Here is a 57087-nt window from a genome sequence, read left to right on the forward strand (position 1 = left end):
CCGCGTACGTCGACTCCGTGCGCGCCCAGACCGGCTCCGCGCAGGTCGACATCGTCGCGCACAGCCAGGGCAGCCTGCCCACCCGCTGGTACGTGAAGTTCGGCGGCGGCACCAACGTGGTGCGGCACTGGGTGTCCCTCGGCGGGCCCAACCACGGGACGAACCTGGCCTGGGCCTGTGCGATCTGGGACCAGGGCTGCCGGGACATGACTCCGAACTCGTACGTGGAGAGCCATCTTGCGAGCGGCAGCGAGACCCCCGGCCCGACGAAGTACGCCACGTTCTGGTCGGACTGCGACGAGTTCATCCTGCCCAACAGCAGTGTCCCGCTGTCCGGCGCGGTCAACACCGACGCCGGCTGCCTCGCCCACAACGATCTCCTGACCGACGCGCCCACCGCTCAGGGAGTACTCAACTTCCTGAAGCGGTAGGCCGGTTGGACGCGGCGTCAGATCAGGTGCTTGGACTTGAGGTAGTTCTTCGCCACGTCCTCGGGCAGCCGGCGCCAGCTGTCGACCTGTTCGTTGAGGGAGGCGAGGTCGGCCGTGGTGAGCACCGTGTTGAGCCGGCCGAGCGCTCCCGTCACGCCCGCGCTGCCGGCCCGTGAGCGGTTGACCACCGGCACGATGTAGTCCGCGTTCTGGAGGTGCTTGTCGTCGGCGAGCAGCACCAGGCCGAACTGTCCGAGCGTGGCGTCCGTCGTGGTGGTCAGGACCATCTGGTCCTGACCGCTCTGGACGGCCTGCTTCGCCGGGGTGGTGCCGACGCCCTTGGGGTCGACGGCCGTCACATCGATCCCGTACACCCTTTTCAACCCCGGTTCGCAATAAGGGCGTTGAACGCATTCGTCGCCCGCCGCGAGCCGGACCGGAAGCCTGGCCGCACCCAGGTCGCTCAGCGTCTTCAGCCGGTGTTCGCGCGCGTAGGACTCGGCGACGGCGAACGCGTTCTGGTCCACCGCCCTGCCCGGGTCCAGGACGGTCAGACCGCGCGGGGTGGCCAGGGCGCGCAGGGCCGTCATCGTGCGGTTCAGGTCGGGCGAGCCGACGGGCTTGGCGTCGGCGCCGTGCGCCTTGGCGTTGAGCCAGTCCGCGAAGGTGGCCGCGTACTCCGCCACGACGTCGATCTGGCCGCTCTCCAGGGCGGGTTCGTAGATCTCCCGGTTGGTGACCGAGAGGATCTTCGTGTGGTAGCCGGCCCTGTCGAGCAGCTGCGCGTACATCTGGGCGAGCAGGTCGCTCTCGGTGAATCCGGCGGAGCCGATCGTCAGGTGCTTGTTGTCGCCGGGCGGCGCGGTGACCGCGCCCTGCTTCTCCAGGCTCGGCCCGGTGGTGCAGGCGGTGAGCACCGTCAGCGCGAGGGCGGCGAGCAGCAGGCGCGGCCTCATCCGAAACCGCCCTTCGCCCACTGCGGCGCGAAGCGCTGGACCAGTTCGAAGACGCCTTCCACGACGAGCGCGAAGGCCGCCACCAGGACGGCCCCGGCGACGACTTGGGGCGTCGAGGCGAGGTTGAACCCGGCGGTGATGATCCGGCCGAGCCCGCCGCCGCCCGCCAGGGCCGCGAGCGTGGCGGTCGCGACCAGCTGGACGGCGGCGATGCGCACCCCGGTGAGGATCAGCGGCAGGGCGAGCGGGAGCTCGACGCGGAACAGGAGCTGGCGCCCGGTCATGCCCATGCCCCGGGCCGCGCGCACCACGTCCCGGTCTACCTCGCGCATGCCGACATAGGCGTTGGTCAGCAGCGGGGGCACGGCGAAGAGGATCAGCGCGATGATGGTCGGCCACTCGCCGTACTTGCCGATCGGGGTCAGCAGGAGCAGGACGAGGACGGCGAAGGTGGGCACCGCGCGGCCGACGTTGGAGATGTTGACGGCGAGGGTGCCGCCCTTGCCGAGGTGGCCGAGGACGAGTGCGACGGGCAATGCGATGAGGCAGCTCAGCAAGAGGCACAGGGCGGTGAGCCACAGGTGCTGGCCGAGCCGGTTCCAGATCCCGTTCTCGCCCGACCAGTGGGCCGCCGAGGTGAGCCACGACCAGGTGTCGGAGAGCGTGTTCATGAGGCCACCGCCCGCGTCCAGGGGGTCAGCAGGCGCTGGATGCCGAGCAGCAGCAGGTCCGCGGCGACGGCGATCACCACGCACAGTACGGAGGCGGTGAGCACCTGGGCCTTGAAGTAGGTGTTCATCCCGGCGTAGATCAGATTGCCGAGTCCGCCGTACCCGACGATCGCGCCGACCGTCACCAGGGAGACCGCGGAGACCGTGGCGATCCGCAGACCGGCCATGGCGGCCGGGACCGCGAGGGGGAGTTCGACCGCCAGGAGCAGACGCACCGGCCCGTACCCCATGCCGCGGGCAGCCTGCCGGGTGTCCTCCGGTACGGCCCGCAGCCCGGCCAGGATGTTCCGCACGAGCAGGGTCAGCGAGTACAGGACAAGACCGGCGATGACGATCGACGCGGAGAGCCCGTACACCGGCAGGAGCAGCGAGAACATGGCGAGCGAGGGAATCGTGTAGAGGATCGTCGTGACGCCGAGCACCGGAGCCGCCGCCCAGCGCCAGCGGCGGGCGGCGACGGCCAGCGGTACGGCGATGACCAGTCCGATCGCCACGGAGACCGCGGTGAGCTGGAGGTGCTGGACGACCGCGTCCCACAGGATCTGGCTACGGCTCGACAGATAGGCGCCGCAGATCCACTCATTGCGCGCGAGGCAGTCGTCGGGGGGCGCGGTCACCCGTTCATTGGAGCCCGCCGCCCCGCCCGGCCGCGCGTCCTGGTGGGCTGTTCGGGGGCAGACGTTGGGACAGCGGGGCGTCAAGGGGGCCCGGCAACGTCGGACGGCCGCCCCTGTGTCCCGGGCCGGCGGGCCCGGTACACCTGGGGGCGGCCCGGACCCGCGCGTCTCACAGCCCGGCGTCGCAGCAGCCGTCGCGGCGCAGCAGCCGGCCCACCTCCAGCCAGTCCTCGGACCTCGCCGCGGGGTGGCGCTCGTGCGGCTGGAACGCGGACACCAGGTCGGCGGTCCGGTACGGGACACCGCCCCTGAGCACGCCCGTGGTGCGCACCAGGGAGTCGAAGTCATGGAACGGGTCGCCGTCGACCAGGGTGAGGTCGGCGAGCTTGCCGTGCTCGACCGTGCCGAGTTCCTTGTCGAGCCCGAAGAGCCGGGCGGGGTGGACGGTCGCGGTGCGGAGCGTCGCGGCCGGTGAGAGGCCGCCGAGGTGCAGGGCGCGCAGTCCCAGATGGAGCGAGAGTCCGACGGGCACGAGCGGCTGGTCCGTGCCGAGGGCGAGCAGGCCGCCGCCGTCGATCACGCGGCGGTACACATCGGTCTCCGTGCGCAGCGTGGCGAGCTGGGCCGCCGTGGGCGCCGTGCCCGCCGACTGCCGTACGGCCGCCGAGTCCCACGGTGGCATCACGGTGGTGACCCGGGGGTCGTCGGCGAGGGCCGGGTCCGCGCCCAGCAGCGGCGCCGAGGTGAACGGCGTCACGATGAGCGCGAAGTTGATGCCGTGCGCCGTGTAGATCTCGATGACGTCCTCGTAGGCGTGCCCGGTCGCGGAGGTCGCGTGGCCGAACTCGGCACGCTGGGTTGCCAGCAGATGGGTCGTCAGGTCCTGTCCGACCTGGACGCCCGGTGAGAGCAAGTGGCTGCCCGAGCGCACGCCGAGCCGTTCGTGGGCGAACCGTGCGGCCTCTGTCATCAGCCAACTGGGCGCCCGCACATAGGTTTTGACGAAGTCCCAGTCGAGGGCGGCACCGCGTTCGAGGGAACGCTTGAGGCCTGCCTCGGTGCGGTGGGCGCGGCCCATGCTGTAGGCGACGCGGGCGCCGTCGAGCAGTTCGCCGGTGGTGAGCAGCCGCGGCCCGGCCAACTGGCCGGTGGCCACGGCCTCGCGGATGCGGGCCTGTTCGTAGGCGAAGCCGCCGAGCGACACGGCGGTGGTGATGCCGTAGGTGAGCTGGCCGACCGTCTGACGGCCGCCGTAGGTGCTCTGCCACGGGTGGGTGTGGGTGTCCCAGAGCCCGGGCAGCACGGTCTGTCCGGAGGCGTCGACAACCCTCTGCGCCCCGCGCCTGCGGTGGGGTTCGACGGCGGCGATACGGCCCGCGCGCACCACGATGTCGACGTCCTCGCGCACCGATTCGCCCGTGCCGTCCCAGAGCCGGCCGGCGTGCACCACCGTGTCGGCGGGCGCCGGCCGGCGCTGGTCGAGCGGTACGCGCACGGTCCGCGCGCCGCCGCCGTCGACGCCGATGAGCCGCAGCCGCGCGCCGGAGAGGTAGAGCAGCGTCCTGGAGTCGCCGGACCAGGACGGGTGGTCGGCCGGCTCGGTGGTGAGGGTGCGCGGCGCGCCCTGAGGGGTGCCGTCGGGTGCGACGGGCAGGACACACAGCGCGGATTCGACGACGACCGCCATCCAGCGCCCGTCGGGCGACCACACGGGGCCGGAGTCGTAGCGGTCGGCAATGGAGACGTGCGGGGCCACGGCGTGCAGACGGTCGGCGCCGGTGGTGGTGTCGACGACCCGGATGACGTTGTAGCCCTCGCGGAACCGCAGGTTGAGCCGGTTGCGGTCGCACAGGGCGAGATGGCGGCCGTCGGGTGACCAGCTGGGCCGTCCCGGCAGCCCGCCGGCGCCGAGCGCCGACACCAGGACGCGGTCGGTACCGCTCGCGAGGTCCCGCACGACGAGCCGCCCCGACATGTCGATCGAGGCGAGCCGCCTGCCGTCGGGCGAGAGCGCCGGATGCACCCGGCCGCCGGTCGCGAGCGCGCTCTCTGTGCCGTCGGCGAGATTGCGGCGGTAGATGCCGAACAGACCGTCCCGGTCGTCGGCGTACAGGAGCGAGCGCCCGTCGCGCGCCCAGACCGGCCCGAGCAGATAGCGCGTGGCCGACGACTGGCGCAGCCGCTCGGGCGGCCTGGATCCCGAAGTGTCCGCGATCCAGAGCGAGTTGAGGGCGGCGAAGGCGATCTTCCGGCCGTCGGGCGACAGCGCGGGCAGATGGATGCCGCGCACCGGACGGACCCGCTCCTCGCCGAGGTCGTACGCCTTGACCTGATAGCGCGGCCGGTCGACGGGGAGCGCTCCCTCGAACGGGATCCGCTCGGGCTCGGCCGGCTCGTCCGGGCGCACCAGGGTGAACGTGCCGTCCACGGTGAGCAGCAGCGCGCCGTCATGCGTCCAGCGCGGGGGCATCGGCGCGATGTCCCCGGCGACGGGGACGGGTTTGCCGTCGACGACCAGGGCACATGAGGCGTTGGGCGCGGGGGTGGTGCGCAGGTAGGCGAGGCGGTGGCCGTCGGGTGCCAGGGCCGGTGTCATGACCTGGGCGTTCTCGGTCTCGGTGTGCTCGATCGTGACCGCGCCCGTGCCCTGGGCGGGGACGGCGGCGACGGTCCTGGCGTCCACGCCGAGCCCGAACGGCGTGGTGACGGCCTTGGCCCGGACGAACAGGATCCGCTTGCCGTCGGGTGACCAGGTCGGGTCGAAGTCCTCGAACGGGCCGTCCTGGAGCGGGCCGTCCTGGCCGGAAAGCCCGGTGAGACGGGTCAACCGGCCGGTGGGCAGGTCGAGTACGTGGATGCGGTAGGGGCTGCCGGCCACCGGGTCGCCGCCGCGCTCGGAGGAGAAGGCGATGCGCGTGCCGTCGGGCGACCAGGCGGGGCCGCGGTCGTCCCACGGGCCTTCGGTGCGTCGGCGCAGCTCGGATCCGTCGGGCCGCATGGTCCAGATGTGGTAGCCGCCGCCCTGGTACGCGCTGAACGCGATGAGCTCCCCGTCGGGGGCGTGCACGGGCCGGGTGGGTTCGAGCCCGGCCGGGGTGAGCGGCTCGGCCTTGCCGCCGGCGCGGGGCAGGGACCACAGGACGTCCTGGATCTCGGCGATCAGGTGGTCCCCCGCGGGTGAGAGGCTCGCGGCTCCGTTGGTGGCGGCCGTGAAGGACAGGGAGAGCCCGGTGCGCGGCGCGGCCAGGGCCGGGGCGGGCACGACGCCGACGGCGGTGACGGCCCCGGCGACGCCCGCGGCGGCGAGGAGTTGGCGGCGGGAGAGGGAGAGGGGAGTGGGGGTGTGGTCACGGTCCATGACAGAGCACGCTGGCGCACCGCGCGGCGCAGGGGCAACACCGCCATTCCCGCCAAACGGGTACGCCCGTCGCCAACCTCCCTGTGGGTCAGTCCTCTTGGGCAGACGCTCCTACGTGGCGGACGGGTCGGTCCTCCCCCGCCGCTCGACGCACCCGCCGAGCGGGGGGAGGTGGCTGCGCTCGGCGGCGCGGCCCTTACTGGGGCTTGAAGGAGCGGATCTGGTAACTGCCCTGGAGGTTGCCGCCCTTGCCGGACTCGGTGGATCCGACGCGTGCGTTGTAGTTGGTCTGGGTGTAGTACTGCACGCGGTGCCCGGTCTTGTTCCACACCGACAGGACCTTCTTGCCCTGCTGGATGAAGGAACAGTTGTCCGCGGTGTTGGCCAGCTTGGACTGCGACCACTGGCAGCGGGTTCCCGAGCCGTTCCAGCCGCTGTAGATGCAGAAGTATCCGGACGTGCAGTTGTAGGCCGCCGCGCGGGCGGGTGCCGCGGGGGCCGCGGTCGCGGTCGGGACGACGCCCAGGGCGGCGACCACGGCTACGGAGGCGACGGCGAACGAGTGGATACGACGCATGGGAAGAACACCTCTTTCTCGTCGGCGGTCCCCCGGTCCGGGCCTCGCGGGCCGGCCGCGGAGGATCGCGTGGGCGCGGGAAGGCCGGGACGAACGGCCCGCCGATGCGGCCGCCGATGGGCCCGCCCCGCGAAAACACCGCCCAGTATTTCGTCGCGCCCGGGCCGCCAGCAGGGCATTTCACGCCGTCCGGGCCGGTGCGGGGGCAGACGGGCGCGCACTCCGGTGGTGCGCCGGTGCCCACTCCGCTCGCCCCGCGACCGTTCGTTGGGGCGGACGGGTGATATCCGGTGCCGTGCACGGCGGGGCGCGTGCGCGGCGCCTCGCGGACATGAAAGGGAGTCCCCCAGAGATCCAATTTGTATGACAATCATTCGAGCCAGAGGAACGCATATGCCTGCCCCAGCTCTTCACGCCCTGACCGCCGTGCCCGCGCTCCGCAGTCCGCGCACGCGCGTCGCCGCCCTCGCGGCGCTCACCGCCGCGGGAACCATCCTGTCGGGCGCGCCCACGGCCTTCGCCGCCCCCGGCGACAACGGCGACGTCAAGATCCACGCGATGGGTACGCAGTTCACGGACCAGCGCAACGAGCCCAAGGTCTGCGGCTTCTACCTGGACGCCTTCAACTTCGACACCGTCCAGAGCGTCACGTATCAGATCAGCACCCAGCCCGCCAGAGCGGGCGGCGCCTCGCTGTCCGGCACCCTCCAACTCGCCACCGGCACCGGCCACTCCGCGCCCCTGACGCTGCCCGACGGGCAGTACAAGCTCGTCTGGAACATCGTCGGCGGCAAGGGCGCGGGCAAGCAGAAGGTCTTCGACGTCGCGTGCAAGACGGCCGCCGGCAGCCGCGTGGCACCGCACGGCGGCGTGCCCGCGGGCGGCGGCGGTCTCGCCGAGACCGCCGGTGTCCCGCAGGCCGGTGCGGTGGCCGGCGTGGGGCTCGTCTCGGTCGCCGGGGTGCTCTACATCCGCCGCCTGCGCCGCCGCCCCGATGGCGCAGCGTAGCGGCGCCCCCCTCACCCGGCGCCGGACGCGCGCCTACCGCCTGACGCGGACGGCCGCGCTGACGCTGTCCCTGGTGGTGGGCGGCGTCTGGTGGGCGCAGGACGACGAGGGCACGGTGCCGGCGGCGGCCGGGCCCCACGACGGCGGGGTTGCGGTGGCGTCCGCCGGCGACAGCCGGGGACCGGCCGCCACACGTTCGCCGGCGCCGGCCGCGCTGCCGCCGTCCCCCGCGGTGTCGCTGACGGTTCCGCACCTCGGCATCGAGGCCCCGGTCGTCCCCCTGGGCCTGGACGCCGAGCGCCGCCTCACCACCCCGCCCGTGGACGACGCCAAGGTCGTGGGCTGGTACCAAGGCGGCCCGTCCCCGGGCGAATCGGGGACGGCCGTCGCCGTCGGGCACCGCGACACCAGGACCGGGCCCGCCGTCTTCGCCGCGCTGCGGACGCTGCGCCCCGGCCGCACGATCGAGGCGCGCCGCGCGGACGGCAGGATCGCCGTGTACACGGTGGACAAGGTCACGACGTACGAGAAGGCGCACTTCCCCGACCAGGAGGTCTACGGATCGACGGGCCGGCCGGAGCTGCGCGTGATCACCTGCGGTGGCCGGTTCAGCACGCAGACGGGGTACGAGAGCAACCTCGTCGTCTTCGCCCATCTCACCCAGGTCCGCGCCTTCCCGAACCACCCGGCCCGTCGGGGCGGCCGGGCCTAGGGCCTGTCCGGCGGGCCTTGTGCGGGACGCGTGGCCCCCAGCGGGACACCAGTAGCGGGACGGCCGAAGTGCCGCATCTTTTCCGGCCACGGCTCTAGGAACCTCAGGTCCGTCTCGCTACCCTCCGCGCATGATTTCCACGGTTGTCTGGGGCACCGGCAATGTCGGGCGTGCGGCGATACGCGCCGTCGAGGCCCATCCCGCGCTGGAACTCTCGGCGGTACTCGTCCACGACCCCGCCAAGGTGGGCCGCGACGCCGCTCAACTCGCAGGTATGGACGGCAGGTCGGGGATCGCCGCGACCGACGACATCGCGGCCGTCCTCGCCTCGGGGCCCCGCGCGGTGGTGTACGCCGCCTCCGGCGACATCCGGCCCGACGAGGCCCTCGCCGACGTCACTCGCGCGATCCGGGCCGGGGCCGTGGTCGTCACCCCCGCCCTGTATCCGCTGTACGACCACCGCAGCGCGCCGCCCGAGTTCCGGGACCCGGTGCTCGCCGCGGTCGCCGCGGGCGGCGGATCGCTGTTCGTCTCGGGCGTGGACCCGGGCTGGGGCAACGACGTCCTGCCCCTGCTGATCAGCGGCCTCGGCTCTACGGTGGACGCGATCCGCTGCCAGGAGGTCTTCGACTACTCCACCTACGACCAGGAGGAGTCGGTCCGCCACCTGATCGGCATGGGACATCCGATGGACTACGCGCCCCTGATGCTCGCACCGTCCATTCCGACCATGGTGTGGGGTGGCCAACTCCGGCTCATGGCAAGGGCATTGGGCGTCGAGCTCGACGACATCCGGGAGACCCTGGAGCGCCGCGCGCTGGACGCCACCGTCGACACCCGCACGATGGGCACCTTCGAGGCGGGCACGCAGGGTGCCGTCCGGTTCGAGGTGCAGGGCATCGTCGAGGGCGAACCACGCATCGTCATCGAGCACATCACCCGCATCCACCCCTCCTGCGCCCCGGACTGGCCGGCGCCGCCCGACGGCGGCGACGGGGCGCACCGCGTCGTGATCGAGGGGCGCCCGCGCATCGAGGTCACCGTCGAGGCGACCGACGAGGGCGAGAACCGCTCGGCGGGCGGCAACGCCACCGCGATGGGCCGTCTGGTGAACGCCATCGACTGGCTGGCCGAGGCGGAGCCCGGGCTCTACGACGCGCTCGACGTCCCACTGCGCCCGGCAGTCGGCAGGCTCGGAAGGAAGCAACGATGATGAGGATCGACATCCCCGAGGGCCAGGAGCCCATCGGGTACGTGTGGGGCGACATGGTCCCCGGCATCGGCATGGCCGCCGCGAACTTCTCCCTGTCCGTGTACGCCCACACCACCCTGGGGCTGCGGGAGTTCGAGGCGGCCCGGCTGCGCATCGCACAGATCAACGGCTGCCAGTTCTGCCTGGACTGGCGCACCGACCGGGACGGCGAGAAGGTCGAGGAGGGCTTCGCCGAGGCGGTCTCCGAGTGGCGCACCACCGACGCCTTCGACGACCGCACCCGGCTCGCCGCCGAGTACGCCGAGCGGTACGCGGTGGACCACCATGGGCTCGACGACGAGTTCTGGGCGCGGATGACCGCGCACTACAGCCAGGTGGAGATCGTGGAGCTGAGCATGAGTCTCGGCTCGTGGCTGGCGTTCGGCCGGCTCAACCACGTGCTCGGCCTCGACTCCGTGTGCGTCCTTCCGACGCACTGAAACGGGGCCGCCCGCTGTCCCGGGCGGCCCCGCGTTCTGCCGTCACCTGAGGTCGACGGCGATGATCTTCTCGATGTTCCGTTCGGCGAGCGCCGTGATGGTGACGAACGGATTCACGCTGGTGTTGCCGGGGATGAGCGAGCCGTCGATCACGTACAGGCCCGGATACCCTTGCAGCCGCCCGTAGTTGTCGGTGGCCTTGTTCAGGACCGCGCCGCCCAGCGGGTGGTAGGTGAGGGTGTCGTTCCAGATCTTGTAGACGCCGAACAGGTCGGTGCGGTAGATGGTCCCCTCGGTGGCGTTGATCTTGTCGAAGATCGTCTTCGCCATGTCGATGGACGCCTGCTTCCAGGCGGTCTGCCAGTCCAGGTCGACCCGGCCGGCCGTGGGGTTCCAGGAGAACGTGCCGCGGTTGGGGTTCTTGGTGATCGACAGGTAGAACGAGGCGTACGTCTCGATGCCGGTGGGCAGCGGTGCCACCTCGGCGAACGCGCCTCCCGCGTTCCAGTTGTCGATGCCGCCGCACGGGATGGACGCCTGGACCTTGCCGGTGGGGTCCCACATGTAGTTGGCCCGGCCGCACATCACATTGCCGTTGTCGCCCCAGCCGCGGCCGATCTCGCCGTTCAGGTTGGGCAGGGCGCCGGTGGCCTTCAGCTTGACGAGGAGTTTGCTGGTGCCGACGCTGCCCGCCGCGAAGAACACCTTGTCCGCCGTGACGGTCTTGGTGGCGGTGACATCGCCGTTGGTGTTGAGCTGCTCGATGACGACGGTGTAGCCGCCGCCGGAGCCCGGCGAGACCGAAGTCACCCGGTGCAGCGGGGAGATGGTGACGCGGCCGGTCGACCTGGCCTGGGCCAGATAGGTCTTCTGGAGGGACTTCTTGCCGTAGTTGTTGCCGTACAGGATCTCGCCCGCCACGGCCGACTTGGGAACCGTCCCGGCGGACTCCTGCTTCATGTAGTCCCAGTCGTACACGTCCGGCACGAACACGAAGGGGAAGCCGGAGCGCTGGGCCTGCTTGCGGCCGACGCGGGCGAACTGGTAGCAGTCCACCGTGTCGAACCAGGCGGGGTCGATGAGCCCCGAGCCGAGCCCGGCGTTGGCGCGCGGATAGTAGGTGTTGTACATCTCGTCGGGGTTGACCGACGGGAGGATGGCGCCGAAGTTCTCGCGCTTGGGTGTGACCGCCATACCGCCGTTGACCAGTGAGCCGCCGCCGACGCCCCGGCCCTGGTAGACGGTGATGCCGCTGAAGTCCTCGGCGTCCAGGATCCCGGTGTAGCGGGGGATGTCCCGGTCGATCGGGATGCCGAAGAAGTTGCTCAGCGGCTGCTTGGTCTTGGTGCGCAGCCAGTACGAGCGGTAGTCCGGCGAGGTCGTGTTGCAGAAGATCTTGCCGTCCGATCCGGGCGTGTCCCAGGCCATGCCCATCTCGACCATCTGCACGTCGACGCCGGCCTGGGCGAGGCGCAGCGCCGCGACCGAACCGCCGTACCCGGTGCCGATCACGAGGGCCGGGACATGTGCGCCGTCGCCGATGGCGGCCGCCCGGGCGCTGGTTCCGGCGAAGGCCGAGGAGCCGTGGCCCACCAGCGCCGCCGCGCCGAGGATAGAACCTGTTCCAGCGATGAATCTCCGCCGCGAAACACCCTGGGAACCCGAATGTTGCATGGTAGTGTCACTCATGTGACATTCCTCACTCTCGATGGAGTGAGAACAGGTTCTACTGGCGCTGGCGTGATAAGTCACTAGATACCTGGAGGTAACTTCTGGCTCGTTACGCGCTCTTGAACGGGGGCGGAGCGGGCCTGCGGTCGACCGGCGTCACCGGCGTACGGATGGCGACCGGGGTGCGGCGCGGCCCGGACCACGGGGCCGGTACGGCATCGATGTCCCGCGCCAGGCGCTGGGCAAGCGCCTCGTAGTTGACCCGCCAGCCCCGGAAGTGCGGCCACGCCTCCTCGGGGCTCCGCTCGGTGGGATAGCCCTGCTCCCGCATCCGGGCCACCCCCGCCAGGAAGTCCTCGTAGGTCAGATCGAGGGGGCCGTCGGGGTGCGGATCGGGGTCGAAGGCGATGCCCTGCGTGTCGGCGATGTCGCGCAGGCAGACGAAGCCCGCGCGCAGCGCCATGCGCACCTCGGACTGGGGGTGGGAGGGATTGAAGGCGAGACGCAGGGCGGCCGCGTCCATCACCGCAAGGAGGGCGATCAGCCAGTTGCGGGTGGCCTTCGGGGAGCGGAAGTGGATGAGTACGGGATAGGTGGTGTGGCTCTCGCCCACCTCGGCGCTCCACCGCTCCCAGTTGCGAAACAGTTCCCCGACGCTGCTGACGACGTCGATCTGGGCGTACCGGGCGAGGATCTCCGGCCCCCAGGGCGGGCTGCCCGCACGGGCCTGGAGCAGGGTCACCTCGGTTTCGCGGCGCTGGTAGGCCGCGTACAGGGTGGGCAGATAGCCGATCTGGAGGCCGATCACGATGGGCCCGGTGGCCGCAGCGCAGAAGTCGATCGCGTTCAGGGAGGCCCGGTTGCCGGCGGCGAAGCCGAGGGTGAACAGCGAGGAGCCGGACTCGGTGAGCGACTCGCGCAGGCCGAGCCCGCTGACCGCCGCCTCCAGCAGCCCGTAGCCGATCATGAAGCAGAACAGCCAGCCCATCAGGGTGATCACGATGGACAGCGGCGCGACGGGCGCGAGCACCCGGTCCTTGGTCTCGGCCCCGCGCGCCAGGTCCGCCACCCGCTGGAAGGGCCACCGCACCCCCTGCTGCACGATCCGGGTGAAGCTGGACCGGGTCGGCCGCGGAATCACCAGGGTGCGCAGCACCGAGGAGAAGATCCCGAGCACGAGGACGGCGCCGAGCACGCCGAACACTGCTCTCACCTGGACTTGTTCCTTTCCCGTACGCCGGACGGACGTTGCCCCCGTCCGGCCACAGGAAGGTTACGACGCGCCGCAGCCGGCGGGCCGCAGGCCTCGTCTCACAGGCCGTGCCGCCGGTGGCCGAGGACCACCTCGGCCACCGCGCGCTCCGACTCGGCGGAGAAGGGCGCTCCGGCGAGCGTCGCCCGACGGGCCTCGACGGCCGCGCGAGTCTCCTCCGCGATCAGGTCGGCGTTGATCGCGGCCCCGGCCCGCACTCCGGCGGCCGCGGCCGCGACGACCTGGTCGGTCGGGCTCGCCACGTTCCCGGCCACCCACACTCCGGGCACCGCGGTGGCACCGGTCGGGTCGGCGGCGATGTGGGCGCCGATGACGGTGCCGCCCATCTCCAGATCGGTGGGCTCGATCCCGAGCGAGGAGAGCACGCCCACCCTGGGCGTCAACTGACCTGCCACCACCAGCACCTGACGGCCAATCAGCGTTCCGTCGACAAGTCGCACGCCCGTCAGACGTCGGTCGCGCGCCGCCAGGCCGACGACCTCCCCGGCGACGACGCGCACGCCCCGGGCAGCCAGCTCCTCATGGCTCCGCTCGTCCAACTCGTCCAGAGTGTGCCGGAAGAGCGTGACGTCGTCGCTCCACTGCCGCCACAGCAGGGCCTGGTGCACGGCGAGCGGGCCGGTGCCGAGCACGCCGATGGCCCGGTCCCGCACCTCCCAGCCGTGGCAGTAGGGACAGTGCAGTACGTCGGTGCCCCACAGCTCCGCGAGCCCCGGGAGATCGGGGAGTTCATCGACGAGGCCGGTGGTGACCAGGAGCCTGCGGGCCCGTACTTCGGTGGCGTCGGCGAGGGTGACGCGGAAGGCCTCGCCCTCGCGCTGGGCGGCGACGGCAGTGCCGGCCCTCAACTCGACGCCGTAGCCGAGCACTTCGGCCCTGCCCGCGGCAAGGAGCTCGCCGGGCGGGGTGCCCTCGTGGCCCAGGTATGCGTGGACCGCGGCGGCCGGGGCGTTGCGCGGCTCCCCCGCGTCGATCACCAGGACCGAACGCCGGGCCCGGCCCAGGGTGAGCGCGCCGCTCAGCCCCGCGGCACCGCCGCCGATCACCACGGCGTCGTGGATCCCCGGCAGGTCGCCTTCGGGAGTGCTGTTCATGGTGTGTTCCGTTCGCTCGCTCATGTGCGACACCTCCAATGCCGCGATGCTGCGCCCGGTGCTGCCCGATTGACAAAACTTCTTGCTGTTATGGCAAATAGGAGCAGGGCTCAGGACCCCGCACGGCTTAGCCGACGCGAGCGAGCGGCCGGTGGAGTCCCTCTCCCGGTACGGGGCGCAGGGCGAGCGCATACATGACATGTGCGGGCGCAGCCCGGCGAAGGCTGAGCGGGGCGGGGCCGCGAGCACGCCACGCGCGGGTCAGGGGCGGCGGCGGGGCTTGCCGCGCTTGGCGGCGTTCTTCGGGGCGCCGGAGCCACCGCGCGCGTTCTTGCCCTGGGCCTTGGCGGGCTTGCCACCCGTCTTGCCACCCGTCCTGCCCGCGGCGGGCTTGCGCGGGGTGCCGCCCTTGTCGGCGCGCTTCTGCTTCGGCTGGGGCGGGGTGGGCGTGCGGCCGCGGGTGCTGTTCACGGTGCGGCCGCGGACGATCCCGATGAACTCCTCCACCAGGTCCGGAGTGACCTCCGCCTCCGGCCACGACAGGGCGACGCGCGACTCGGGCACGCCCGTGATCGTCCGGTAGGTGAGGTCCTTGCGGTGGTAGAGGCGAGCCAGCGACTGCGGCACGACGAGCAGGCCCACCCCGGCGGCGACCAGCTCGACGGCGTCCTCGGTGGTGGCGGGACGCTCGAAGGCGGGCAGGCCCGGGGGGCGTTCCCAGTCCAGGGTGTCGTCGAGGGGGTGCAGCACGATCTCGTCGGCCAGCTCGTCCGCGGACACCTCCTCGACGGCGGCGACGAGGTGGTCCTTGGGGACCACGACGACCGACGTCTCGGTGTAGAGGGGGATCGCGCTGAGATCCGTGCGGTCGATCGGCAGCCGTACGAATCCGGCGTCCGCTCCCCGGCCGCGCAGTACGTCGGGTGCCTCGGCGGCGGAGACCGTGCTGAGGGTCAGGGGGACGTCCGGCAGCCGCTCGTTCCAGATCCGCACCCACTTGCTCGGCGTCACACCAGGAACATAGGCGAGCCGGAACGATGGGGGTTCTTCGGAGCCTGTCACTCCGCCAGGTTACCGGTCGTGGTCAGCGCTATCGCACACGCTCGCTACTCTTGGGACCATGACGTCGCACCAGACCACCCAGACGATGAAGCCCGCGACCGCGGCGAAGAAGCTGGGTGTGTACCTAGAGGCCACCCCCGCAGAGTTCCAGGAGGGTGTCGTCTCGCGCAGTGAGCTGAACGCCCTCCAGGCCGACCCGCCCCAGTGGCTCCAGGACCTGCGACGCACCGGTCCGCACCCCCGGCCGGTGGTCGCGGCGAAGCTCGGCGTCTCCATCGCGGGCCTCGCCCGTGGCGGAGTCACCGAGGCCCTCACCACGGAGCAGATCGACGCCCTGAAGCAGGACAACCCCGAGTGGCTGCAGAAGGAGCGCGCCACCCAGGCCGAGGTCCGCAAGGAGTCGGTCCGCATCAAGGAGAAGAACAAGGAGAAGGAAGCGCGGCAGGCCGAGGGCCCCCGCTCCTGAACCACCCGGCGTCCGCGACGCCGCCAGTTCGTCCACAGTGCCGCCGACCGGAAGCCAGGCTTCCGGTCGGCGGCACTGTGCTTAGCGGCCCGTGAAAGGCCCGGCACACGTGCGCCGCCCGTCACCACCGACCCGCCTCAACCGAGTTTCCTCAGTTGAAACTGGACAGTCTGGACTGAAGAACTTACGGTGGCGGAATGGAAGACACCACCGACGGCATCTCCGCGTCCGCCGTCCGTGCGGCGCGTGACCTGCGGGTGGCGTTCAGCCGGCTGCGGCGACGGCTGCGGGAGGTCGCGGACACGACGGACCTCACGCCCTCGCAGGTGTCCGCGCTGGCGCTCATCGAGAAGGGCGGGGCCGCGTCCGCCAGCGCGCTCGCGGCCACCGAGGGCGTACGCCCCCAGTCGATGGCCGCCACCCTCGCCGCACTCGACCAGCAGGGCCTCATCCAGCGCAGTCAGGATCCGCGGGACGGCCGCCGCCAGCTGGTCACCCTCACCGAGGCGGGCCGCGAGCGTGCCGAGGGCAACCGGCAGGCCCGCGCCGAATGGCTCACCCAGGCCTTCCAGGACCGCTACACCGAGGAGGAGCGCACCACCATCGCCGAGGCGATGGCCCTCCTCGCCCGGCTGGGCGAGCCGTGAGTGCGGACGCCGGCGGACCGCCGGTCCCCGGTGTTTTCCACGATCAGCCACGTCACGTCAACGTGCCCTGAATAAACGGCAGTTGAGCGATGCACGTGCGCGCTCAGAGTTTTAGAGTTCACGAAAGGCACCACCATGGCTCTCACCACGCTCGACCAGAACACGGCGCTCGTCGTCATCGACCTTCAGCGGGGCATCGTGGCCGCGCCCACCGAGCCGCACTCCTCCGCCGATGTCGTGGCCCGCTCGGCCGAACTGGCCGACGCCTTCCGCTCGCACGGGCTCCCCGTCGTCCTGGTCCGCGTCTCGTTCGCGCCGGACGGAGCGGACGCCCCCCAGGGTCGTACGGAGGCCGCCGGACGCGGCGCGCAGCAGCCGCCGCAGGGCTGGGACGTCATCGTCGACGAGTTGGCCGGGCACCCCGAGGACATCACTGTCACCAAGCGCAACTGGGGCGCGTTCCACGGCACCGATCTGGACCTTCAGCTGCGCCGGCGGGGCGTCACCCAGATCGTGCTGACCGGCGTGGCCACCAGCATCGGCGTCGAGTCGACCGCCCGTGCCGCGTACGAGCACGGCTACCACGTCACCCTGGCCACCGACGCCATGACGGACCTGAACGCGGAGGCGCACCGCAACAGCATCGAGCGGATCTTCCCGCGCCTCGGTGAATCCGGCACGACCGCGGAGATCGGCGAGCTCCTGGCCAAGACCCGCACCGCCTGAGGTCCGCAGTGCGGGGAGGGGCGCCCGCGAGCGCCTGCCTCCTCGGACGGCGAGGAATTCGGCGGACGGCGAGGAATTCGGCCGAACCAGCCACGCGGTACGTCCTGTTGGCGGTGGACAACCACACCATGGAGCGCACTGGTTCGATCGAGCACTGCGAGGCGACCCCCACGCGGCACCCGGCGCGCTCCTCGCCGGCCACCGCGGTCACTGCGCACATCGGATGGGCGAGGCGATCGAGGAACCCCATCCCTGCCGGTCACAGCGCCCAACTCCGCACCTCGTCGCCCACGGGCCGCGAACAGCCGGCCACACGAGCACCCCGCGGTGGGCCCCGAGTCGGCCGATCGGCCGAAAAGAGCGACTCCGCCGGACACGCGGTGTGTAGCGCCGGGAGCCAGGGGCACCCGGGCGTTGCGTGGACGCGACGCCGTGCGCCAAGGGCGGCCGCAGTCCGCATCCGCACCCATCGTCCATACGAAGGGACCGCTCCACCATGGCCAACATCTGGGCCTACCCCGAGGCAGCCGCGTACCAGCCGGGCACCGACCTCACCGGCTACAAGGTCGAAGCGACCGACGGAAGCATCGGCAAGGTCGACAAGTACTCGGAGGAGGTCAGCTCCTCGTACATCGTCGTCGACACCGGCCCGTGGATCTTCGGCAAGTCCGTCCTGCTGCCGGCCGGAGTCCTCACGCGCATCGACCCGGCCGAGAAGAAGATCTACGTCGCGTGCGCCAAGGAACAGATCAAGAACTCCCCCGAGTTCGACAAGGAGAAGCACCTCGGGGACCCGACCTATCACGAGCAGGTCGGCGGCTACTACGGACGCCCGCACAGCTGACGCTCCCCCGTTCCCACGATGCCCGGCCGCCAACCGCGCCCGGGCATCGGCGCGTTGGCGCGTTGAGCCGCGCGGCGGCACAGGGGTCAGGGCTCGGCGAGCCACTCTTCGAGTACGGCCTCCCGCTCGCGTGAGCGCAGCAGGGCGGTCTCGCTCCGGACCTCCCACCACCGGCTCAGCGCCGCGGGCGAGGAGGCGCCGGCGACGAAGCGGCTGAGCAGCTCGTGCGAGAGGTCGACCTCCCGTCGGGTGTACGCGCTCGCCGCGCCGGACTGCACGACCACCTCGACATCGGCACCGCCCCGGGTCCCGATCAGCACCGTCATCTCCTCGGGGCTTGCGGGCACCCACAGATCGAGCGCCGCCGCGGCCACGGTCGCCGCGCGGCCGGCCCACCGCAGGGCCGCCGAACGGGCGGGCGCACCGAGCACCTTCAGGGCGGTCACCTCGCTCCAGGGCCACTCCCCCGCCGTCGCACCGGTCACCCGCAGCGTGTCGGGGGCGAGCAGCACCTCGGACGTCGCTGTCGCACCGGGCGTGCCCAGGTGGACGTTCTCCGCGTCGATCCAGAAGAGACCGACCATGCAGCCCGCCTTCTGCGGGGCCGGTGGCACGGGTGCCGGTTCCAAGGCGAACTCCATGGGGCGGTGGGGACGATCCGGCGACTCTAGATCACTCGCGGAAATCGTTCGAACGGCACCGATGGGTTTCGGGCACCGGCCATGCCCACCGTGGCCGCGGTGCCGCCGCGCCCGCATCCGGTTCCGAGCGTCACCCCGCATTCCGGGCTGCCCCGCGGTCCCGAGGGGCTACTCGGTCCCGAGGGGCTACTCGGTCCCGCGGGGCAGCCCGGTTCAGTGCGGCCCGCCCGGTTCAGTGCGGCCCGTCCGGTTCACGGGGCCGTTCGGCCTCCGGTGCTCCGCCCGTCGCATGTGTTCCCTCGGGCAGGGGCGCGGGCGCCTCCGTGATGTCGAGGAACACCTGGTCCGCCTCCGGCCACTCCTTGACCACGGCCGCCTTGATCCGTTCCGAGACCAGCTCCAGGCGCTCGCTTTCGAGCCCGGGTCGCAGGTCGATCCGGGCCGCGACGAGCGTCGAGTCCAGGCCGAGCCGCATCGTCAGAAGACTGGCCACGTTGTCGATCTCCGGCTGCCGGTCGAGCAACGCCCTGATGTCCCGGCGCAGTTCGGGGTCGACCGCCTCGCCGATGAGTTGCGCACGGGCGTCCTTGCCGAGCCGGAACGCCACGTACACCAGGAGCAGTCCGATGGCGAGCGAGGCCGAGGCCTCCCAGACGCCCTGGCCCGTGACCATGTGCAGGGTCATGCCCCCGGCGGCGAGCAGTACGCCGAGCACCGCGGTGCCGTCCTCCGCGATGACGGTACGCAGGGCCGGGTCGCCGCCGATTCCACCGCTCTGGCCGCGCACCTGGTACAGGGCGCGCGCCAGTGAGCCGCCTTCGGCCAGGAGCGCCACACCGAGGACGACGAGGCCCGCGATGTACCCGCCGGTGGACTCCTGCTCCTGCGAGCGCAGCGCCTCGATCCCCTGGAGGAAGGAGAAGCAGCCGCCCATGACGAAGATGCCGACGGCGGCGAGCAAGGACCAGAAGTAGCGCTCCTTGCCGTAGCCGAAGGGGTGCTGCTCATCGGCCGGGCGCCGGCTGCGGCGCAGGGCGGCCAGCAGGAAGACCTCGTTCAGGCTGTCGGCCACCGAGTGCGCCGCCTCGGACAGCAGCGCGGGCGAGCCCGCGAAGAGTCCGGCCGCGGCCTTGGCCGCTGCGATCAGCAGGTTGGCGCCCAGCGCCACAAGGACGGTCAGGCGGGTCTTGCGGTCCTTCTGGTCCGGCTCAGCCGCCTTGTCGGCACTCTTGTCTGCCTTGTCTGTGCTCATTCACCATGTCCCTGTAGCAGCACGGTATGTGATTAACCGTCAGTTGATGCTCTTGTGTGCCGAAGGCGTGCCCCTTGCGGGCGGAGGGACGCCTTGCGGGCGGAGGGCGTCATGGAGCGCTCTCCGCCCGCAAGGCGGCTCGTGGCCGGTCACCGACGGCTATCGCCCCGGGACCCCGCGTAGGAGCGGCGCTTGCGCGCGGCCGAGGCCTCTTCCGGGTCGTCCTCGGCTTCCCCTTCCGGCTCGTCCTCGTACTCCGCCTCCGGTTCCTCCTCGTCCTCGTACTCGCCCTCGAAGTCGCCCTCCGCCTCGTCCTCGTACCCCTCTTCGGGGTCCGCCTCGGGGTCGGCCTCGCCCTGATCCACTTCCTGCTCGGGATCCCGGCCCTCTTCGGGCTCGACCCCGTCCGCCACCTCGTCCTCGTCCTCGTCCTCGTCCCGCTCGAAGTCCTGGTCCTGCTCCTGGACCTCGTCCGCGGGTTCGTCCTGGTCGTCCTGGTGCTCGGACTGCTCCGCCTCCCGCTGCTCCTCCTCCTCGGCCACGGCGTCGTCGTGGCTGACCACCACCTCACCGTCCCTGATCTCGCCGCGCCAGCCTCCCTCGGCCTCGCCGCGCAACGCGATGTGGCGTGCGAAGTTCTTGAGATCGAGGCGGGCCCGGCGGCCCTGGGCGCGCCAGATGTTGCCGGTCTTCTCGAAGAGCCCCTTGGAGTAGTACTCCATGACCAGCAGGACACGGGTGATGTTCTCGCCGAGCGGGTGGAAGGTGACGACGCCCTTGACGCTGCCCTTGGCGCCCTCGGAGGTCCACGCGATACGCGCGTCCGGCACCTGCTCGGTGGTGTGCGCCTTCCAACTGCGGCTGGACCAGAAGACCTTGACCTTCCAGTCCGACGTGGTGTCGTCGGCGACGGTCGCGCTCTTCACGCCCTTGGCGAAGGTGGCGAACGACTGGAACTGGGTCCACTGGTCGTAGGCCTCGCGGACGGGCACGCCCACGTCGATGGACTCCATGATGACGGTCGGCTTGCGCCCACCGCCGCCCTTCTTGCGCTTGCCGCCGAGGTTCTTGAACATTTCCTTGGCGTTGTCCTTGAGGTGCGAGGCCCCCAGTTCGACGGCTGTGCGCACCGGGCCCTTGCCCTCGGCGATCTTGCGCCCACCGTCGAGTGCCAGCTTGGCGAAGCCGGGACTGTTGCCCTCGGCTATGTCGTTGAGCTTGCCGGTGGTCTCGCCGAGCTTGTGGCCCACACCCGTCAGGAGCCGCTCGCCCTGGGCGAGCAGATAGCTCTGGAGCTCCGACTTCAGGTGATCGACCGCGGGGCTGTCCTTGAGCGGGTTCTTCGACTCAGCCACGGTCCTCACCACCCTGACCGCCGCGCCGGCTCGCCGTCTTCTTCGCCGGCGCCCGCTTGGCCGTACGCTGCACGGACTTGGTGGCCTTCTTGGCCGAACTCGCCCGGGAAGATGCGGACTTGGCGGCGGTGCGCCCGGTCGATCGGCGCGCGCTCGACGCACCCTTGTCGGAATCGGAGTCGGAGGCCCTGGCAGAGCTCCGGCTCGGACTCCGGCCGGCGGACTTGCCCGACCCCGCGCCCGGCCTCCGGCCCGAGTCGCCGGAGGAGGAGCGGGACGACGGCTTCGACGACGACTTGGCGGGTCGCTCGCCCTCCTCCTCGCCGTCCTCCGGCTCCTCTTCCAGCTCCTCTTCCGGCGCCTCGTCCCGGCCCGAGCCCGTCACGTCCGGCACGACACCCGATATGCGGTCCTGTACACCCAGCGTGCGGTCGTGCAGCCGGTCGGCCAGTCCCTCGATCTGCCGATTGACCAGCGCGCCCGTGGCCGCCTTGCCCACCCCGCGCAGATCGTGGCGGAGCTGGTCGCCGATCTCCTTGAACTGCGGGTTGCCGGCCAACTGGGCCGCCGCGAAGTCCGCGATCGCACGTGGGCTCAGCTGTAGTCGCTTGCCCATGACCAGTGTTCCGATGCCGAACGCGAGCTTGGCCTTCTTGGTGCGTCCGAGCAGATAGCCCGCGCCTACCGCGAGCCCCAATCCCAGCCGGTTGTTCATATCAGACCTGTCCTCTTCTCGTCCGTCTCGCGAGGGGGAGCCTGTGGAGGCCTCATCACACCGGGTAGCCAACATGGCCAGAGCCAAACCCCGCACCGCTTCCCCCGCAACGCGCCCGGGGCTCAGGGCGCCGCGGTGTGCGGATCGCAACCGGCTGGGGTGCGCCACGGGCACCCGGGCGGAGATCGGTCTGACGCTCCATCAACTACGGTCCGGAACAGGGCGGATGAGGGAGGGAACGGCTCCTTCCGCCACGCGGGCCCCGGCCCTCCTCAGGAGAGCTCCCGCAGCGCTTGACCGAGGGCCTCCACTCCGTCGGTGAGCACAGCCACGGGAGTCGCCGCGTAGCCGAGCACGAGCCCCGGCGGCCCGGGAAGCTGTCGATGCCACGACAGCGGATGGCACTTCACTCCGCGGCCGAGCGCAGCGGCGGCGAGCACGGTGTCGGGTACGTCCGCTTCGTACGTGACGGTCAGGTGCAGCCCGGCCGCCGCGCCACGCACCACGGCACCCGGCAGGTGCTCGACGACGGCTTTGATCATCGCGTCCCGGCGCCGCCGGTGACGGACGCGCAGCAGCCGCAGCTGGCGTTCGAGGTCACCGGACGCCATCAGGCGAGCCAGCACCAGTTGAGGCAGTACGGCGTTGCCCAGGTCGGTGAAGCGCTTGAGGTCGATCAGGGCGTCCCGATGGCGGCGTGGCGGTATGACCCAGCCGATGCGCAGCGCCGGCGCGAGCAGTTTGGACACGCTGCCCAGGTAGCACCCGTGGTCGGCGAGCAGAGTGCGCAGCGCCGGGACCGGGGGACGGTCGTAGCGGTGCTCCGCGTCGTAGTCGTCCTCCAGGATGAGGCCGCCGTCCCGGGCCCAGCGCAGGAGTTCGCGACGGCGCTCGCCGCTCATGACAACACCGGTGGGGAACTGGTGCGCGGGCGTGAGCAGCACCGCGCGGGCGCCGGTGGCCCGCAGCGCCGCCACCCGCACGCCGTCCTCGTCGAGTGGAACCGGCGGGGTGGCCAGGTTTCCGTGCCGCAGGTGCTGGCGTATGCCGAGGGACCCGGGGTCCTCCACCGCGACCGCGTCGATGCCGTCCGCCCGCAGCACCGGGGCCAGCAGGGAGAGGGCCTGGGACGTGCCCGCCAGGACCACCACCTCGTCCGGATCGGCGCGAATGCCGCGGGTACGCGCCAGCCAATCCGTGATGGCGCGGCGCAACTGCGGGGTGCCGCGCGGGTCCCCGTAGCCGAGGGTGTCGGCCGGCAACCCGGTGAGTACGGCTCGCTCCGCCTTGAGCCAGGCGGCCCGGGGGAACGCGGTCAGGTCGGGACGACCGGGAGTGAGGTCGACGCGGGCAGGGGCGGCCCGCAGCAGGTCGAAGACATCGACGCCCGGAGCCCCGTCGAACAGCGTGCCCGCAGCCGGCGGATGCGGCGGCGCCGCCGGACGCGGCGGCTCGTTCCTGAGGACCTCCACTGTCGAGTTCCTTAGGACCTCCACGGTCGGGTTCCTGGGGAGCCCCACGCTCGGAGCGGCGGGCACCGCGACCACCGACGTCCCCCCGCGTCGGCGCCCTTCGAGGTGCCCGTCCTCCGTCAGCCGCCGGTACGCCTCGACTATCACCCCGCGCGACACCCGCAGTTCGGCGGCGAGCACCCGGGTCGCGGGCAGACTGCTGCCCACCGTCAGCCGGCCGTCGGCCATCGCCTCGCGCAGCCGCTCGGCCAGCCAGTCCGCCTTGCCCCCGACGGGCGCGTCCCCGATGTCGAGCAGCAGGAAGTCCGAGCCTCGGACCACGGTGTTCCCCCTGCCCGCCGCCGTCGTGGGCGTCATGTCCCCGGCGCTCGGCCCACTCACTTCTCGTCTCCTCCCCTCCTCGGCCCGATGGTGGGCCGGCCCGCACCCTCACGCCATCGCGAGCCGCACGCCCAGGGCCACGAATCCGAAGGCGAACACCCGCCTGATACCGGTCATCACCCGCGGCCTGGACAGCACATGGCCGCGGACGGCCACCGCGCACATTCCGTACGCGACGAAGACGGCGAAGGTGAGCACCATGAAAACGGCGCTGAGCTGGAGCATCAAGCCCAGGGAGCCCGGTTTGCCGGCGGGCACGAACTGCGGCAGGAACGCTACGAAGAACATCGTGAGTTTCGGGTTGAGCACGTTGATCAGCACACCGGAACCGATCACCCGCAGGGCCGGCCGCGGCCCGCCCTCCCGCTCCACCGTCAGCGCCTCCTTGTCCCGCAGCATGGACCACGCCATGAACAGCAGGTATCCGACACCGAGGTACTTCACCGTCGCGTAGGCGGCGGCACTGGTGTGCAGCAGGGCGGAAAGCCCTGTGATCGTCGCTGCCAGGTGCGGCACGATGCCGAGTGTGCAGCCGAACGCCGCGACCACGCTCGCCCGGCGGCCGTGGGACAGGCCGGCTGCAAGGGTGTACACCACGCCCGTCCCTGGTGTGATCACCACGACGAGCGTGGTCAACAAGAATGCGATGCTCAAAGCGGCCTCCGTACGATCGGTTCCCTCGCACCCTGCCGCGTTGATGGTCCGGGCCGACAGGGCCAAAGCCGCCCCGGCCCACTGGTCCATAACGCCGTCTCCCGCCGTCCGCGGGTCGCACAGCGCCGGCGGACTGGTCCGCGGCTCAGTCGCGTCGGCTCAGCCGGGCCGAGAGGTGATGCTGCAACGGCCGGCCGACCGCGGCGAGGTCGTGCACGAAGGTCAGGGTGTCCTCGGCGGTCAGCTCGTAGCGGCGGCGGGTGGCGTCGACCTGCTTCGCGGTGGGGGCGAGGGCCACCTCCTGGGTGGCGAGGTCGACCGTCCTGCCGCTCGCGGTACCGACCGCGATCTCCGCGATGCCGGTGGGCTGGGTGATCAGGGCCTCGATCCGGCCGTCGGCCTGCATCCGCCACCATCCGCTCTCGCGCGCCGACGGGCGCAGCGGGGCGCCCTCGGCGTCGAGCAGCCAGGCCCGGGCCTCGTACCGCAGGAAGGGCCGGCCGTCATGGCTGAAGGTGACTTCCTGCGCGTACGCGAAGTCCCCGTCGATCGTGGGGTATTCCCCCTCGCCCCGGCCGTGCCAGGTGCCGAGGAGGCCGAGCACGGGCGCGAGCAGCGCGTGCGGGGCCGGCGTCCCGTCCGGGCGGATGCTGTCCGGGTAGGGGTACTCCGGTGCGGCGTCGAACACGATGTGCGCTCCTGGGATCGGTACTGATTGCCAGGGGGAAGCCTAGGGTGTCGATCCTCCTCAGGTGCCTGTTGACCATGGAGAACTCCTCCTCGGGGAGGGCACGGCCGACCGGCGTGGTGGATGTGCGGCGCAGGGACGGCCGCTAGCGTCGGAGACGAGCGCGAACGGCGGGGAATGACGGGGAAAGGTGCACACGGTGGGTGTTCGAGCTATGGGCGTACGAGCTGTGGGTGTACGAGCTGTGGGCGTACGGACGGCGGCCCGGACCGCGGTGATCGGGTTGGCGCTGGCGTTGACCGCAGGTGCGGCCGGGGCGGCCCCCGCATCGGCGGCGGGTCCCGGGCGGCTCGACGGGGTGTGGCGGATGGACGGCTACGGCACCCTGGTGACGGTCGCGAACGGCAGGTTCACGACATATGACACCACCCGCGTCAGCTGCCTGCCCGGCGCGGTCACGGCCCAGCAGGTGGGCCGCCCCGGAGCGGGCGGGGCGACCCGATACGGCGAGGGGCCCGTCGCTTCGATGACCTTCACGCCCGAGGGCCGGGAGCACGCGGTGCTCGCGCTCGACGACGCGGCCGGTGTCCGCCATCTGAAACGGCTGTCCGCGCTGCCCGAGCGGTGTCGGAAGCCCGCGGCCGAGGGACCGCTCGCCGTGTTCGACCGGTTCTGGGCGACCTTCGCGGAGAACTATCCGTTCTTCGCCGCGAAGGGCATCGACTGGCAGGCGGCCAGGGACCGTTACCGTCCGCTCGTCACGCCGGACACGACCGATGCCCGGCTCCAGGAGATCCTCACCGACATGATCCGTCCGCTCCACGACGCCCACACGGCGCTCGTCCACCAGGGCAGGACCGTCTACTTCGGCCTGCGGCCCGGCACCCGGGTGCCGACGGCGGACCTGCGCACCCGCGCCGCGGCGAACGCCGCCCGCCAACTCGTGTCCCCGGCGCGGACCTTCGCGCAGGGCAAACTGGTGGTGGGCGAACTACCGCACGGGATCGGCTATTTGAGGATCGACTCCTTCGACGGGTACGTGGAGAGCGACAGCTTCCAGGACCAGGTGGCCGAACTCGACCGCGCCTTGGACGCGTTGCTTCCCCGCGACGCGAGGCGGGGCGCCGATCCGTTGCGCGGCCTGGTGATCGACGTCCGGCTCAACGGCGGCGGATCCGACGCGCTGGGGCTGCGGATCGCCTCGCGCCTCACCGACCGGGCCTACACGGCGTACCGCAAGGTGGCCCGCAACGACCCCGACGACCCGGCCCGCTTCACCCGGCCCCAGCCGATCGTGGTCCACCCGGCGGCGGCCCCGCGCTGGACCGGTCCGGTCGCACTGCTCACCAGCGGCAGCTCGGTCAGCGCGGCGGAGACGTTCACGCAGGCGCTCATGGGCCGCGATCCCGGGGTGACACGGATCGGCGAGAACACCCAGGGGGTGTTCTCCGACGTGATGTTCCGGCCACTGGCCAAGGACTGGGCGGTGATCCTGCCCAACGAGAAGTATCTCGATGAGCACGGCCGCACCTTCGACGGCTCCGGCATCCCGCCCCGGCTGCACACTCCCGTCTTCACCGAGGACGACCTCACCCACGGGCGCGACTCCGCGTTGACCCTGGCCCGGCAGGTGCTCTCCGCGTCGTGACGTGCCGCGCCTCACCTCCAGGGGGCGTTGGCGAGGGCGTCGAGCCAGGCGACGAGCTCGGCGGTCTCGGGGGCGGTCAGTTCCCTGCGGATCGCGATGGCTCGCTTGGCGTGGTCGCGTGCGGCATCCGGGTCGTCCTCGGCGAGAGCGTGGGCCAGGCCTTGGTGGGCGCGGACGATCTGCGGACTGCTGTCGATGGCACGGGCGATGTTCAGCGCCCGCTGATGGCGACGGCGGGAAGCCCTGTGACGGCCCGTAGCCCGGTACGTATCACCAAGGTCGTTGAGGATCTCACTCTCGGCCCGTCGGTCGCCCGTCCGACGGCTCAGCGAGAGGGCTCGTGCGTGGTGGCGGACGGCCTCACCGAACCGTCCCAGCTGCCGGTAGCCGGTGCCGATGTTCGTGAGGGTCAAGGCTTCGCCCCACGGATCACCGAGGCCCCGGTAGCGATCCAGGGCCCGGCGGTGGTGGTCGAGGGCCTCGGCCGTCCGCCCCAGTCGGGCGTACACGGCACCGAGGCTCGTCAGGCTCAGGGCCTCCCCCCAGGGAGCGTCCAGGTCGGCATAGAGGGCCAAAGCCTGCTGATGAAGGTCGATGGCCTCCTCGTTCTCCCCCATTGCCCCTTGTGCGATACCGAAGTTGGTGAGGAGGACGGCCTCGCCCCACGGGTCGCCGATCTCGCGGCACAGGGCCAGGGCCTCCAGACCGCGGCTGAAGGCGTCCTCATGCCGACCCGCGTACCAGCAGGCGATGGCGAGGCTGGTGAGGATCTCGGCACGGGCCGGACGACGGTCGAGGCTCTCGGCGGCAACCAGGGCGAGTTCATGGGTATCGACCCAGTCCAGGGTGCGGCCCCGGATGTCGAAGAAGTGCTGGAGGACGTGGGCATATCGCCAGACATGCTCAGCGCGGCCCCGGGCAGCGGCGCTGGTGATCAGCGCCACGAGATTCGCGTGCTCGGCCTCGTACCAGTCCAGGGCAGAGTCTCGGACCCTCACATCCGGCACGTCGACGGGCGGCCGGTCGATGTCGAACGCGAGCAGCCGCTGTCCCGGCGCCACCACACGGCGGGCGTCGAGCGCGGTGGAGAGGTAGTAGTCGAGGAGCCGGAGTTCCGCCTCGTCCTGCCGCGCGGGTGGTTCGGTCTCGCGCAGTACCTCCTGCGTGTGCCGTCGCACCAGGTCGTGCAGTTGGTAGCGGTGGGGCACGTACTGTTCCAGCAGGTGCACGTCGACGAGTTCCTCCAGCCCCTGCCGCGCCGTCGCCTCGTCCGTGCCGGCCAGCGCGGCGGCCGCGTACGCGTCGAGATCCGCACCGGGATGCAGCCCGAGGAGCCGGAACAGCCGTTGGAGGTCGGGGCCCAAGCGCGCGTAGGAGAGGGCGAAGGCCGTCCTGACCGCGTGCCCGTTGCCGCTGCCGCCGGTCCGGCGTGAGCCCACGCGCAGCTCGGTGACGAGATCGTCCGCCGTCCACGCGGGCCGGTGTGCCAGGCGGGCCGCGGCCATCCGGATGGCCAACGGCAGGTATCCGCACAGCTTGGCGATCTCGGCGACTGCGCCGGGCGCGTCGCCGACCCGGCTGCGACCGGCGATCCGGATCACCAGCGCACACGCGTCCGCCTCCGTCAGCACATCGAGCGACAGCGGGACGGCACCCTCCAGGGCAAGGAGGCGGCGCCGCGAGGTCACCAGCACCGCGCACGAGGCGGAACCGGGCATCAGCTGCCGCACCTGCTCGGCGTCGGCCGCGTTGTCCAGAACCACCAGCGCCCGCCGGCCCGACAACGTCGTGCGCCACAGGGCCGACCGTTCCGGCAAGGAGTGCGGAATACGCGCGCCGTCGACACCTGCCATGCGCAGCAACTCCTCCAGAGCCGCTTTCGGTGCCGTCGGTGCGTGCCCGGGGGTGAAGCCGTGCAGGTCGCAGTAGAACTGCCCGTCCGGGAACCTGTCGGCCACGAGATGGGCTGCGTGCACCGCCAGCGACGTCTTGCCGACGCCCGCCATGCCGTCGATCGCCGACACCACGACCGCGCTCATACCGCCACCGAGGAGGTCCGCGAGCCGGGTCACCTCGTCGGTGCGCCCGATGAAGTCCGGTATGTCGTACGGCAGATACTGTCCTGATGCTCCCTCCGGCACGTCGGCCGAGGCCGTGGCGAGGAGGCGCTGCCGGTCGTCCGTTCCCAACCCGAGCGCCTTCGCGACCTCCCGCACCGAGGCGACGCGGGGCACCCGGTTCTGCCCGCGCTCCAGCGCGCGGATGGTCCGGGCCGACAATCCGGCCCGGTCCGCCAACTCCTCCTGGGTCAGACCGGCTCGCCGCCTGTAGTCACGCAGCACCGTGTCGAACCGCTCCGGCATGTCCTCCTCCTCTTCCCGAAAGACCTGGACGGAGAGGCCTGGACCGAAAGACCTGGACCGTGCGGCCTCGCGCCACCCGGCTCTCCTCCTTGGGGACTGTGGCCCACTCGGCACAACGTCCGCTGAACGTCCGCTGGACGTCCTGTCGGTGGCAGGCGCCGGACGGCAGCATCGTATGCGTCCCACCGAGCAGGACGCCCGCCGTCAACCCCCAGTTCCACAAGGGCTGTTGACGCTGGGCTCGGCCGCATTGCGGCAGGGGACGACCACCGCACATCCCCTCGTCCACTGGAAGACTGGGAGACCAACATGATCAAAGGTCGGATCGCAAGGACCGTAGCCACGACGGCGCTCGTTCTGGGCGGAGCACTGTCCATAGCACCGAACGCACTGGCGGACAGCGGCTCGTCGGCGACCAGCGCTGCCCCGTCCAGCAACTCCGTACAGGCATCGTGCTGGGGCCAGCGAGTGTTCGGCAGCGCGGGCCATCACGGGAACAAGACCTGGTGCAACTCTGGCCGGTATCGCGAAGTGATCACGTGCGAGACCCTCGGGGGCTACCAGTACGTCCACTACGGCCCCTGGGTATGGGCCAGCGCGGAGAGCACCGCCTGGTGCAACCTCGGGGACGAGATCATCGGGGACTACACGCAGGTGGGTTGAGCGACAAGATCCCTCACCGTGAAGGCCGGCCTCAGCCGATCCCCCTGAGGCCGGTCACCTGCATGCCACAGACCGCTCCTGTACGGCGGCCACCTCGCCGGGGCCCCGAGGGTGAGGCTCCGGCCCCGTGCCGTGAACCCTGTCCGCCGTCAGTGACAGTGGCCGTGACCGTGACCGTGACCGTGTCCGTGTCCGTGTCCGTACGGTTCCGGCCCGCCCGTATCCGCCCGGGGGGTACCCAGGTCGTCGGAGCGGCCGGCGTCAATGCGCGGCCACTGGGCCGTGGGACGGCCGCCCGGCCACTCCCGCAGCGGCGGCCAGTCGGGAGCCCCGCCCAGGGTCCGTGTGGCGTGCCCGCGGCATGGCCAGCCGACCGGTGAGTCCTCCCAGCTCTCCTGGCGTCCGTACGCGGTGAGATCCATGAGCGCGTAGCTGTAGTCGACCGCCTCGACCCCGCGGCGTCTGGTCCAGTACGTCTCGAAGACACGATCACCGTCGCGCAGATAGCACACCAGGTGGAACAGTCCGAGCTCCCGGCCGACGAGTAGCGTCTCCAGCGCGGGTTGCGCGGAGTACCAAGGCATCGACCAGCCCATGAAGTCCCGGTAGTTCCGACTCTCGTCGTACGAGGCCTGGGCATCGGCAAAGCCGTAGGCCGTATTGCGCCCCTGAGAGAACACGGCGAACGTGATGTCGCGAGCGTGCAGATAGGCCAGCTCCCCCACGTGGCTCATCACCCAGGTACAGCCTTCGCACTGTTCAGAGGACGGCCGACCGGGCCACCACATGAAGTAGTAGGCGATCAGCTGGCGTCGCCCCTCGAACGCTTCCAGAAGCGTGACGGGGCCGTCCGGCCCCAGCAGTTCGCTGTCCCCGGCCACCTCCACCATCGGGAGCCTGCGGCGGGCCGCGGCAATCGCGTCACCCTCGTGGGTATGGGCCCTCTCCCTCGTGCGCAGTCTCTCCAACTGCTCCTCGAAGGCCGCGCGGTCGACGACCAGGGGCTGTCCCGTACTCGGCTTCTCGGACATCAGCGGCTCCCGGGGGCGCTTCGTCGTGGCAGCGGTTCGCTGCACAGCAACTTAGCCGCCCGACGGGCTCACCCTCCGCAAGCGACTCGGCTTCACCATCTGCGACCTGCGGGTGCGTTGAGGACGCGTCCGTCCGCAGGCACGGGCGTCGGGCCGGTCCAGGCGCCCCCGCGCGCCCCAGCCCGGCGAGCGCTGCGGTGCAGCACGGGGCCCACCCACCGGTGACGGTGCGGGTGACATCCGGAGCGCGACGACCGGCACGGCCGAAACAGTCAGGGCCAGTAGCAGCACAAACTCGGCATACTGAACAGTGCTCGCCGGGGTACAGGGGTCGGCATGGCATCCAAGACCGAGCTCCTCATGTCCCTGCGGGCCGTGCGGCAACTGCGCCGGGTTCGAGCCTTCTACACCCTCGGCCTCGCCCTGTGGGCCGCGTCGACCGCCTGGACGACCTGGCAGTCTCCCGGCAGCCGGCAGATGTGGGCGTCCGCACTGCTCCTGACCGTCTTCACCGGCCTCCTGGGCCTGGCATCCCTGTGGCTACAGCGCCTCCAGACCCGCAGCACGCACGTCGCCCATCACGCAGCCTCCCGCAGGACCCGGCCAACAGGTCACGCCCACGCCTGAATCCTGTCCGGCACGTCCAGGGCGCGGTCGGCCCTGCTGCACCAGCGGCACCCAGGCAGCGGACCGCGTACCAGGACTCGATGAGGACGACGACCACAGTCCTCCGCGCGGGCACCCAGTACACGAGGTACGCGAGGTACACGAGCCGGAGGCAGTCGACGTCGTTGGCGCGGCCTCCTCCGCTCCTGCTGTCGCCCGGGGCCGGTTCGCCGGCATCGGGTTGATGGAGGTGGCGGCCGGGGCGCGGTCCAGGACGTCCAGGCTCGGCTCTGTTGGGGTGCCGGGTCGGCATCCGCACCGCCTGCCAGCGCCCGCTGCCCCGCCCCACCCAAAACCAAGATCGCCTGAGACCCAACGGAGTCCTGCTACTCGGACGGCTGCCACCACGCCCGCCGGACCTGCTCGAACCGCATCGGCAGCGCCTCCCACCCCAACTCCCCCGCATGGCGCACGTTCTGGCCGGTCGCCCAGCGCTTCCACGACCACAGCAGTCCGGGCGCGTCCAACGGCAAACCCACCTGCTTGATCACCCCGCCCGACCTCTTCGTGTGGTGCACCGTCACGAACAGGGCCTCCACGGCTCCGCCCCCGATGTGCTCCGCGACCAGCTCCGCGCGGCGCTTCAACCAGGCCGCCAGCACCACATGCAGATCGTCGGCCACGTCCACCGTGTGCAGAGACTTCCACTTCGACCGCACCACCAACAGCTTCCGCGCCCGAGGCCGGTACGCGCCGCACCGCGTCGCCAGCACCTCCGCCCGCCGCAGGGGCGCCAAACCCCCTGCGCCCGAAGCCCGTACCACTCCCACGATCACCGCAAGACGCAGCACCTCGTCCGAACAGCCCTCCGTCCGGGCCTGCGTCCAGAGTTCACGCCACACCCACTCCGCTTTCGCCCGCCCCACCGTGTCCAGCGGATACCGGCCCCCGTCCACCGCTGCTGTCGTGGACGCGACGTGCCGCTCGGGAACCTTGCCCATGTCCATACCGCCCCACAACCTCTCCCGCCTGGCACAACAGAGTCGCTTGGCTCACTATTTTTACTGAAAACAGCCTCTCCTTCTCGGCATCGGCCAGGCCGGCAAGGCCACTGCCGCAGCCGCAGCCGGTAGCCGGGTTCGCCCAGCCGGACAACTGACAGCTGACAGCTGACAGCGCGCAATCTGCCGCCGCGGTTGCCATCCGCTGTCCGATACGGAATGACGTCGCTCTTCCTCTCACGGCACTACCGCGTAGGCTGACCCCCAGCAGCTGGTTCACCCCGTCAGCCAGACGGGGTGTCGCAAGAGGGAACCCGGTGGAAATCCGGGACTGCCCCGCAGCGGTGAGCGGGAACGACCGCCGTCATACGCACTGGGTCCGAGATACGGGGCCTGGGAAGCGACGGCCAGTAGGTGTCCTCCGTCAAGGAGGGTGTGCCCGCGAGTCCGAAGACCTGCCAACTGCCCGTGTACGGACCGTTCCGTGCGCGGATATTTCCGGTGACCTCGTGGGCGGGTCGGCGTACACATCTGACGGAACGACCGCGCCTTTGCGCGCGAAGTCGTCGCCGTCGGGTTCGTCAGTCCCTTCGCGCCCTCGTCCCGTCCCCGGGGATGTTCAGGAGTCATCTCGCGAAGGAGATTTCCATGACAGCGAAGTCCGCAGCCGCGGCAGCACGGGCCACCGTGTACGGCTACCCCCGTCAGGGTCGGAATCGTGAACTCAAGAAGGCCGTCGAGGGCTACTGGAAGGGCCGCGTCACCGCCGATGCCCTCAGGAGCACCGGCGCCGAACTCCGACGGAGCAATTGGCGCCAGCTCGCCGACGCCGGCATCCACGAAGTGCCGACCGGCGACTTCTCGTACTACGACCACGTTCTCGACACCACCGTCATGGTGGGTGCCATCCCCCCGAGGCACCGCAGCGCCGTCGACGCCGACGCGCTGGACGGCTACTTCGCCATGGCCCGCGGCACCCAGGACGTCGCGCCGCTGGAGATGACCAAATGGTTTGATTCGAACTACCACTACCTTGTACCGGAGTTGGGCCCCGACACGGTGTTCACGGCCGACTCCACCAAGCAGGTCGCGGAGTTCGAGGAAGCCCTCGCGCTGAGCCTGACCGCCCGGCCTGTACTCGTCGGCCCCGTCACCTATCTCCTGCTCGCGAAGCCGGCCCCGGGCACCGCCGCCGACTTCGAACCGCTCACCCTCCTGGACCGGTTGTTGCCCGTGTACGCCGAGGTCCTGGCGGACCTCCGTGCGGCCGGGGCCGAATGGGTGCAGCTCGACGAGCCGGCTCTTGTGCAGGACCGCACCCCGGCCGAGCTGAACGCCGCCGAGCGCGCCTACCGCGATCTGGGAGCGCTCACCAATCGGCCCAAACTGCTCGTCGCCTCCTACTTCGACCAGCTCGGCGAAGCGCTGCCGGTCCTGGCCAAGGCACCGGTCGAGGGCCTCGCCCTGGACTTCACGGGGGCGGCCGCGGCCAACCTGGACGCGCTGGCTGCCGCGGGCGGGCTTCCGGGCAAGCGACTCGTCGCCGGTGTGGTCAACGGACGCAACATCTGGATCAACGACTTGAGGAGGTCGCTGGCCACCCTCGGCACCCTCCTCGGGCTCGCCGACCGGGTCGACGTCTCCGCCTCGTCCTCCCTGCTGCACGTCCCGCTGGACGCCGCCGCCGAGCGCGACATCGAGCCGCAGATCCTGCGCTGGCTCGCCTTTGCCCGGCAGAAGACCGCGGAGATCGCCGTCCTCGCCAAGGGAATCTCCCAGGGCACCGACAGCATCACGGCCGAACTGGCCGCGAACCGGGCCGATTTGGCGTCCCGCGCCGCGTCTCCCCTCACGCACGACCCGGCCGTACGGGCTCGCTCCGAAGCCGTGACGGACAGCGACGCCCGCCGGACCCAGCCCTACACCGCACGCGCCGCCGCGCAGCGGGCACACCTCGGGCTGCCGTTGCTGCCGACCACCACCATCGGCTCGTTCCCGCAGACCACCGAACTGCGCACCGCCCGTGCCGACTTGAGGGCGGGCCGGATCGACATCCTGGGCTATGAGGCGCGGATCAAGAACGAGATCCGCGAGGTGATCTCCTTCCAGGAGAAGACGGGCATCGATGTCCTGGTGCACGGTGAGCCCGAGCGCAACGACATGGTCCAGTACTTCGCCGAGCAGCTCACCGGATACCTGGCGACGCAGCACGGCTGGGTCCAGTCGTACGGCACCCGCTATGTCCGCCCGCCGGTCCTGGCCGGCGACATCTCCCGCCCCGAGGCGATGACGGTCCGCTGGACGGCGTACGCGCAGTCGCTCACCCACCGCCCGGTCAAGGGCATGCTCACCGGGCCGGTCACCATGCTCGCGTGGTCCTTCGTCCGGGACGACCAGCCGCTCGGCGAGACCGCCCGCCAGGTCGCCCTCGCCCTGCGCGACGAGGTCAACGACCTTGAGGCCGAGGGGACTTCGGTGATCCAGGTGGACGAACCCGCGCTGCGCGAAACCCTTCCGCTGCGGGCGGGTGACCGTGCGGCCTACCTGGCGTGGGCCACCGAGGCGTTCCGGCTCACCACGGCCGGGGTGCGGCCGGACACCCAGATCCACACGCACATGTGCTACGCCGAGTTCGGCGACATCGTCCAGGCCATCGACGACCTCGACGCCGATGTCATCAGCCTGGAGGCCGCCCGCTCCCACATGCAGGTCGCGCGCGAACTCGCCACGCACGGCTACCCCCGCGAGGCCGGCCCCGGCGTGTACGACATCCACTCCCCCCGCGTGCCGGGCACCGACGAGACCGCCGATCTGCTGCGGACCGGCCTCAAAGCCATCCCCGCCGAGCGCCTGTGGGTCAACCCCGACTGCGGGCTGAAGACACGCGGCTGGCCCGAGACCCGCGCCTCCCTGGAGAACCTGGTCGCCGCGGCCCGCACCGTGCGCGGTGAGCTGACCGCCTCCTGATCGAACCGGCGGGCCGGGACACTCGGAGCGTCCCGGCCCGCCGCGCCGCCGTCGTCCCTCTCGCCTGGTCCGCGAACGAGGACGTCGCCGGAGTCAGTGGGGTGGGTAGACCCGGGCGAGTACGGCGACGGTGGCAGCCATGGCCCGGCGCAGTTCGGCCGGCGCGACGACCTCGACGTCGATGCCGAGCCGCAGCAGTTCGCCGCACACGTGGTCGGTGCTCTCGGTCGGGATGACGGCCTCGACCCATCCGTCGTCGCCGACGGGGGCCGCGGTCGAATCGACCGCCCGCACCACCTCGGGGGGCACGTTGTCGGGCAGGCGCCGACGTCCCTGCGGGGAGAGACGGATGGTGGCTGTGCCGGTGTAGCGGCGCGCCTGGAAATCGTTGAGGTAGGAGGTCCAGTACTCGCCCAGGTCGAACTCCCGCGGCCGATCGAACCGCTCGTCGGTCATCACCGCATCGAGGATCTGGGTGACACGGTAGGTCGCTGTCCGGCGCTCCGCGGCGGCAACGACGTACCAGATCCCGGATTTGAGCACCAAGCCGTAAGGGCGAAGCCGACGATGCACCTCCTGCGGCGCGCGCCATCGGCGATAGCGCACGTCCACCGCACGCCGGGTGAGCACCGCGTCGACGAACAGCGGCAGTTGCGGTGTCTGCTCGGGTTCCCGGTACCAGCCCGGGGCGTCCAGGTGGAACACCGCCGCGGTCTGCGCCGCCTCCTCGCGCAGTCCCGTCGGCAGCGCGGCCAGCAGCTTCAGCCGTGCCGTTGCCACCTCCTCGGCCAGGCCCAGGTCGGCGGCGGGTCCGGGCAGGCCGGCGAAGAACAGCGCTCGTGCCTCGCCCTCGCTCATCCCGGTGAGGCGGGTGCGATAGCCGTCGAGCAGCTGGTAGCCACCCCCACGGCCCGGCTCCGCGTAGACCGGGACCCCGGCGTCCTGAAGACGCGTCAGGTCACGGTAGGCGGTCCGCACGGACACCCCCAGCTCCTCGGCGATCGCGCGTGCGGACATACGGCCACGGGATTGCAGCAACAACAGCAGCGACAGCAGTCGACCGGCAGACATGAGGTGATTCTCCTCGGAAACCCTGACAGCACGTGGCACACGTCTCCCCTAGCGTCCATCCACATGCGGCTCCGGCCGAACGCCGCCGGAGCACCCCGGAGAACACTCCGGAAAACACCACCGAGCAGGAGTACGCCCGTGCCCCCTACCACCCCCGTCGGCTGTCCCGCCGTGATCGAGCTTCGCCAGTACACGCTGCGTCCGGGTCGGCGCGACGAACTCATCGAGCTGTTCGACCGGGAGTTCGTCGAAACCCAGGAAGAGGCCGGTATGGCCGTGCTCGGCCAGTTTCGGGACCTCGATGATCCGGATCGCTTCGTCTGGCTGCGCGGCTTCCAGGACATGGCAGTTCGACACCGTGCGCTGACAGCCTTCTACGGCGGACCCGTCTGGGCCACGCACGGTCCTCGGGCCAACGACACCATGGTCGACTCCGACGACGTCCTGCTGCTGCGGCCCCTGTCCGCCGGGAGCGGCTTCGCCGTCCGCCCGGCCGAGCGGCCCCAGGCCGGTGCGCGGTCATCCGACCGGTTCGTGTCCGCCACCGTCTGGTCCTTCCCTCCCGGACGGCAGGACGGCATCGCACTCATCCGGGACGGACTCCTCCCGCTGCTCCACCAGACAGGGCCCGCGCCACTGGCCGTCCTGATCTCGGAGACAGAGCACAACACATTCACCAGGCTGCCGGTCCGCACCGGAGAGAACGTCGCCGTGGTCTTCACGTCCTACCCCTGCGAAGGTGCGCACCGCCAACACCTGGCCGGGATACAGGCCCACCCCCTCGCACAACAGATCCTGACCGGCATCGGCCGCGAACAGACCGCAGCACCAAGGACGCTGCGGCTGGTCCCCACGGACCGCTCGCTCATCTGCTGACCTCCACGCCGGACCAGACGCCGGACCAGACGCCGGACCAGGGACGGGACCAGGGGCCGTGACGGCAGTCAGCGGACCAGGCGGAAGAACCCCCGAATCTGCTCGACCAGCGACTCCGGCTGCTCCAGCGCCGCGAAGTGGCCGCCACGCGGCAGCTCCTCGAACCAGCGCAGGTCGGTGAACCTCCGCTCGGCCTCCCGCCGCGACGGACGGGTGATGTCGCGCGGGTAGACCGAGAGCCCGGAAGGCGCGGTCACCTTGTCCCGGAAGTTGGCGAAGCTCTCCCAGTACAGGCGCGCCGACGACGTGGCCGACGCGGTGAACCAATAGACCGAGATCTCGTCGAGGATCGCCTGTCGCGACAGCGCGTCCTCGGGATGGCCGTCGTTGTCCGTCCACGCCCAGAACTTCTCGGCGATCCAGGCGGCCTGCCCCGCCGGGGAGTCGGTGAGGCCGTAGCCGAGCGTCTGCGGCCGGGTCGCCTGGATCGCCGAGTACCCCCGGCCGGTGCGCTGCATCTCCCTCTCGGCCTCAAGGTTCGCCAGTTCGGCGGGCGTCGGGTCGTCGAACGCGCCCGCCGGGACGGATCCCAGGTTCAGGTGCACGCCGGCGACCCGCTCGGGCGCCACCTCACCCAACGCTCCGGACACGGCCGAACCCCAGTCGCCGCCCTGTGCGCCGTACCGTTCGTAACCCAGCGAGACCATCAGCGTGTCCCAGGCGCGCGCGGTGCGAGTGATGCCCCATCCGGTCGTCGACGGCTTGTCGCTCCAGCCGTACCCGGGCAACGACGGCGCGACCACGTGGAACGCGTCCGCCGGGTCGCCGCCGTACGCACGTGGGTCGGTGAGCGGGCCGAGGACTTCCAGGAACTCAAGCACCGAGCCCGGCCACCCGTGCGTGAGCACGAGCGGGAACGCGTCCGGCTCCGGTGAGCGGACGTGCAGGAAGTGGATGCCCAGCCCGTCGACCGTGTCGCGGTACTGCGGGAACACGTTCAGCCGCTCGCCGAACCCGAAGTCGTACTCCTCGGCCCAGCTGCGGCACAGCTCCTGCGCGTACGCCAGCGGCAAGCCCTGCGACCAGTCGGTCACCGGCTCCCGTTCGGGCCACCGTGTCCGCCGCAGTCGCTCACGCAGGTCCGCGATCTCGGCATCGGTGATGCTGACCTTGAATGGCTCGGCAGACATGGCAAGGCTCCTTTACTGGTCGAGGCGACACGGGATCAGATGCTGGTGGACCATCATCGCGGGCTCCCGCGCGCGGCGTCGGGTCGGGGGCGCCGGGTCGGGCCGGCCACGTGTGCGGTACTGGCGGTCCGCTATCGCTCCGACTGCTTGTTCCGCGCATTCGAGGCGCGGATCAGACGTTCCGTCAGGAGAGCGAACAGTCCACAGCCGACGCCCCAGGCGATCATGAGAGCCACACCCGACGGCTTGTCGAAGTTCACTGCGTCCGGCGCGAAGGGCAGCGTCGCGGCGATGAGCAGGACAACGATGACCAAGGGTCGCATGAGGATGCTTTCTCTCGTCGCACTTCTCGTATCCCTTGCAAGATCTGCGTGATCGATACCACGGAAAGGGTGCCCCTCCTCCGCCTCCGAGGGCAGCCGTCAAGTACCCAGTCGGGTCGGCGAGGGCGAGGACGTTGCCGATGGCGTCGGTGCGGTGGTAGGAGCTCTTCCCCTCCCTCGTCATGGAGTTGAGGGTTCCCACCCGTTCGCAGACAAATCCCTTGTCCTGATAGCCAGTTGTGGACGCGGTGAGGCCGGTCTGCGTCTGGTGAACCAGGTGTCGCCGGTGCGGATGCGTTCGGTGATTCCGGGCCTGAGCACGCCGCGTGGCAGGCAGGCCTACCCGAGTCTCAGAAGCAGCACCACGTCCACATCGGTGTCCCGATGGCGTACGTCCTCATCAAGGTCGTCTCCGGCGGCATCCCGTCCGCGGCATGAGTATCCGTACTCATGTGCAGGCACAGCCAGTACAGGCACCGTGTCAGATATGAGCAACCTCCCGCCTGCTCCACCAGTCGACTCCTCTGCCTACTGGGACGTGCCCGACCGGCTGCATCGGGGTGCGGATGCCGCTATCGGCTGTGTGCTGGTTCTCCTTGAGCTGGTGGCGCTCGCCATCTGCGTGGTCGCCTGGCCGTTCATCGACCACTTCGAACTCGACCCCCAGGCCCCTCAACACCCCTATGTCTTCTGGGACTACGCGCCGGCCATCGCCGTGCTCGGTGCCGTCGTGGTCGTGGTGGGAGTGGTTGCTGTCAAGGGACGGGCGACGATCACGGCCGTGTCTCAACTCCTGATCGCCCTGCTGGTTGCCGCGGTTCTCGCCGTCGGCTCCGCAGCACAGCTGCACGAGGACAAGCGCCAGTCGGCACCCGAGCCGGCCGGCCGAGTGCTCACCGGGGCGACCGATCCGGTTCAGGAACCCACGGCTGGCAATGAAAGCGATGCGTGATCAGCAGGCCGGACCGAGGCTGTTCGAAATGTCGGACGGCCCAACCGGCGTCCAGGAACCAGCTGAGTGCCACAGTGCAGCCCGCCGGCCCGGCGCCATCCACCATCGCACTCGACAGCACGCGTTGTGGCGAGTTCCCCGACCGGATCGAGGACTCAGCTTGTCGATTGAGCTCGATCGCTTGCACAACGCCACGAGCATGATCGACATGTCGAGGCATTCCGTGTTGGAGCTGGTACCAGAGGACGACCCTCTGGGCGGCATGCGCCCGGTCCTGGACAAGGACTGGGCCATCCTGGGCCACGAGCCCCAGACGGGTTTCCCGGATCGCTGCTGGATCCTGCACACCATCACGGTGGGCGGGCAGCGGGTCCGACTGAGCCCACGACCCACCCCACCAGCCCTCACGCTCTTGCGGATCTGTGGGACCCGTGGACGGCCTCCGTATGGAGCAGACGTTCCGTCACAGAACCGCACGCATACGAAGGCCGCGGAGGTGAGGCTGTTGCACCACGACGCCCAGCACGAGGCCTTCGACTTCACGATGCTCTGCAACGACGGTCGGGTGGCGTCTCCGTCGACCTGACATTGCTGACCGAACACCGGCATGGGCACGGCGCTCTGTCCGACGCGCACAAGCAGGGGACTGTCGAGTCAGACGGGTCACGGAAGGCACTGGCCGTGCTGCGGCAGCCCAAGTCCGCCTACGCGCACCAGGTCATGGCGGTCGATGCCTCGCCACGGTCACGAAGGCGTGTCGAGGCCCGTGAGGAAACGGGCGATGTCGAGGCCCGTGATGAGGTACTCCTCGAAGGTTCTGTTGTTGAGCGCCCAGGGGGAGCGGTGCTGCCGAATGAGGTCTATTGCAGCGGTCGGTGCGTAGCCCAGCTCGATGAGGGTCTGCCCCATCAGCAGCCCGGAAGCGGTTGAAGCCGGCGTTGCACCGGATCAACGTGCGGTGTCCGCTGCTGACGGCATGCGCCGCGTCCTGAGCGAGCTGTTGGACGGTGCTGAGCTGTGCGCAGGTAAGGGGGGCGTCGGGGATCTCGGCGACGCGGTGGTCAACGTCTGGGCCAGGGCCGTGATCGGGGCGGCTGAACAGACTGATGACCAGGTCGAATTCTCCGCCCACGACAGGTTGCCGAGGCTTGACCCGACCATCCACCCAGTAGTGGCCGCCCATCCACAGCCCGGGCACGATCTCGTTCCAGGCAGCTTCCGGGTCGGGTGTGTCGCGGTTCTTGTGTCGTGTCTTCATCCGGGGCGCCCTTCGTAGGCTGCGGCAGCCGGCATTCCACTGCGCCCTGCCCGAAGAGTCTCTCGAACTTGTCCTGCTGGAGGGGAATTCCCGGGACACGCGGGCGGCCCCGGCATGAGCATTCGTTGCGTCAGGCTCGGACGAAGACCGTGGGGAATAAGCCTGGTCTCGTTCCTGATCTCGCCAGCGGCTTACTAGCGATCGGGAGGCGCTGCTCGACCTGGCCGTCCAGGCCGGTGGGGGCCAGGCCGGCGCGTGGGATGTAGTTGGCCGGGGCGCGTCCGGCCGATTGCTCGTGGACGATGAACGGCATGACCGCTCCCCCGACGGCGGCTCCGATGGCCTGCCATCACGCCGGAGCTCTTCACCGCTGTCGCCGGCGGGAGGCGGGCAGCCCGAGGAAGACCGGGCCGATCGGTTCGAAGCGCTTGGCCGGCTCCCGCTGGCCGCTCAGGAACCCGTTGGCTCCGCGTGGACGAGCCTCGTAGCTTGTGCATTTATGACTGATGATCCGCAGATGCGCCCGAATCGACACGATCTCGGCCGAGTATTCAACGATGTGCCGGACCTCTACGATCGGGTCCGGCCGGGATACCCCGACGAATTGTTCGCGGACCTTGGCGCCATCACCGGCATGGACGAGAACTCGTCGGTGCTGGAGGTGGGCTGCGGTACCGGTCAGGCAACGCGCACGCTGGCCGTGCTCGGCTGCTCAGTGACCGCCGTTGAACCGGGTACGGACATGGCCGCACTCGCCCGCCGGCGGATCGCCTCCTTTCACAACGTCGAAATCGAGACGTCGGCCTTCGAGGAGTGGGACGACCGGGGTCGACGCTTCGATGTTCTCGTGGCCGCATCGTCCTGGCACTGGGTCGACCCGTCGATCGGCTGGCAGCGGGCGCACGCCGTGCTCCTCCCAGGGGGCTGGATGGCGCTGCTCGGCCACGTCGTTGTCCGTCGGCCGGGAGAACCGGAGGTGTATGCCGAGACCGCCGATCTGCACGAGCGGTTCTGTCCCGGCAACCCCGGCTGGGGTCATCCGCCGCTGGAGGAGGACGTGCGCTCCACCGACAAGGGGTGGGGCCCGGTCGACGATCCCGGGGGATTGTTCGGCCCACCGATCGTGCGCTGGTATCCAACCGTTCAGTGGTTCAACGGGGACAGCTTTGCCGATCACCTTCGCTCGTTGTCGCTGTACCGGAATCTCGACCACGACATCCGTGAGCCCCTGCTCGACTCCATCGCCGAGCGCATCCGCACGCGGATGGGCGATCGAGCATCACGCCGTTGTCTGAGCGTCCTGCGGGTCGGACGCCGCGCCGAGTGAGGCCAGGGACCGGCCTCTGACCAAGGCTGCGTGGGCCGAGTCGACCTTCGGGGGCGACGGGTCCGGTGATGGGACCGGGTGTGTGTGGACATTGCGCACCTGGCCGGCGGATCGGTCGCACTGCGGGATTCGAAAAAGCCCGGCCGTGAGCCGCTCTGCTTCACCGCAGCCGAGTGGTCCGCGTTCCGCCAGGGTGTTCAGGCGGGGGAACTGTCAAGGCTGACCAGCACAGCCCGGGTGCCGGACTCGCTGGTTCCGGCACCCGGTCTGAACGATTGTCTTCAGCAAGTGGGGGCTCAATCGGGTTCCCCAAGTGCGGTGACCCAGGGCCTGTTCGACGGGCCGCGTGACTCGGCGCTCGTCACGTCTCCCCGCGCCACGGCGATCGGAACGACCAGGCCCAGACAACGGAGGAGGGAAGAACCCCGCCAGGTGCGTGATCAACGGGAAGCCCGGCAGCCTTCGGCCCCGCCCGCCCGCGGCCCCTCCGACGCCCCCTACACCGACGCGACGGACGTGTAGTGCGAGGCATCCCCCGCGATCGAGTAGCTCTCCTTGCCCTCGATCCCGACCGGCACGTCTCCGGCGACCGTCACGCGGTTCAGGCGGCGGGGCAGCCCGTCGTAGTTGTCGATGGCGTAGTGCTGGGTGATCCGGTTGTCGAAGAGGACGAGCTGGTTGGGGGACCAGCGCCAGCGCAGGACGTTCTCGGGCCGGACGACGTACGCCTGGAGCAGATCGAGGATCTTGCGGGACTCGGTGACCGAGAGGCCCACGATCCGCTGCGCGAACCCGCCGATGAACAGGCCGCGTTCACCGGTCAGCGGGTGGACGCGGACCACCGGGTGGGCGGTGCGGAAGTTGATCGAGGTGAACTGGGCGCGCTGCTCGGCCTTCTTGTCGTCGATGTCCTCCTCCGGAACCGCGTAGTCGTAGTCGTTGGTGTGCTCGGCCCACAGCGTGTCGGCGAACTGCCGCAGCGGCTGGGGCAGACTGCGGTACGCGGCAGCCGAGTTGGCGATCAGGGTCTCGCCCCCGTACGGCGGGATCGTGATGCTGCGCAGCGTGCTGGCCTGGGGCGGGTTGAGGACGAAGGTGACGTCGGTGTGCCAGTGGTTGGCGCGGCCGCGCTCGCTGTCCACCGGAAGCACATGGGGCGCGCCGGCGACGGCGGCGACGGTGGGGTGGGCGGTGGTGAGGTCGCCGAAGTGGCGGGCGAAGGCCTGCTGGCCCTCGTCGTCGAGGTAGACGTCGTCGAAGACCAGTGCCTTGTGCTCGTTGAGGGCGGCGCGCAGGGCGGCCACGCTTTCCTCGTCGAGCGGCCTGGCGATGTCGACGCCGGATATGCGGGCGCCGATGTGGGCGGTGACCTTGCGGATCTCGATGCCGGACATGTGCGGGGTCCCTTCGGTCGTGGATCAGACCCGGCTGAGGGCCGGGACGGTGTGCTGGTTGGCGGGGCGCGGCAGGCCGTAGCGGTCGCGCAGGGTGCCGCGGGGGCCGTACTCGGTGCGGAACAGGCCACGGGCACGCAGGATCGGCACGACGTGGTCGACGAAGAGTTCGAGGCCGGACGGCAGCACGGCGGGCATGATGTTGAAACCGTCGGCGGCGCCCAGGCTGAACCAGCTCTCGATCGCGTCGGCGACCTGCTCGGGCGTGCCGGCGAAGGTCAGATGGCCGCGCCCGCCGCCGAGGCGGCCGATGAGCTGACGGACGGTCAGGCGCTCGCGCCGGGCGAGTTCCACGACCAGGGTGTAGCGGCTCTTGGCGCCCTCGATGGCACTCTCCGGCGGCAGGTCCGCGGGTAGTTGGGCGTCAAGTCGGAGAACACCCGGCTCCAGGTGCAGCAGTCGTTCGAGGCGGTGGAGCCCGTGCTCGTGCACGATGTGGTCCTCCAGAACCTGCTCGTGGGCGCGCGCCTCGGCCTCGGTGGAGCCGATGACCGGCACGATGCCGGGCAGGATCTTGATGTGCTCGGGGTTCCGGCCGGCCGCGCGGGCCCGGGACTTGAGGTCGGCGTAGAAGGCCTGTGCGTCCCCCAGCCGCTGCTGGGCGGTGAAGACGGCCTCCGCGTACCGGGCCGCGAACTGCTTGCCGTCCTGCGAGGAGCCCGCCTGGACGAGCAGCGGGTAACCCTGCGGACTGCGCGGGACGTTGAGCGCGCCCTCGACGCTGAAGTACGTTCCCTGGTGGCGCGGTGGGTGGATTTTGCTGTCGTCGCCCCAGACGCCGGCGGCCTTGTCCGCGACGACGACATCGTCCTCCCAGCTGTCCCACAGCTTGAGCGCCACGTCCAGGAATTCGGCTGCGCGCTCGTACCGGGTGGCGTGGGTGGGTTCGTCGTCGAGCCCGAAGTTGCGGGCGGCCTCGGCGCCCGCGGTGGTGACGATGTTCCAGCCGGCCCGGCCGCCGCTGATGTGGTCGAGCGAGGCGAACCTGCGGGCGAGGTTGTACGGCGAGTTGTACGAGGTGGAGGCGGTGGCGATGAGGCCGATGTGCTCGGTCGCCACGGCCAGCGCGGTCAGCAGGGTCAGCGGTTCCAGGACGCCGGCGGGGCGCTGGCCGACATGGCTGAACAGGACCGGCCCGTCGGCGAGGAACAGCGAGTCGAAGGTGCCGCGCTCGGCGGTGCGGGCCAGCTCGCGGTAGTGGTTCAGGTCCACGCTCGCGTACGGGTCGCTCTCGGGCAGCCGCCAGGACGCCTCGTGGTGCCCGGTGCTCATCAGGAAGGCGTTGAGATGGAGTTGTCGCCGGGTCACTGGGGGTCCTCCTGGTGGTGGGCACGCAATGGACGGGTGCGCTCGGGACTGGCGTGCTCGGGGCTGACGTGCTCGGGGCTGGCGTGCTTGGGGTTGACGTGCCCGGGATAAGTGCGCTCTGGATGGCTGGGCACTGGACCGGTGCGCTCCTGGCGCCGCTCGTCGTGTGCGGTCACGCCGAGCGCGGCGAGCAGGCGTTCGCGGTACTCGCCGAGGAGCGGATCGCGGTACGAGCGCGGGTGCGGGCGGTCGATGGTGAGGTCCACTCCGATGCGGCCCCGGTCGAGGACCAGGACGCGGTCGGCGAGGACGATGGCTTCGTCCACGTCGTGCGTGACAAGCAGCACGGAGGGCCGGTGGCGCTGCCACAGCTCGCGGAGCAGCACGTGCATCCGGATCCGGGTGAGCGCGTCCAGGGCGCCGAACGGCTCGTCGGCCAGCAGGAGTTCGGGGCGGCGCACCAACGAGCGTGCCAGGGCCGCGCGTTGCGCCTCACCGCCGGACAGCTCGTTGGGCCAGGCCCGCTCGCGGCCCGCGAGTCCCACCTCGGCGAGGGCCTCTCGGCCCCGTTCGGCTGCTTCCTTGCCGTCCGCACCCAGCAGGACATTGTCGAGGACGCGGCGCCAGGGCAGCAGCCGGGAGTCCTGGAAGACCACCGACACCCGTTCCGGGGCGGCCAGTTCACCACTGCCGGTGACCTGGTGGTCGAGTCCGGCGATGGCGCGCAGCAGGGTGCTCTTGCCGGAGCCGCTGTGGCCGAGCAGGGCCGTGAACTGTCCGGCCGGGATGTCGAGGTCGATGCCGTCGAGGACGGTGCGGCCGTCGAAGGACCGGGTGAGCCCGGCGAGCCGGACCGCCGGAGTCTGGACGGTGGTCAGTTGCTCAGTGTGCGTCGCCATGACAGCACCCTCCGTTCGACGAGGCGGACCGCGCTGTCGGAGACGAGGCCGAAGACGCCGTAGATCAGCAGGCCGACGAGGATGATGTCGGTGCGGCCGTAGTTCTGGGCCTGGAACATCAGGTAGCCGAGGCCGCTGGTGGCGTTGATCTGCTCCAGGACGACCAACGAGAGCCAGGACCCGGTCACTCCGAGCCGGAGCCCCACGAAGAAGCCGGGCAGGGCGCCGGGGACGACGATCTGGCGGATGAAGCGGATCCTGGACAGGCCCTGGACCTCGGCCAGTTCGACATAGCGGTGATCGATGCCGGACAGTGCGGCATGCAGGTTGAGGTAGATCGGGATGTAGACGACGATGGCGATGATCGCGATCTTGAAGGTCTCGCCGATGCCGAGCCAGAGGATGAACAGCGGGATCAGGCCGAGGGTCGGGATCGCCCGGTTGAGCTGGACGGTCCCGTCGATGAGCGCCTCGCCGACCCGGCTGAGCCCGGCCGCGAGCGCCAGGACCACTCCGGCGGTGAGCCCGAGGGCGAAACCGTACGCGGCGCGTTCCAGCGAGGTGAGCACATCGGTGGACAGGGTGCCGTCGCTCCACAGCTGCCCGGCGGTGCGCAGCACCGTCCAGGGCGCCGGGATCGCGGCGGGGTCCAGCTGTCCGGCGGCGGACGCGGCGGCCCACACGGCGAGGACGAGACCGGGGCCGATCAGCCGCGCCGCGGGCAGCCGCTTGCCGGGCGCGAGCGCGCGTCGCCCCGGCCTGCGGACGGGGGCCGCCGGTGCGGCCGGCGGGGAGACCAGGGGCGTGGTCGCGGTGGTGGTCACTGCGGTCACCTCTGGTACGCGGCCGGGACGGCCTTGGCCGCGAGGCCCTCGAAGCGGCGGTCGAAGAGGGAGTCGACCTGGAACTTCTTCACGAAGCCGCCTTCGGCGAGGAGGTCCGCGGTCTCCTGCTCCCATCGGATGGCCTCCTCCCAACTGGGCGGGAACAGGGGCTTGTTGGCGAGAGCGGTGATCGACCGGGCCTGTGTGAGGGTGAGGTTCTGGGTCTTGACGTAGAACTCCTCGTTCCAGGCATCGGGGTGTTCGTACGCCCACACCTGGCCCTTGGCCCAGCGCGGTACGTACGCGGCGACCGCTACGGCCTTCGCCGGGTCGGCGAGCACGGAGGTCGGCGCCCACAGCAGGTTGAGCAGGTCGACCACGCCGGTCGTGATCGTGTGCGCGCCCTTGGGGCCGTACTGCTTGAGGTAGGCGGGGGCCTGGCTGTTGGCGAGCGGGGCGATGTCGACCTGGCCGGCCTGGAGCGCGGTGAAGAACTGGTTGCTGGTCAGCGGTACGAGCTTCACGTCGTCGTGCGTCAACCCGGCCTGTTTCAGGGCCCGGAGCAGGACGACGCCCTGCGCCTGCCCCTGCGAGAAGGCCAGCTTCCTGCCCTTGAAGCCCTGGACGTCCTTGATGTCGCTGCCGGGCTTGGTGGCGAAGACGTAGGTCGGCTTGCGGGTGATGTCGATCGCGACGATCTTCGCGTCGTAGCCCTGGAAGTGCGCCTGGATCGGAGGGATCCCCGCGTTGTTGGCGACGTCGAGGGACTTGGCGCGGAAGGCGTTGATGACATCGGGCCCGGCTCCGGTGTTCACCCAGTCCGATACGGTGAACGGCAGATCGTCCAACCCGGCCAGTTTGAACTGGAGTTGCTGGACGCCCTGGTACGAAGCGATCTTCAGGCGGGTGCCGGCCGGGACGGTGCTGGACAGCGGGGCGGACGCGGCCCCCTTGGTCACGGTGTCGGCGGCCTGGGCGCCCGCGCAGCCGCTGAGACCGGCAGCGGCGGCGACGCCCAGCAGGGAGGACAGGAACAGCCGCCGGTCGACACCGGGCACGGCTGGGGAGACTGGTGGCATGGCAGGACTCCGTGATGGCAGCGTGATGAAATGAGCGCGATGAAAGGAGCAGGAAAGGCGCGCACAATTGCGTGCGTGCGGGCAGGGTGAAGAAGGGCGGGGCCGGAAAGCGCGCGGAACGGACAACGCGTTGGCGAAATCCGGACATGGCACGGAAGTGAAATGCGGGCGCACGCCGCCAGCGGGTCAGGAGATCAAGGCGCCGGGATGTCGGCGGCCCAGGACACTGCCGGACATCGGCGCGTGCGCGTCCGTGAATTCGCCGGCGCGGTCAATCGCCCCCCGCGAGGCGTCAATGCACCGGTACGCGGCCGACAGCGGCTTCGGTCTGTCAGCGACAGCGGCTGCGAGCGCGGCGGGACATCAGCAACACAGGGTGCGGCCGATCCGCATCAGGTCGATGACACGGCACCTGGTCAGCAGAACCGGTCGGGAGGGCGTCGGCGCGGCACCGGCGCTCCGGTCGCGTACCTGCCGCGACCGGACATTCACCGGGGAGAATTCCTGCGCGCTGCTCATGCCGAGAATCCTCGCTTCCGCCCACAATCCCTGTCAACATTCGGAGTTTCTGAATTAATTCGGCTCCACGGCTCTCCCGGCAGCCTCCGCGGCGCTCCCCCTCGGCGCTCGCGGTATGCCCAACGGGTCCCGGTACAGCACGTCGAGCGCCACCGAACCCCCGGCCACGGCAAGGACGGAATCCGGGAAGCTGCTCGGCACCACCAGCGCGTCCCGGCGCCCCACCGCCTCGCTCAGCGCGGTGCGGCAGTCCTGCCGGTACAGGACGCCGATCTCGGTGACGACGACGGTCTCCGGGTTGAGGACGTCGAGCAGCAGCCCGACCGCCTGTCCGACCATCCTGGCCCGCTCCACCAGGAGGCGGACCGCGACCGGATCGCCGTCGGCCGCCGCCCGCACCACGTGCACCGGGTTCGCCGTGCGGATGACCCGGTGCTCGCGGGCCCGCCGGCACAGGGTGCGTTCGCTCAACTCGGCCTGGAGGCAACCGGTTCGGCCGCACTCGCACGGTTGCGTACCACCCGCGAGCGGAAGATGGGCGATGGCGCCCGCCTGCGAGCGAGGGCCGTGGTGCACCTCGTCGTGGGTGGCGAAGGCGGCGTCCACCACGTTGCCGACGAAGAGGTGCAGCATGCTCCGGCTCCCGCGGGCCCGCCCGAACAGCCGCTCCGCGTTCACCAACGCCCGTGCGTGGCCGTCGACTTGGACCGGCAGACCGATGCGCTCACTGAGCGTGTCACGTACGGGTACGTCCCGCCAGCCGAGGAGGGCGTGCTCCACTACGGTCCCGGAATCCCGGTCCACCCAGCCGCCGGCCGCCACCCCGACACTCAGCGGGACACGGTCTTCGGCCTCGGAGAGCAGCGTGCCGAGCGCATCGGCGGCGTTGGCCAGGACGCGGTCGGGCCCGGTGCCCTCGCCATGACCCAGGCGCCGCTCCGCGACCACGCGCCCGCGCAGGTCGAGCAGGGCGACGCTGGTGTACGGCACCGCCACGTGCACGCCGCCGACCACGAACCGGTCGGCGTCCAGATCGACCGGCACATGGGGCCGACCGGCCCCCTTCGAGCGCCGGGGTGCCGCGGTCTGCCGGATCAGGCCGAGCGCGTCCAGGCGCGCACAGTGGTCGGTCACCGATGCCGGGGAGAGGCCGGTCAGGCGGGCGATGGTGCTGCGGGCGACGGGGCCGTGCTCAAGCACGGAACGCAGCACCGCGCTGGCGCTGGTACGGCGCCGGGCACCGTCCGCGGCTCGGTGCACCGCGGGGATGGGGGGTGGGTCGAGCAGGGGAAGGGGGGCCGCTGAACGGGACATGGGGTACTTCCTCGGGGAGCTGGTCCGACACCGCGCCGTCTCGTACTCGGCGGATCCGGGCTCGCTGCTCCCGGCCGCCTCAGCGGGGGCGACAGGTGGCCGTGCCCTGGCGCCGCAGGTCGACATAGCGACGCGACGCGAAGTTCTCAGCCTGCGGAACCATGGCCCGAAGCTAGCAAACCGGGCCGCCGCTGCCCAGAGGCCGCCCACGGTACGGACTCCCCCGTGCGGCCCGCAGGCCAGAATCTCACCCCTCCTGGCGTCCGGCCGAAGCCCGGCCCGCTCAAGTCAGAGGCTCTCACCAAGGTTGTTGACGACGCTTTCACGCGAGTGTTAGAACTCATAACGAACGGCACGCCTTCTCACTCAAGGGGATTACGCCATGCCCAGCACCCGCACCCTCCGCGCCACCCTGGTCGCCGTCCCGCTCGCCCTCGCCGCGCTCGGCGCCACCGCGGCGCCCGCCGGGGCCACCTCCCGACCCGCCACCTCGCTGACCTGCCGCGGCGAGGGCGTCGACCCCGACGCCGCCGTCCGCTATCGGACCCAGACCGTGATCCACGCACCGCTCAGCACCATCTGGAAGCTCCAGACCGAGGTGGGACGCTGGCCTTCCTGGCAGACCCCCGTCGCCACGATGGAGCGGCTCTACCACGGACCCCTGCGCCCGGGCGCGGCCTTCCGGTGGACGACCCCGATCCCGCCCAACCCCTCAACTCCCGCCACGAGCCTGACGGTTACCTCGACCGTCCGGCAGATGAAGCACAACGCGTGCATCCGCTGGACCGGCCCCGGGGTGGGCGAGGGTCTGCACATCGACGGTGTCCACGTCTGGAACTTCAGCAAGGTCGAGGGCGGCGTTCTCGTCCGTACCGAGGAGACGCACACCGGCCCGCAGGTCGATGCCGATGTGCCCGCCGCGACCAAGATCCTCGGCGCCGGCCTCGAAGGCTGGCTGCGTGATCTGAAGACCGCCGCGGAGGCTCAGTACGGCGGCACCTCCCGCTGAACCCGGGGCAGGGCAGGGCCGCCGCGCCCCTGGGGCACGGCGGCCGGACGGCCGTCGGCTTTCGGCCGGGCGGCACGTCCCATCCTGGTGATTCCTCCAGGGCACCGCCCACCACAGGGGCGTTTTCCGTGTGCTGAACCAGTCGTTTTCGGCCTTCCCCCGGGCTTCACTGGCCTGGATGGCACGGCCGAAGGGCGTTGGGGAGACATGGATCTGAACACGGTGGCGGACGTGCGGGACGCACGGCTTCGCGAGCCCTGGCAGCCGGGGGACGCATGGCTGGGCGGGGGTACCTATCTGTTCTCCGAGCCGCAGCCACATCTGCGGCGCCTGGTGGATCTGAGCCGGATGGGCTGGGAGCCGCTGACCCTCGATCCGGACGGATCCCTGGAGATCGCGGCGACCTGCACCATCGCGCAGCTGTACCGGTTCGGGCGGACGTTCTCCGCCGAGGCCGCTCCCCTGTTCTCGCAGTGCTGCCGGGCGTTCCTCGCCTCGTTCAAGATCTGGAACATGGCGACCGTCGGCGGGAACCTGTGCAACGGGCTGCCGGCCGGGCCCATGATCTCGCTGACCGCAGGACTCGACGGCTCATGCCTGCTCCAGTCGCAGACCGGCGCGACGCGCAGCGTGAAGGTCGTCGACTTCATCACCGGCGCGGGCCGCAAGGTCCTCCAGGAGGGCGAGCTGTTCCGCTCGGTCACGCTGCCCGCCCGCGCCCTCGACTGCCGTACCGCCTACCGGCAGGCATCCCTGTACGGGCTCGGCCGCTCGGGCGCCCTGGTCATCGGCACGCTCGACCCGGTCGACGGGTCGATGGCGGTGACGATCAGCGCGGCGACCGTACGGCCGTTCCGGTTCTGGTTCCCGTTGCCCCCGGACAGGGCCGAACTGCGGCGGGTGATCGAGGCGACCGTCCGCGAGGAGGACTGGTACGACGACATCCACGGACTGCCCGAGTGGCGGCACCACATGGGGCTGCGCCTCGCCGAGGAAGTGCGCCACGAACTGACTCAGCTCTCCAGGGACGGTGTGCGATGAGCTTCGACATCGAGGTCAACAACCAGCGCTTCGGAGCCGAGCCGCGACCCGGCCAGTGTCTGCGCACCTATCTGCGCGAGCGCGGCTGGTTCGGCGTGAAGAAGGGGTGCGACCAGGGCGACTGCGGAGCCTGCACCGTGCATGTGGACGGCGAACCGGTCCACAGCTGTCTGTACCCGGCGGTACGGGCCGAGGGCCGCAGCGTCACCACGGTCGAGGGGCTCGCCTCGCCGGAGGGTGAACTCCACCCGGTGCAGCAGAAGTTCCTCGATGCGCAGGGCTTCCAGTGCGGCTTCTGCACCGCCGGATTCCTCATGACGACGGCCGCCCTCGAAGCCGAGCAGGGCACCGGGCACGACGACGGCAAACTGGCGGACCTGCCCCGCGCGTTCAAGGGGAACATCTGCCGCTGCACCGGCTACCGCGCCATCGAGGACGCGGTGCGCGGTGTGCGGCACACCGAACGCCCCTGTGCGGGCAAGGCGGTCGGCAAGAGCCTCGGCGCGCCCGCGGGCCCGCAGGTGGTGACCGGCACCGCGCGCTACACCTTCGATGTCGAGGTGCCGGGCCTGCTGCATCTCAAGCTGCTGCGCTCCCCGCACCCGCACGCACGCATCGTCTCCATCGACACCACCGAGGCGCTGCGCGTGCCCGGTGTGCACGCGGTGCTCACCCACCACGACGCGCCCGACACCCTCTACTCCTCGGCCCGCCACGAACATCCCACCGAGGACCCCGACGACACCCGCGTCCTCGACGACACCGTCCGCTACGTCGGCCAGCGCGTCGCCGCCGTCGTCGCCGACAGCGAGCAGGCCGCCGAGGAGGGGTGTCGCCGGGTGGAGGTGGTCTACGAGCAACTCCCGTACGTCATCGACCCGGAGGAGGCGATGGCCCCGGGCGCCCCGGTGATCCATGAGGGCAAGGGGCCCGAGGTGCGGATCGCCCGCGTGGAGAACAACGTGGCGGGCGAGGTGCACGGCGAGATCGGCTGTGTCGCGGACGGCTTCGCCGAGGCCGACGTGATCTACGAGGAGACCTTCCGCACCCAGCGCGTCCAGCACGCCAGCCTGGAGACCCACGGCTGTGTCGCCTACTTCGAGCCGAAGGAGGACGGCACCGGCGAGCGCCTCACCGTCCGCTCCTCCACCCAGACCCCGTTCCTGACACGGCGCGCCCTGTGCGCCCTGTACGGGCTGCCCGAGGACGAGGTCCGGGTCGTGGCGGGACGGGTGGGCGGCGGCTTCGGCGGCAAGCAGGAGATGCTGACCGAGGACATCGTGACGCTGGCCGCGCTGAAGTTGCGCCGCCCGGTGAAACTGGAGTACACCCGCGCCGAGCAGTTCTACGGGGCGACCACCCGCCACCCCTTCACCATCGGCATCAAAGTCGGCGCCCGCGCCGACGGCATCCTGACCGCCATCCAGATGCGCGTCGTCTCCAACACCGGGGCGTACGGCAACCACGGCCCGGCCGTGATGTTCCACAGCGTGGGTGAGTCGTTCGCCGTCTACCGCGCCCCGCACAAGAAGGTGGACGCGTTCTCCGTCTACACCAACGTGGTTCCGGCGGGCGCCTTCCGGGGCTACGGCCTCGGCCAGGTCACCTTCGCCGTCGAGTCGGTGATGGACGAGCTGGCCCGCCGGCTCGGCATCGATCCGCTGGTCTTCCGGGAGAAGAACATCATCGGTCCGGGCGAGCCGATGCACAGCCCGATCGGCGAGGAGGAGGACCTGCACATCGCCTCGTACGGCCTCGACCAGTGCCTGGACGTCGTGCGCAACACGCTTGCCGAGGACGAGAGTTCAGCCGGGGCACCCGAGGGCTGGCTGGTCGGGCAGGGCACGGCGATGGCGATGATCGCGACCGGTCCGCCCGGCGGGCACTACGCCGACGCCCGGGTCTCGCTGCTCTCCGACGGAACGTACGACATCGCGGTCGGCACGGCCGAGTTCGGCAACGGCACCACCACCGTCCACAAGCAGATCACCGCGGGCGCCCTCAACACCACCGAGGACCGGCTCACCATCCGGCAGTCCGACACGGACGTGGTCCGCCACGACACCGGGGCCTTCGGCTCGGCGGGCACGGTGGTGGCCGGCAAGGCCGTGCTGCTGGCCGCGGGTTCGCTGGCCGAACGGCTGCGGACCTTCGCGGCCCGGCACACCGGGGTGGCCCGGCACCTGTGCGTGCTCGGCGCGGAGGCCGTCGACTGCGCGGGCCGGGTGGTGACGCTCAAGGAGCTGCACGAGGCGGCCGTCGCGGCGGGCGCCGAGGAGGAGATCGCCGCCGACGGCCACTGGGGCGGCTCGCCCCGCTCGGTCGCCTTCAACGCCCAGTGGTTCCGGCTCGCCGTGGACCCCGGCTCCGGCGAGATCCGCATCCTGCGCAGCGTCCACGCCGCCGACGCCGGCAAGGTCATGAACCCCATGCAGTGCCGGGGCCAGGTCGAGGGCGGGGTGGCCCAGGCGCTCGGCGCGACGCTCTTCGAGAACGTCCGCGTCGACGACCGGGGGGAGGTCACCACCGCCGCGTTCCGCCGCTACCGGCTGCCGCAGTACGCGGACGTGCCGCGCACCGAGGTCCACTTCATGGAGACCACCGACGCCATCGGACCGCTCGGCGCCAAGTCGATGAGCGAGAGCCCGTTCAACCCGGTGGGCCCCGCCTTCGCCAACGCGTTGCGCGACGCCACCGGCATCCGGTTCACCGAGATGCCGGTGACCCGGGACCGGGTCTGGCTCGCCATGGACCAGCGGCGGCGGGCGGTCTCCGGAGGGGCGCCGGCCGGCGCCTGATCATCACCGGCGGACCGCGGCGGCAGCGCTACTCGTCCTCCTGGTACGAGTGGCGCTGTTCCGTCCAGGGGTCCGCCAGATTGTGGTAGCCCCGCTCCTCCCAGAATCCGCGCCGGTCCTGGGTCATGTACTCGATGGCCCGCAGCCACTTCGGCCCCTTGTAGCCGTACAGATGGGGTACGACGAGACGCAGCGGGAAGCCGTGCTCGACGGTGAGGGGCTCGCCGTTGTGGTGGGTGGCCATCAGGGTCCGCTCCGAGGCGAAGTCGGCGAGCCGCAGATTGGCGTTGTATCCGTACTCGGCCCAGGCCATGACGTGGGTGACCCGCGGGTCCGGCGGAGCGAGCTCAAGCAGGACGGACGCGGGTACGCCGTAGAACTCGTGGCCCAGCGTCGTGGTGCCCGAAGCGCAGTGCAGGTCCGTGGTGATCGTGGCCGCGCGCAGCGCCATGACCTCGTCGAAGCTCCAGGTGTACTTCTCCCCCGTCGCGGTGGACCCGAAGACCTGGAGGTTCCAGCGCTCGGCACGGAACCGGGGCACCGGCCCGTAGTGCGAAACCGGCCACCCCTTCACCACCCGCTGCCCCGGCGGAACGGACCCCTGCCCCGGAGGGGCGGATTCACTGCCCGTCACGCGTCTCACCCTTACTCCACACCGGCAACAGCAAGATCAGAACACCTTTCCGCCTCGCAAATGCTACCCCGTACGTCATGATCTCCTCTTGGATGATTGACCGTACCCCTACCGGCCACACAGGCCTGTTTCTGTGTCCTGCTCCAGTAGCCCGCCCCCTGCGCCCCTTGCTTCACTTGAGGCACCGGGACGGGGCGGTCGAGTGGCTCTCGCCGCCGCGGGACACCCGGCAGGAGGCCCCACGCCGTTCGCGGTTCGGCGCGGGGCCTCCTAAGGATTCCCCGTTCGGATTCCCCGGCATCCGTAGGGAATCCACCGGCATCCGCAGGGTTTCTCCAGCCCCGAACCCCGGCGGGACACGACATCTCAGCACCAGAGATGGGCTGGCATATGCGCATCGAGTGGGCGCATCCTTGCGTAGATGCCAACCGGTATGGCCGGATGGGCTCGTAGGTGAGGAGTGCGCGATGGCCGTGGTCGTCATGCAGCAGGCGTCCGCCGAGACCCCCGCGGCGGTGAGCGGGGCGCTCGGCGCGGCAGGCCTCGGCGTGCGGCGCGTGCCGCTGGGGGAAGGCGCGACTGCGCCGCTCGCCCTCGGTGACGTGGAGGGCCTGATCCTGCTGGACGCCCCCGGCCCGGCCGACACCGGCACGGCGGCCCTGGTGCGGGCGGCACTGGCCGCGCAGGTGCCGGTCCTGGCCCTGGACGGCGGCGCCGAGCTGCTGGCCGGCTCCGTAGCGCGGCCCACCGCGACGGAGACGCTCGACGGATGCCCGGAGCCGACTCCGGCGGCCGTCACCGACCCGCTCTTCACCGGGGACGAGCCGCCGCCCACGGCGTTCCGCGTCGGCGGCAGCGCGTGGGGCGTGCGGTCCACCGGGGAGGCGGGACGCCGGCAGGACGCCGGCTACGACCAGAAGATCGAGCAACTCCTGTTCCGTTTCGCCGAGTTGGCGGCCTCCCGGGCCGAACACACCACCACCAGGACCTTCTTCACCCAGCGGGCCGACGCCTGGGAGGAGCGCTTCGCCTACCAGGCCCCCGCCTACGCTGCCGCCGTCACCCGCATGCGACTGCGGCCCGGCACCACGGCCATGGACCTCGGGTGCGGCACCGGGCGTGCGATGCCCGCGCTGCGGGAGCTGGTCGGGCCGCACGGCCGGGTCGTCGGTGTCGACGTGACACCGGCCATGCTCTCCGCCGCCGCCCGGCACGGCCGCACCGAGCACGGTCACCTGCTGGCGGCCGACTGCACCCGGCTGCCCGTGCCGCGCGGTTCCGTGCAGGGCATCTTCTCGGCGGGGCTCCTGGACCACCTGCCCGATCCCCGCACCGCGCTCACCGAATGGGCCCGCGTCGCCGCTCGCGACTGCGTGCTCCTGCTGTTCCACCCCTCCGGGCGCGCCGAGCGCGCGGCCCGGCACGGGCGTCCGCTGGACCCCGCCGACCTGCTCGCCGAGCACAATCTGCGCCCCGCCCTGGCCGCGACGGGCTGGCGCCTGGACGAGTACGAGGACGCCTCGGGACACTTCCTGGCCCGGGCGGGACTGGCCGACTGACCGAAGGGACAGAACACGGCAGGACCGACGGGGAGAACAAGCCACGAAGCCGCACCCGTCCGCTCGTCCCCGACCTCCTGCCCCACCTCTTGTCCCTACCTCCAAATACCGCCGCGCGAATACCACCACCGTTGGGCCATCAACCAAGCATCTGCCAGATAATTGTCGAATTTCGGCCGCAGATGCAGGATGGACCCAGACGGTGCGTCACGGAGGAGGCAACAGATGGACGACCCGGATCATGGCGCTGCCGTGCGCGCGTGGCTGCGGGACATCGAGGTGTTCGCGGAGCCGCTTCCCGAGTTCGACCCCCAGCAGGTACCGGCCGATCCTACGACCCTGTTCCTGTC

Annotated in this window: 52 protein-coding genes and 1 riboswitch (2 of these 53 cut by a window edge); of the genes, 22 read left to right on the forward strand and 30 right to left on the reverse strand. The window is 70.9% G+C overall.

Annotated elements, in window-relative coordinates:
- A protein-coding gene (locus tag CG740_RS18885; protein ID WP_100576326.1) for an esterase/lipase family protein crosses the window boundary here: on the forward strand, positions 1–431 show its 3' portion. Its footprint begins 262 nt before the window's first position; the window shows 431 of its 693 coding nt (coding positions 263–693); its start codon lies beyond the left edge, outside the window; the stop codon is at positions 429–431.
- A gap of 17 nt (positions 432–448) precedes the next feature.
- On the opposite strand, the gene CG740_RS18890 is transcribed toward CG740_RS18885, so the two are convergent.
- The 5 genes from CG740_RS18890 to CG740_RS18910 form a co-directional block, all read right to left on the reverse strand.
- A complete protein-coding gene (locus CG740_RS18890) occupies positions 449–1387 on the reverse strand; it encodes an ABC transporter substrate-binding protein (protein WP_100576327.1) in 939 nt (312 codons plus the stop codon).
- Entirely contained in the window at positions 1384–2058 is a 675-nt protein-coding gene (locus CG740_RS18895) for an ABC transporter permease (protein WP_100576328.1), read from the reverse strand. Before CG740_RS18895 ends, CG740_RS18890 begins: the two co-directional genes overlap by 4 nt.
- Complete coding sequence (locus tag CG740_RS18900; protein ID WP_100576329.1) at positions 2055–2735, reverse strand: ABC transporter permease; 681 nt, start codon at positions 2733–2735, stop codon at positions 2055–2057. Before CG740_RS18900 ends, CG740_RS18895 begins: the two co-directional genes overlap by 4 nt.
- Positions 2736–2904: 169 nt before the next feature.
- Entirely contained in the window at positions 2905–6093 is a 3189-nt protein-coding gene (locus tag CG740_RS18905) for an amidohydrolase family protein (protein ID WP_100576330.1), read from the reverse strand.
- A gap of 196 nt (positions 6094–6289) precedes the next feature.
- Positions 6290–6670 carry a peptidase inhibitor family I36 protein gene (locus tag CG740_RS18910; protein WP_100576331.1) on the reverse strand — a complete coding sequence of 127 codons (381 nt, stop codon included), beginning with the start codon at positions 6668–6670 and terminating at the stop codon, positions 6290–6292.
- Positions 6671–7063: 393 nt separating this feature from the next.
- Between CG740_RS18910 and CG740_RS18915 the strand changes: the two genes are divergently transcribed.
- The 4 genes from CG740_RS18915 (at position 7064) to CG740_RS18930 (ending at position 10082) form a co-directional block, all read left to right on the forward strand.
- Positions 7064–7678 (forward strand): hypothetical protein, encoded by a 615-nt coding sequence (locus tag CG740_RS18915; RefSeq protein WP_100576332.1) that lies wholly within the window; start codon positions 7064–7066, stop codon positions 7676–7678.
- On the forward strand, positions 7665–8390 hold the full coding sequence (locus CG740_RS18920) for a class F sortase (RefSeq protein WP_100576333.1): 726 nt from the start codon (positions 7665–7667) through the stop codon (positions 8388–8390). The genes CG740_RS18915 and CG740_RS18920 overlap by 14 nt, the downstream gene beginning before the upstream one ends.
- Positions 8391–8520: 130 nt before the next feature.
- A complete protein-coding gene (locus tag CG740_RS18925; RefSeq protein ID WP_100576334.1) occupies positions 8521–9603 on the forward strand; it encodes an NAD(P)H-dependent amine dehydrogenase family protein in 1083 nt (360 codons plus the stop codon).
- Positions 9603–10082, forward strand: coding sequence for a carboxymuconolactone decarboxylase family protein (locus CG740_RS18930; protein ID WP_100576335.1), 480 nt, complete (start codon positions 9603–9605; stop codon positions 10080–10082). The genes CG740_RS18925 and CG740_RS18930 overlap by 1 nt, the downstream gene beginning before the upstream one ends.
- 42 nt (positions 10083–10124) lie before the next feature.
- Here CG740_RS18930 and CG740_RS18935 read toward each other — a convergent pair whose 3' ends face one another.
- The 4 genes from CG740_RS18935 to CG740_RS18955 all read right to left on the reverse strand — a co-directional run bounded on the left by CG740_RS18935 (position 10125) and on the right by CG740_RS18955 (position 15182).
- On the reverse strand, positions 10125–11771 hold the full coding sequence (locus tag CG740_RS18935; protein WP_100576336.1) for a GMC oxidoreductase: 1647 nt from the start codon (positions 11769–11771) through the stop codon (positions 10125–10127).
- A 91-nt stretch (positions 11772–11862) separates the two neighbouring features.
- Positions 11863–12966: a hypothetical protein gene (locus CG740_RS18940; protein ID WP_100576337.1), complete on the reverse strand. Its 1104-nt coding sequence runs from the start codon at positions 12964–12966 to the stop codon at positions 11863–11865.
- A 98-nt stretch (positions 12967–13064) separates the two neighbouring features.
- Entirely contained in the window at positions 13065–14144 is a 1080-nt protein-coding gene (locus CG740_RS18945; RefSeq protein ID WP_234376356.1) for an NAD(P)/FAD-dependent oxidoreductase, read from the reverse strand.
- 237 nt (positions 14145–14381) lie between these two features.
- Positions 14382–15182: a LysR family substrate-binding domain-containing protein gene (locus tag CG740_RS18955; RefSeq protein ID WP_100576339.1), complete on the reverse strand. Its 801-nt coding sequence runs from the start codon at positions 15180–15182 to the stop codon at positions 14382–14384.
- Positions 15183–15240: 58 nt separating this feature from the next.
- On the opposite strand from CG740_RS18955, the gene CG740_RS18960 reads away from it, so the two are divergent.
- The 4 genes from CG740_RS18960 (at position 15241) to CG740_RS18980 (ending at position 17865) form a co-directional block, all read left to right on the forward strand.
- The gene (locus CG740_RS18960) at positions 15241–15648 is read left to right on the forward strand and encodes a DUF5997 family protein (RefSeq protein WP_100576340.1); all 408 of its coding nucleotides are present in this window, start codon (positions 15241–15243) and stop codon (positions 15646–15648) included.
- A gap of 197 nt (positions 15649–15845) precedes the next feature.
- Positions 15846–16295: a MarR family winged helix-turn-helix transcriptional regulator gene (locus CG740_RS18965; protein ID WP_100576341.1), complete on the forward strand. Its 450-nt coding sequence runs from the start codon at positions 15846–15848 to the stop codon at positions 16293–16295.
- Between the two features lie 135 nt (positions 16296–16430).
- Complete coding sequence (locus CG740_RS18970; protein WP_100576342.1) at positions 16431–17021, forward strand: hydrolase; 591 nt, start codon at positions 16431–16433, stop codon at positions 17019–17021.
- 496 nt (positions 17022–17517) lie between these two features.
- Positions 17518–17865 carry a PRC-barrel domain-containing protein gene (locus tag CG740_RS18980; protein WP_100576343.1) on the forward strand — a complete coding sequence of 116 codons (348 nt, stop codon included), beginning with the start codon at positions 17518–17520 and terminating at the stop codon, positions 17863–17865.
- 86 nt (positions 17866–17951) lie between these two features.
- Here the strand turns inward: CG740_RS18980 and CG740_RS18985 are convergent, their stop codons facing one another.
- The 7 genes from CG740_RS18985 to CG740_RS19015 all read right to left on the reverse strand — a co-directional run bounded on the left by CG740_RS18985 (position 17952) and on the right by CG740_RS19015 (position 25023).
- Positions 17952–18494, reverse strand: a complete 543-nt coding sequence (locus tag CG740_RS18985; protein ID WP_234376357.1) for a hypothetical protein — start codon at positions 18492–18494, stop codon at positions 17952–17954.
- 244 nt (positions 18495–18738) lie between these two features.
- Positions 18739–19758 (reverse strand): cation diffusion facilitator family transporter, encoded by a 1020-nt coding sequence (locus CG740_RS18990; protein WP_100576344.1) that lies wholly within the window; start codon positions 19756–19758, stop codon positions 18739–18741.
- Between the two features lie 149 nt (positions 19759–19907).
- Positions 19908–21113 carry an SRPBCC family protein gene (locus CG740_RS18995; protein WP_100576345.1) on the reverse strand — a complete coding sequence of 402 codons (1206 nt, stop codon included), beginning with the start codon at positions 21111–21113 and terminating at the stop codon, positions 19908–19910.
- Entirely contained in the window at positions 21106–21828 is a 723-nt protein-coding gene (locus CG740_RS19000) for a DNA primase (protein WP_100576346.1), read from the reverse strand. The genes CG740_RS18995 and CG740_RS19000 overlap by 8 nt, the downstream gene beginning before the upstream one ends.
- A 272-nt stretch (positions 21829–22100) precedes the next feature.
- Positions 22101–23657 carry a MocR-like pyridoxine biosynthesis transcription factor PdxR gene (gene pdxR / locus CG740_RS19005; protein WP_100576347.1) on the reverse strand — a complete coding sequence of 519 codons (1557 nt, stop codon included), beginning with the start codon at positions 23655–23657 and terminating at the stop codon, positions 22101–22103.
- A 72-nt stretch (positions 23658–23729) separates the two neighbouring features.
- Entirely contained in the window at positions 23730–24335 is a 606-nt protein-coding gene (locus CG740_RS19010) for a LysE family translocator (RefSeq protein ID WP_100576348.1), read from the reverse strand.
- A 145-nt stretch (positions 24336–24480) separates the two neighbouring features.
- Entirely contained in the window at positions 24481–25023 is a 543-nt protein-coding gene (locus CG740_RS19015; protein WP_100576349.1) for an FABP family protein, read from the reverse strand.
- Between the two features lie 244 nt (positions 25024–25267).
- On the opposite strand from CG740_RS19015, the gene CG740_RS19020 reads away from it, so the two are divergent.
- On the forward strand, positions 25268–26671 hold the full coding sequence (locus CG740_RS19020) for a S41 family peptidase (protein ID WP_234376358.1): 1404 nt from the start codon (positions 25268–25270) through the stop codon (positions 26669–26671).
- An 11-nt stretch (positions 26672–26682) separates the two neighbouring features.
- On the opposite strand, the gene CG740_RS19025 is transcribed toward CG740_RS19020, so the two are convergent.
- Entirely contained in the window at positions 26683–29034 is a 2352-nt protein-coding gene (locus CG740_RS19025; RefSeq protein WP_100576351.1) for an ATP-binding protein, read from the reverse strand.
- A 309-nt stretch (positions 29035–29343) separates the two neighbouring features.
- Here CG740_RS19025 and CG740_RS39710 point away from each other — a divergent pair, with 309 nt between their 5' ends.
- Positions 29344–29697: a hypothetical protein gene (locus CG740_RS39710; RefSeq protein ID WP_159030333.1), complete on the forward strand. Its 354-nt coding sequence runs from the start codon at positions 29344–29346 to the stop codon at positions 29695–29697.
- Positions 29698–29846: 149 nt separating this feature from the next.
- Here CG740_RS39710 and CG740_RS19030 read toward each other — a convergent pair whose 3' ends face one another.
- Entirely contained in the window at positions 29847–30728 is an 882-nt protein-coding gene (locus CG740_RS19030; RefSeq protein WP_100576352.1) for a DUF899 family protein, read from the reverse strand.
- A gap of 336 nt (positions 30729–31064) precedes the next feature.
- Here CG740_RS19030 and CG740_RS19035 point away from each other — a divergent pair, with 336 nt between their 5' ends.
- Positions 31065–31355 carry a hypothetical protein gene (locus tag CG740_RS19035; protein ID WP_100576353.1) on the forward strand — a complete coding sequence of 97 codons (291 nt, stop codon included), beginning with the start codon at positions 31065–31067 and terminating at the stop codon, positions 31353–31355.
- Positions 31356–31720: 365 nt separating this feature from the next.
- Here CG740_RS19035 and CG740_RS19040 read toward each other — a convergent pair whose 3' ends face one another.
- Complete coding sequence (locus tag CG740_RS19040) at positions 31721–32341, reverse strand: hypothetical protein (RefSeq protein WP_100576354.1); 621 nt, start codon at positions 32339–32341, stop codon at positions 31721–31723.
- Positions 32342–32590: 249 nt separating this feature from the next.
- Positions 32591–32812, forward strand: a riboswitch (cobalamin riboswitch).
- A gap of 171 nt (positions 32813–32983) precedes the next feature.
- On the opposite strand from CG740_RS19040, the gene metE reads away from it, so the two are divergent.
- Positions 32984–35302, forward strand: coding sequence for a 5-methyltetrahydropteroyltriglutamate--homocysteine S-methyltransferase (gene metE, locus CG740_RS19045; RefSeq protein WP_100576355.1), 2319 nt, complete (start codon positions 32984–32986; stop codon positions 35300–35302).
- 93 nt (positions 35303–35395) lie between these two features.
- Here metE and CG740_RS19050 read toward each other — a convergent pair whose 3' ends face one another.
- Positions 35396–36373 (reverse strand): helix-turn-helix transcriptional regulator, encoded by a 978-nt coding sequence (locus tag CG740_RS19050; protein ID WP_100576356.1) that lies wholly within the window; start codon positions 36371–36373, stop codon positions 35396–35398.
- Positions 36374–36511: 138 nt separating this feature from the next.
- Here CG740_RS19050 and CG740_RS19055 point away from each other — a divergent pair, with 138 nt between their 5' ends.
- Positions 36512–37249, forward strand: a complete 738-nt coding sequence (locus CG740_RS19055) for an NIPSNAP family protein (protein ID WP_100576357.1) — start codon at positions 36512–36514, stop codon at positions 37247–37249.
- A gap of 68 nt (positions 37250–37317) precedes the next feature.
- On the opposite strand, the gene CG740_RS19060 is transcribed toward CG740_RS19055, so the two are convergent.
- Positions 37318–38439, reverse strand: coding sequence for an epoxide hydrolase family protein (locus CG740_RS19060; protein WP_100576358.1), 1122 nt, complete (start codon positions 38437–38439; stop codon positions 37318–37320).
- Between the two features lie 131 nt (positions 38440–38570).
- Entirely contained in the window at positions 38571–38762 is a 192-nt protein-coding gene (locus tag CG740_RS19065) for a hypothetical protein (protein ID WP_159030334.1), read from the reverse strand.
- A gap of 487 nt (positions 38763–39249) precedes the next feature.
- On the opposite strand from CG740_RS19065, the gene CG740_RS19070 reads away from it, so the two are divergent.
- Positions 39250–39714, forward strand: a complete 465-nt coding sequence (locus tag CG740_RS19070; RefSeq protein ID WP_159030335.1) for a DUF6234 family protein — start codon at positions 39250–39252, stop codon at positions 39712–39714.
- A 744-nt stretch (positions 39715–40458) separates the two neighbouring features.
- Here the strand turns inward: CG740_RS19070 and CG740_RS41750 are convergent.
- A complete protein-coding gene (locus CG740_RS41750) occupies positions 40459–40623 on the reverse strand; it encodes a hypothetical protein (protein WP_324901124.1) in 165 nt (54 codons plus the stop codon).
- Between the two features lie 848 nt (positions 40624–41471).
- Between CG740_RS41750 and CG740_RS19085 the strand changes: the two genes are divergently transcribed.
- Entirely contained in the window at positions 41472–42299 is an 828-nt protein-coding gene (locus tag CG740_RS19085) for a class I SAM-dependent methyltransferase (RefSeq protein ID WP_100576362.1), read from the forward strand.
- 84 nt (positions 42300–42383) lie between these two features.
- Positions 42384–42821 (forward strand): DUF397 domain-containing protein, encoded by a 438-nt coding sequence (locus tag CG740_RS19090; RefSeq protein ID WP_100576424.1) that lies wholly within the window; start codon positions 42384–42386, stop codon positions 42819–42821.
- On the opposite strand, the gene CG740_RS19095 is transcribed toward CG740_RS19090, so the two are convergent.
- From CG740_RS19095 to CG740_RS19120, 6 genes are all read right to left on the reverse strand, one after another.
- A complete protein-coding gene (locus tag CG740_RS19095; RefSeq protein WP_100576363.1) occupies positions 42797–43693 on the reverse strand; it encodes a TauD/TfdA dioxygenase family protein in 897 nt (298 codons plus the stop codon). The genes CG740_RS19090 and CG740_RS19095 overlap by 25 nt on opposite strands.
- A 24-nt stretch (positions 43694–43717) precedes the next feature.
- On the reverse strand, positions 43718–45061 hold the full coding sequence (locus CG740_RS19100; protein ID WP_100576364.1) for an LLM class flavin-dependent oxidoreductase: 1344 nt from the start codon (positions 45059–45061) through the stop codon (positions 43718–43720).
- Positions 45058–45960, reverse strand: coding sequence for an ABC transporter ATP-binding protein (locus CG740_RS19105; protein ID WP_234376359.1), 903 nt, complete (start codon positions 45958–45960; stop codon positions 45058–45060). The genes CG740_RS19100 and CG740_RS19105 overlap by 4 nt, the downstream gene beginning before the upstream one ends.
- Entirely contained in the window at positions 45936–46793 is an 858-nt protein-coding gene (locus CG740_RS19110) for an ABC transporter permease (RefSeq protein WP_100576365.1), read from the reverse strand. Before CG740_RS19110 ends, CG740_RS19105 begins: the two co-directional genes overlap by 25 nt.
- Positions 46790–47863: an ABC transporter substrate-binding protein gene (locus tag CG740_RS19115; RefSeq protein WP_100576366.1), complete on the reverse strand. Its 1074-nt coding sequence runs from the start codon at positions 47861–47863 to the stop codon at positions 46790–46792. The genes CG740_RS19110 and CG740_RS19115 overlap by 4 nt, the downstream gene beginning before the upstream one ends.
- Before the next feature lie 573 nt (positions 47864–48436).
- Positions 48437–49696 (reverse strand): ROK family transcriptional regulator, encoded by a 1260-nt coding sequence (locus CG740_RS19120; RefSeq protein ID WP_100576367.1) that lies wholly within the window; start codon positions 49694–49696, stop codon positions 48437–48439.
- 382 nt (positions 49697–50078) lie between these two features.
- Here CG740_RS19120 and CG740_RS19125 point away from each other — a divergent pair, with 382 nt between their 5' ends.
- The 3 genes from CG740_RS19125 (at position 50079) to CG740_RS19135 (ending at position 54544) form a co-directional block, all read left to right on the forward strand.
- Positions 50079–50705 (forward strand): SRPBCC family protein, encoded by a 627-nt coding sequence (locus tag CG740_RS19125; protein ID WP_100576368.1) that lies wholly within the window; start codon positions 50079–50081, stop codon positions 50703–50705.
- Between the two features lie 207 nt (positions 50706–50912).
- A complete protein-coding gene (locus CG740_RS19130; RefSeq protein ID WP_100576369.1) occupies positions 50913–51746 on the forward strand; it encodes an FAD binding domain-containing protein in 834 nt (277 codons plus the stop codon).
- Positions 51743–54544 (forward strand): molybdopterin-dependent oxidoreductase, encoded by a 2802-nt coding sequence (locus CG740_RS19135; RefSeq protein ID WP_100576370.1) that lies wholly within the window; start codon positions 51743–51745, stop codon positions 54542–54544. The genes CG740_RS19130 and CG740_RS19135 overlap by 4 nt, the downstream gene beginning before the upstream one ends.
- 28 nt (positions 54545–54572) lie before the next feature.
- Here the strand turns inward: CG740_RS19135 and CG740_RS19140 are convergent, their stop codons facing one another.
- Entirely contained in the window at positions 54573–55178 is a 606-nt protein-coding gene (locus CG740_RS19140; protein WP_100576371.1) for a molybdopterin-dependent oxidoreductase, read from the reverse strand.
- Positions 55179–55645: 467 nt separating this feature from the next.
- Here CG740_RS19140 and CG740_RS19145 point away from each other — a divergent pair, with 467 nt between their 5' ends.
- Together CG740_RS19145 and CG740_RS19150 are read left to right on the forward strand one after the other, a co-directional pair.
- Complete coding sequence (locus tag CG740_RS19145) at positions 55646–56737, forward strand: class I SAM-dependent methyltransferase (protein WP_199846503.1); 1092 nt, start codon at positions 55646–55648, stop codon at positions 56735–56737.
- Positions 56738–56962: 225 nt separating this feature from the next.
- Positions 56963–57087, forward strand: the start of a protein-coding gene (locus CG740_RS19150) for a pyridoxine/pyridoxamine 5'-phosphate oxidase (RefSeq protein WP_100576372.1). It continues 547 nt past the right edge of the window; the window shows 125 of its 672 coding nt (coding positions 1–125); it begins with the start codon at positions 56963–56965; its stop codon lies beyond the right edge, outside the window.

The organism is Streptomyces sp. CB01201 (genome assembly GCF_002803085.1).
Taxonomy (GTDB): domain Bacteria; phylum Actinomycetota; class Actinomycetes; order Streptomycetales; family Streptomycetaceae; genus Streptomyces; species Streptomyces hundungensis.

Excerpts from the sequence above, each read along its gene's own strand:
- CG740_RS18920 (WP_100576333.1), top strand. The coding sequence starts at position 7,665 with ATGGCGCAGCGTAGCGGCGCCCCCCTCACCCGGCGCCGGACGCGCGCC.
- CG740_RS19125 (WP_100576368.1), top strand. The coding sequence starts at position 50,079 with ATGCCCAGCACCCGCACCCTCCGCGCCACCCTGGTCGCCGTCCCGCTC.
- CG740_RS19000 (WP_100576346.1), bottom strand. The coding sequence starts at position 21,828 with ATGAACAACCGGCTGGGATTGGGGCTCGCGGTAGGCGCGGGCTATCTG.
- CG740_RS19025 (WP_100576351.1), bottom strand. The coding sequence starts at position 29,034 with ATGCCGGAGCGGTTCGACACGGTGCTGCGTGACTACAGGCGGCGAGCC.
- CG740_RS18915 (WP_100576332.1), top strand. The coding sequence starts at position 7,064 with ATGCCTGCCCCAGCTCTTCACGCCCTGACCGCCGTGCCCGCGCTCCGC.
- CG740_RS19070 (WP_159030335.1), top strand. The coding sequence starts at position 39,250 with ATGAGCAACCTCCCGCCTGCTCCACCAGTCGACTCCTCTGCCTACTGG.
- CG740_RS19085 (WP_100576362.1), top strand. The coding sequence starts at position 41,472 with ATGACTGATGATCCGCAGATGCGCCCGAATCGACACGATCTCGGCCGA.
- CG740_RS18935 (WP_100576336.1), bottom strand. The coding sequence starts at position 11,771 with ATGAGTGACACTACCATGCAACATTCGGGTTCCCAGGGTGTTTCGCGG.
- CG740_RS18895 (WP_100576328.1), bottom strand. The coding sequence starts at position 2,058 with ATGAACACGCTCTCCGACACCTGGTCGTGGCTCACCTCGGCGGCCCAC.
- CG740_RS18980 (WP_100576343.1), top strand. The coding sequence starts at position 17,518 with ATGGCCAACATCTGGGCCTACCCCGAGGCAGCCGCGTACCAGCCGGGC.
- CG740_RS18960 (WP_100576340.1), top strand. The coding sequence starts at position 15,241 with ATGACGTCGCACCAGACCACCCAGACGATGAAGCCCGCGACCGCGGCG.
- CG740_RS19135 (WP_100576370.1), top strand. The coding sequence starts at position 51,743 with ATGAGCTTCGACATCGAGGTCAACAACCAGCGCTTCGGAGCCGAGCCG.
- CG740_RS19120 (WP_100576367.1), bottom strand. The coding sequence starts at position 49,696 with ATGTCCCGTTCAGCGGCCCCCCTTCCCCTGCTCGACCCACCCCCCATC.
- CG740_RS19105 (WP_234376359.1), bottom strand. The coding sequence starts at position 45,960 with ATGGCGACGCACACTGAGCAACTGACCACCGTCCAGACTCCGGCGGTC.
- CG740_RS41750 (WP_324901124.1), bottom strand. The coding sequence starts at position 40,623 with ATGGGGCAGACCCTCATCGAGCTGGGCTACGCACCGACCGCTGCAATA.
- CG740_RS19035 (WP_100576353.1), top strand. The coding sequence starts at position 31,065 with ATGGCATCCAAGACCGAGCTCCTCATGTCCCTGCGGGCCGTGCGGCAA.
- CG740_RS18890 (WP_100576327.1), bottom strand. The coding sequence starts at position 1,387 with ATGAGGCCGCGCCTGCTGCTCGCCGCCCTCGCGCTGACGGTGCTCACC.
- CG740_RS18945 (WP_234376356.1), bottom strand. The coding sequence starts at position 14,144 with ATGAGCGAGCGAACGGAACACACCATGAACAGCACTCCCGAAGGCGAC.
- CG740_RS18965 (WP_100576341.1), top strand. The coding sequence starts at position 15,846 with ATGGAAGACACCACCGACGGCATCTCCGCGTCCGCCGTCCGTGCGGCG.
- CG740_RS18910 (WP_100576331.1), bottom strand. The coding sequence starts at position 6,670 with ATGCGTCGTATCCACTCGTTCGCCGTCGCCTCCGTAGCCGTGGTCGCC.
- CG740_RS39710 (WP_159030333.1), top strand. The coding sequence starts at position 29,344 with ATGATCAAAGGTCGGATCGCAAGGACCGTAGCCACGACGGCGCTCGTT.
- CG740_RS19115 (WP_100576366.1), bottom strand. The coding sequence starts at position 47,863 with ATGCCACCAGTCTCCCCAGCCGTGCCCGGTGTCGACCGGCGGCTGTTC.
- CG740_RS18970 (WP_100576342.1), top strand. The coding sequence starts at position 16,431 with ATGGCTCTCACCACGCTCGACCAGAACACGGCGCTCGTCGTCATCGAC.
- CG740_RS19145 (WP_199846503.1), top strand. The coding sequence starts at position 55,646 with ATGGCCGTGGTCGTCATGCAGCAGGCGTCCGCCGAGACCCCCGCGGCG.
- CG740_RS18905 (WP_100576330.1), bottom strand. The coding sequence starts at position 6,093 with ATGGACCGTGACCACACCCCCACTCCCCTCTCCCTCTCCCGCCGCCAA.
- CG740_RS19130 (WP_100576369.1), top strand. The coding sequence starts at position 50,913 with ATGGATCTGAACACGGTGGCGGACGTGCGGGACGCACGGCTTCGCGAG.
- CG740_RS18990 (WP_100576344.1), bottom strand. The coding sequence starts at position 19,758 with ATGAGCACAGACAAGGCAGACAAGAGTGCCGACAAGGCGGCTGAGCCG.
- CG740_RS19050 (WP_100576356.1), bottom strand. The coding sequence starts at position 36,373 with ATGTCTGCCGGTCGACTGCTGTCGCTGCTGTTGTTGCTGCAATCCCGT.
- metE (WP_100576355.1), top strand. The coding sequence starts at position 32,984 with ATGACAGCGAAGTCCGCAGCCGCGGCAGCACGGGCCACCGTGTACGGC.
- pdxR (WP_100576347.1), bottom strand. The coding sequence starts at position 23,657 with ATGACGCCCACGACGGCGGCGGGCAGGGGGAACACCGTGGTCCGAGGC.
- CG740_RS18930 (WP_100576335.1), top strand. The coding sequence starts at position 9,603 with ATGAGGATCGACATCCCCGAGGGCCAGGAGCCCATCGGGTACGTGTGG.
- CG740_RS19065 (WP_159030334.1), bottom strand. The coding sequence starts at position 38,762 with ATGCGACCCTTGGTCATCGTTGTCCTGCTCATCGCCGCGACGCTGCCC.
- CG740_RS19030 (WP_100576352.1), bottom strand. The coding sequence starts at position 30,728 with ATGTCCGAGAAGCCGAGTACGGGACAGCCCCTGGTCGTCGACCGCGCG.
- CG740_RS19095 (WP_100576363.1), bottom strand. The coding sequence starts at position 43,693 with ATGTCCGGCATCGAGATCCGCAAGGTCACCGCCCACATCGGCGCCCGC.
- CG740_RS19040 (WP_100576354.1), bottom strand. The coding sequence starts at position 32,341 with ATGGACATGGGCAAGGTTCCCGAGCGGCACGTCGCGTCCACGACAGCA.
- CG740_RS18925 (WP_100576334.1), top strand. The coding sequence starts at position 8,521 with ATGATTTCCACGGTTGTCTGGGGCACCGGCAATGTCGGGCGTGCGGCG.
- CG740_RS19060 (WP_100576358.1), bottom strand. The coding sequence starts at position 38,439 with ATGTCTGCCGAGCCATTCAAGGTCAGCATCACCGATGCCGAGATCGCG.